Origin of the sequence: Paenibacillus sp. FSL L8-0340 (genome assembly GCF_038593145.1) — a bacterium.
Classification (GTDB): domain Bacteria; phylum Bacillota; class Bacilli; order Paenibacillales; family Paenibacillaceae; genus Paenibacillus_AQ.
Map to the genome: position 1 here is coordinate 3,747,780 of NZ_CP151967.1, position 57,671 is coordinate 3,805,450.

Genomic DNA, 57,671 nt, shown 5'->3' on the forward strand with positions numbered 1-57,671 from the left:
TATCAGATGAGCGGCGTAGGCTCCAATTCCTGCGGTCCCGCGCTGCTGGCTCCCTACAGGCTGGATGAGAAGGAGTTCCAGTTTGAGCTGAATATTGTACCGGTGTTCAAAGAAGACGAATAAACCGGGTTTACCGGATTTGCGGAAATAGGTAAGGGGGACCGGATCACGTAGATCCGGTTGCCCTTTTTACGCATTGGTAAGGCCAGTCGATGCTGTGGAGGGAACGAAATGAAAACGAAAGCTTCACACCCCCGGAACAAAGGCAAACCGCAGGCATTATCAATAGGCCGAAGCATGTACGCCAAGCTGCTGATGTTCTTCACAGTCATTGCGTTGCTTCCGTTGGCCGTAATGGGTTATTTCTCCAATCATAAATCGTCGCAGATCGTGAATTCACAGTTCGGGAGCTACGGAATGAACGCCATTGAGGAGCTTAAGCTCCATTTGGATACCAGCATCGCGCAGATGGACAATATTACGGGCAATCTACTGAATTATTTGATCTCTGCACCCATGGTCATCGAAGATGGCGAAACGCTGAACTATAGCCGATATAAGGAGGAACAGGCGCTCCAGCGATATCTTATATCTTTTGAAACGGTCAATATTGTAAGTGTTTCGGTTGTGATGCCTTCGGGCAAATTTATCGGAAGCGGCGGACTTGATCAGGCAAGGCTTACGGAGTCCTCCTTCTGGCACCAAGTTGCCAGGAATGGCGGAAGACAAGTTATCATCCACCGGCCGGATTACTATTACCGCTTTGTAAATGACAACATGGTCATCAGCCTGGTTGTGCCGGTCAAGGATCATTTCGGACTCCCGCCAGGCAGCCGGATTCTAATCGACACGAAGGCGGATTCCGTGGTGAATCTGCTTCGGGCGTTTCAGCATAATATGAATGCTCACCTGCAAATACGGGCAGCGGACGGAAGCGTGCTGCTGCAAAGCTCGGAGAAATACAGTAGTTCGGAGGACGATATTGTCTGGTCCGGGGTTATGGAGCGGGAGGGCTGGACTGTCGAGGCCAGAATGCCGCATGCTGAGTTCTATCGCTCCTCGGGCGTGATCCTGAACTATACGCTGATCGTTGCGGGCTGCACGCTGCTCTTCGCCATCGCGATGGCCCATTTTTTCTCGCTTCGGCTTACGCGGCCCATTCAAAAGCTGACCCATTCGATGCGAAGATTCGGACAAGGGGAGCTGTTCATCCAGACCCCGGTGCTCACAAGCGATGAACTGGGCTATTTAAGTCTATCCTTCAATCGGATGACCGGACAAATCCAGGATCTGGTGCGTGAGATCAGCCGGAGCGAAAAGCTGAAGAGCGAAGCAGAACTGCGGGCGCTTCACTACCAGATCAACCCCCACCTGCTATTTAACACTCTGAACAGCATTCAGTGGAAGGCGAGGTTGGCCGGGCGCCGCGATATTCAGAAAATGATTGAGCATCTGGTTGCCGTCCTGGAGAGCACTTTTACAGTGTCTAAGACACTGGTGCCGCTTGAGGAGGAACTGGCTTTAGTGCTTCATTTTATCGAAATCCAGCGGCTCCGGTACGATGATGCCTTTAGTTTCAAGCTGGAGGCCGAGCCGGAGCTGAGGTCCTGCCTGGTGCCGCGGATGGTGTTCCAGCCGCTACTGGAGAACATCTTTTTTCACGGCTTTACAGACGGAGCAGGTGAAATTAGGCTGTCACTCGTCTCCGGATCAGGCGAAATTAAGGCGGAGTTAACTGACAACGGGATCGGTATCAAGCCGGAGCATTTGCTCTATGTGAGGAACGGCCAAGTCATTCCGGGCAAGAAAGGAGGACTTGGCATGCGGAATGTCAGAGAGCGCTTTAACATGCATTTTGGCGAAAACTGCGATTTTACGATAGAGTCCGAACGAAACCACGGAAGTAAGGTGATCATACGATGGCCAAAGACTTACGGAGAGATTCACCCCTGAAGGTGCTTATCGTTGATGATGAACAGCTTGTGAGAAAAGGGCTGAGGATGACAGTCGACTGGGGCAGACATGGCATGGCAGTCGTCGGCGATGCACCCAACGGCATCCTGGGCTGGGAGAAGGTGGTCAATCATGAACCCGACATTGTCATTACTGATATCGTGATGCCCGAGATGGACGGAATCGAGCTGGCTCATAAAATTAGACACAGATATCCCCATGTCAAAATCCTGTTTCTGAGCTGTCACCGCGACTTTGCTTACGCACAGCAGGGGATCCAGCTCGGTATCTCTGACTATATTGTAAAAACCAGCATGGGCGACGAGGAAATGGAGCGATGCCTCGATAAAATCCGGCGTGAATGCGGGCTTCATCTGGAGAATCAGTCCTCCATGGCAGCCTCTGAGGACGAGATGCAAATTGTAATGGAGTGGCTTCGGGTACAGGATATCACTGCAGACGAGAGGCTGGTAGCCAAGCTGAATGGAGATTGGGGTTGGATGACCCGAGGCGGCTGCATCTTTCATTTGTATAATAATGGAAGCGCTAACAATTCCAGTTTTTCGACTTCTGAGCAAAAAGCATGTCTAAAGATTGGTGAGGCATTTCCACCCGGGTCACCAGGACGTGCGTTCTTACCGTGTCCAGACGGTACTGCATTGCTGGCCTGCCACTGGGCGGAACGGGATACGGCGGAGCATGAACTGCTGCATCTGAAGAGTTCACGTAATCCCGGATTGGGATGGAGACTGGAGGGGCCGGTTGAGGGCGGGGTGCGATGGATAGAGGGCGTGCTGCGTCTGTTGCGCCTGCGGGCAATCGAGCGCGAGACCCGTCTGGTCAGCCGCCAGCATAAGGAGGATATTCTCAGCGCTATTGACTATATCAACCACCATCTGCATCTCGATCCCCGGGCCGGCGAAATCGCCGACCGGATCGGTATAAGCCGCAGCTACTTCAGCACCGTATTCAAAGAAGCGACAGGCAGCAGCCTGATTGATTTCCTTTCACAGAAAAAGCTGGAACGGGCACAGAATCTGCTGGCAATGACAGACTACCGTATGGAGGAAGTAGCGGAGAAGATCGGGATTGGAGACGTCAAATATTTCGCCAAATGGTTTAAGAAAAGCGTCGGATTCGCTCCGGGACAATACCGCCAACAAACAAAAAGACACCAAAATCCAATGAATTGACCCTTCGCCCGTGTAGAAAACGGGCTTTTTTATTACATTCCAATAAAAGTGAACCTTTTTCGAACGGCAGTCGGATTTGAAACCCCTTACATTTCTCTTATGATGGTATCAACCCACTCAAGGAGGTCAAACAATGCATAACAAAAGAGGGAAAATGCTGCTTTCCACGCTTTTTACAGCTTCCATGGTGTTAAGCGCCTGCTCTGGTTCCAACACACAAAGTAATTCCGGATCGGCTGGAACGGATCAGGGGGGAGAGGAGAAGGTGAAGCTTGTCGTCTGGATCTGGGAGCAGGCCAAAGCCGGGATTGATCTAAATATGGACCGGTTCAAGGAAGCTTATCCCAATATCGAAGTTGAGTTCCAAACCATGAAATCCACCGACCTCTATCAGAAGTATTTGGTCTCCTCCAATACTGACGACGCGGTGCCGGATGTGCTGGCGCTCGAATCGACGAATCTATCACAGATGGTGGAGATCAATTCGCTGCTCGACATTACCGAACATGTGGCTCCATATAAAGATAATATCGTGCCCTACAAATGGAAGGACGCCACCATGGACGGTAAAATCTATGCCATGCCATGGGACAGCGGCCCGGTGGTGATGTTCTACAGGAATGACCTGTTTGCTAAGGCCGGTCTGCCGACCGATCCCGATGAGGTCGCCGCCAAGATTAAGACTTGGGACGATTATTATCAAGCCGCCAAGCTGGTGAAGGAGAAGACAGGAGCGTTCATGTACGGCGATTCGAAGACCAATTCCAGCAACCGTGTGTTCGAATCTATGATGTGGCAGCGCGGATACTGGTATTTTGACGAGAACGGCAAGGTCACGGTCGACAGTCCGGAAGTGAAGGAGATCACGGACTACTTAATCAAGTTGCAGCAGGAAGAGCTTGTCTATGACGCCCGCGCCAATTCCGACCCTTGGGGCAATGCCATAGGTGAGGGTAAAATCGCCAGCGTAGTCGGCGGTTCCTGGCATGACGCGATCATTGAAAAGCAGTACTCGCCGCAGGATTCGGGCAAATGGTCAGTTACGACGATGCCGAAATGGTCAGCGGACGATAAATATGGCGGGGCCAACCAAGGCGGGTCCAACATGGCGATAAATAAAAATTCGAAGCACCCGGAAGAAGCCTGGAAATTCATCGAATTCATGCTCGGTGATAAGGAGTCTCAGACCAAAATGATGCTGGAGGCGGGGCTATTCCCTTCGTTGAAGACGGTATATTCCGACTCGGCAATGGACAAGCCATTTGATTACTTCAAGGGCCAGCCTATCTTAAAAGTGTATGCCAAATCACTGGAGAGCACCTATCCGCTTGCTTACACCTCCGATTTCCCGATGGCCAACAAGCTGATGACGGACGTGTGGGCAAAGGTGTTCCTGAATGACGCCTCCTCTGGAGATGCGTTAAAGACAATGGCCGATGAACTCCGGCAGAAGACCAAAAGAGAGTAGACAGCAGCAAGGATCAAGGAGATGAGAAAATCTATGGGTAAGACAAGATGGAACAGACAGATCCGTTACGCTCCGTATCTGTACATTTCCCCATACTTTATTTTATTTGGCATCTTTTCACTGTATCCAATTATTTATTCGTTTTATCTTAGTCTCACGGAATGGAACGGTGCAAGTGACAAGCTATTCATCGGGCTGGACAACTATACGGCACTGCTGAAGGATCATTACTTTTGGCTGTCGCTGTGGAACAGCTTAGTCATCTTCCTGATGTATGTGCCGCTTATGCTCTTTCTTGGCTTAATCTTTGCCAGTATGCTCAACTCCAAATGGATGGTGGGCAAAGGGTTTTTCCGGATGGCTCTGTTTGTGCCGAATTTTGTGTCGGTGGTCGCCGTATCATTCGTATTCGTGCTGCTATTTAATACCCAAGACGGGCTGATCAACACGTTCCTGCTGAACCTCAGTTGGATCAAGTCTCCGCTTCCTTGGCTTGATTCCCCGTGGTGGGCGCGTTTTTCTGTGGCGTTAATGGTGCTGTATCGTTGGCTCGGCTACAATATGCTGCTGTTGCTGACCGGTCTGCAAAGTATTCCGAAGGATCTGTACGAAGCGGCTTATGTCGATGGAGCGACGAAAGTAAAAAGTTTCTTCTTCATAACCATTCCTTTGGTCAAAAAAATGCTGCTATTCTGCACCGTGCTGTCCACAATCGGCACCTTTTCGCTCTTTACCGAGCCGTACATTCTCACCAAAGGCGGTCCGCTAAATTCGACGCTGACGCCGGTGCTGATGCTGTATAACGAAAGCTTTCAGAATTTCAACTTCGGCTACGCCTCGTCAATCGCTGTCTGCTTCTTCATCTTGATGATGAGCATATCGCTGATCCAGATGCGTCTATTCGATGAGAAATAAGGGGGGAGAACCGAATGACGCTTTTGACTCAAACGAAAAAGAAGTCTGCGGCGAAAAGGGCCGGCCGTTCAGCTGAGAAGGGCCTGACCGCTGGTGCAGCATTTGTCCTGATGGCCGTGGTCTCCCTCATCACGTTGTTTCCGCTGTTCTGGCTATTCAGCTCATCGCTGAAAGATATCAGTCAAATCTTCGTTAATCCGCCGATCTGGCTGCCGACAACGCTGCATTGGGAGAACTTTACTGAATTGTTCGTGAACCGTAAATTTGGAATTATCACCTGGAACAGTCTGCTGCTGTCCACGACCATGACGATTACTGCGCTGCTGTTCTGCAGCCTGGCCGGGTTCGCCTTTGCCAAATACCGGTTTCGCGGCAAGGACATTCTGTTCGTCTTCGTGCTCGCTTCACTAATGATTCCTCATGAAGCAACGATGGTTCCACTGTTCGTCATTTATAAGAACCTGCATCTCATCGACAACATCTGGGGAGTAATCTTACCTGATCTGGCCAATGCTTTTGGCATCTTCTTCATGCGGCAGTATTGCAGTTCCATTCCCGATGAAATGATGGAGGCGGCACGAATCGACGGGTGCAGCGAGATTGGGATGTTCCGCCGGATCATTCTTCCCAACCTGAAATCGGCGTTCGCCGCCCTGGGGATTATCCTGTTCGTCAAGCAGTGGAACAACTTTCTGTGGCCGTCCGTTATTCTGCGCTCCCAGGAGCATATGACGTTGTCCGTAGCGCTCAAGGCGCTAGAGGACAGCAATAATACACCTTATCATCTCATCATGGCCGGCTCGGTGGTAAGCGTGCTGCCGCTGCTTATTATCGTTCTGATTTTTCAGAGACAGCTTATTTCCGGCATGATTGACGGTGCGATTAAAGGATAAACACGAATAGATTAAAGAGCTGGACATAACCTCGTGAATGGGAAGGAGTTACGCAAGCCATGAAATTTGGTGTTGATTATTATCCCGAGCATTGTCCGCCCGACTTGTGGCAGCGGGATGCAGTAATGATGAAGGAGATGGGCATCGAGGTTGTTCGGATGGCGGAGTTCTCATGGGCGAAGATGGAGCCGCGTCCCGGTGTCTATGATTTCGACTGGCTGGACGAAGCCATTGAACTGCTGGGAGAGCAGGGGATTACAACCATGCTGGGCACGCCGACGGCGGCTCCGCCGGTGTGGATGATGGAGCTTCATCCAGATCTGTATCCCCTGAATGCGGAGGGACAGAGGGTAGGCTTTGGCGGTCGGCATCATGACTGCCAGTCGCATCCAGACTACCGGAAGCATATTAAAGAATTTGTGCGGACCATGGCACTGCGCTACCGGGACAACCCCTATGTTGTCGGCTGGCAAATTGACAATGAGCTGGGTAACAGTCACCGTAATTTGTGCTATTGCGATCACTGCCGGGCAAGGTTCCACCGATGGCTGGAGGAACGGCATGGGACGATCAAAGGCCTGAACGAGGCGTGGGGAACGGTGTTCTGGAGTCAGACCTATACCTCTTTCTCGCAGATTCCAGTTCCACTTACTACACCTAACAGCCATAATCCATCACTTCTGCTAGATTGGAAACGATTCTGCTCCAGTCTGGTCGTCGAGTTCCAAAAGTGGCAGGCGGATATACTGCGGGAGGTATGTCCCGGCCATCTTATTACACATAACTTTATGGGCTTCTTTGACAAGACTGATTATTTCGAGCTGGCGAAGGATCTGGATTTCATCTCCCACGATCAATACCCGATGCTGTTTCTGGAGGAGCGGATCAAGCGCAGCTTGCCCTCCCACCTCGGCATGGCGCTCGATCTTATGAGGGGAACCAAAGGGAAGCCGTTCTGGGTGATGGAGCAGCTCGCCGGACCGACAGGGACGGAAATTCTCGGCTCAACGCCCCGGCCGGGGCAGATGCGGCTCTGGACCTTTCAATCCGTTGCCCATGGTGCGGATACCATCGTCTATTTCCGGTGGGATACCTGCCTGTTCGGCAGCGAGCAGTACTGGCACGGCATTCTGCCCCACAGCCGTATTCCGGGTCGCCGATACGAGGAAATCCGCGACAGCATAGCCGAACTGGCTCCTCATATGGAGGCTTTCCGCGGGGGACTTCCCGAAGCCGAGGTGGGGATTGTGTTCAGCTACGACCAGGAATGGGCGCTGCAAATCCAGCCGCATCATCCCGACCTGAACTACGTCGCACATCTGCACCGTTATTATAAAGTATTGTTTGATCACAATATCCCTGTAGATCTGATTTCTGAAAATAACGATTTCTCAAAGTACAAGGTGCTGATTTTTCCGCTTCTGTTCGTCACCGATTCAGAGCTATGTCAAAGACTATATGAATATACAGAAGCGGGCGGGCATGTACTGCTCGATATGCGGACCGCAGTCAAGGACCGGAATAACGCTGTTATTCCACTGACACTGCCGGGTAATTATTCGCAGCTGCTTGGTCTAAGCATCTACGACTACGACTGTCTGCGCCAGTTCGGGCAGAGTGTGAGATGGCTGAATGATGAGGGGATGTCCAGGGCAGCCCAAACGGAAGATGAAGGCGGGAGGTCTGGAGAGGAAGCGGAGCTGTGGTGCGATGTGATCACAGTGGAAGGCGCAGAGGTACTAGCCGTATACGCCAGGGATTTCTATGCCGGGACACCGGCGGTTACCCGCCATACATACGGCAGGGGACGAGCCTATTATGCCGGGACGGAATTGGGGCCGGAGACGATGGAAAAGCTGATCTTGGAGATGATTGGCGACGCTGGGGTCTGTGGAATCGCAGCCGCACCGGAAGGTGTCGAGATTACCCGGAGACGGGGAAAGGACGGTACTTATTTCTTTGTCATGAATCATAACCGGACGGTGTGCGAATGGGATGTTCCAAAGGGATGGAGTCTGGTTTCGGAAGTAAGTGGAATGAACAAGGGTTTCAACCCGAAATTGAAGTCTGAATCCTCCAAGGAATGGCATGAATCCAATCCCATCCAGCTTCAGCCTTTTGATTGTGCATTGTTTCTTGAAATCACCTGATTAAGTTGAACTACATTAGCGGCGGTTCATAAAATCTAACTAACAGACGGACACAGCTATTCTGCGTCCGTCTGTTAGTTTTTTTTGCCATCAGATCTATAATGAATACAGAAAGACTAGGTATGCATCGACAATCATAATATATCATGATATATTATTATGTAAATCATGAATAATAAGAGTCAGGAGATAGTGAAGGTCATGAACGAACCGACGTCTTCTAAGCCGATGTATGAGAAGATTTTTGACGAAGTGAAGGAGAGCATATTGACTCAAGCCTATAAGCTTGGAGAGCGTGTTCCTTCTGAGAAAGAACTGGCTGATAGCTATAATGTAAGCCGTATTACCAGTAAAAAAGCGCTTGAGCTGCTGGCCGCCGAGCATTTGATCGTCCGTAAGCCGGGCAGGGGCTCGTTTGTGGCCGATCCGGTCGCTGAACTTCAGGAGCTGCCTCCCGGAACAAGTACCGGAATCCCTGCAATCAATGTAGAAGAGAAGACCATCGGGCTGATCATCACCGATTTTGGCAACAGCTACGGTACGGGGCTGATCTATGGCATGGAGCAGGCTTCACGCGATAATGACTGCTTTCTGGTCTTGCGGAGAACCTTCGGTATTCCTGAGAATGAAGAGCAATCCATCCAGAAGCTGCTCAACCTGGGTGTGGATGGGCTGATTATCTTCCCGGCGCAGGGCGAATATTTCAACGCGGAAATACTAAAGCTGGTCATTGGCCGTTTCCCCCTGGTGCTGGTGGACAGACAGTTAAAAGGGGTAGCCGCCGCATCGATCAGCACGGATAATCTTCAGGCAGCGCTTGTAGCTACAGAGTATTTGTTTGATTTGGGACATACCCATATATCATTTCTTTCGCCTCCGCCGGTCGATACCACTGCCGTTGAGGACCGGATTGAAGGCTTCATACAGGCACACGCCCAGCGGGGAATCATGGTCGATAAGGAGCTGTGGGTCAGTGACTTAACCTCGACATTGCCGAAGTTTTTTAACCCGGATAATATCGAACATGATCTCGTACGCTTGGAATCCCATCTGAAGAGTCACCCAGACATTACTGCACTGTTTGCCATCGAGTACAATATTGCTTTGCTCGCAAAGACAGCAGTGGAACGTTTGGGACTACGCATCCCCGAGGATATCTCCATTATTTGCTTCGACAGTCCGCCGACACAGCTTGGAGGAGGTTATGCCTTCACCCATATGCGCCAGAATGAAGAAGAGATGGGTCGGCTTGCGGTAGAGAATGTGCTGACAATTATGAACGGGCATTCTGTGCCGAATAAGGTAATGCTGGAGGCGAAGCTGATCCCCGGCAGTTCGACCGGACCTGCAGTTCGAAAGTAACGGTAATAGATTAAGACGAACCCATTCAATCGAATGGGTTTTTTTATATCCAGATTCTTGAAATGATATATCATTAAGTCTAAAATATTGATTGACATATTATTTATATACCAATATACTATTTAATGAAAGCGCTTAATAACAATACAAAAGGGAGGTTGTTTCTACTGTACTCCTCAAATGAATTACCCCAATCCATTCAGCGTCTGGCTGCACGGGTTCGAACAATATTGCAGGACCGCCCAAAACTGGCAGACATGTTCGAACAATGTTTATCGAACACCTGGAATACAACAATAAAACGCAATAAAGACGGAAAGACCTTTGTCATTACTGGTGATATTCCTGCCATGTGGCTGAGGGATTCTGCCGCACAGGTCAGGCCTTTTCTGATCCTTGCCGCAGAAGATGAAGAAATAGCAGAAATGATCGAAGGCTTGGTTAAGCAGCAATTTGCTTTTATCGAGATTGATCCTTATGCAAACGCTTTTAATCAAGAGGCGGATGGACGGGGGCATCAGGATGATCTCACGGCAATGAACCCCTGGATCTGGGAGAGGAAATACGAAGTAGATTCCTTATGTTATCCGATCCAGCTCAGCTATTTACTGTGGAAGAATACCGGACGGACCAGCCAATTTGATGCCTCTTTTGTAAAAGGGGTCCGGCGGATTATTGAACTGTGGACCACCGAACAGAACCATGAGCGCGATTCCCTCTATACGTTTCAGCGCATGAATGGAGCATCAACGGATACATTGGTCCGTGAAGGCAAAGGCAGCCTGACGGCCTATACAGGAATGACCTGGTCCGGGTTTCGGCCAAGCGACGATGCCTGCGAATATGGTTATCTCATCCCGGCAAATATGTTCGCTGTCGTTGTTCTCCGGTATGTGTGTGAAATTGCGTCTGAGGTGTTAAACAGCTCTGAGCTTGCGGCTTCTGCGCAACATCTGCTGGAGCAGATCGAAGAAGGTATCCGGCAACACGGGACTGTGAACCACCCTGAGTTTGGGACTGTGTATGCCTATGAGACAGATGGACTTGGTAGTGTGAATTTGATGGATGATGCCAATGTTCCCAGCTTGCTCTCCATTCCTTATCTTGGCTACTCTCCAGTTGATGATCCTGTATATATGAATACCCGCAGCTTCATTTTGAGCAAGAGTAATCCCTATTTCTATTCAGGCATAGCCGCAGCAGGCATTGGCAGCCCCCATACCCCAAACCGCTATATCTGGCCAATCGCCTTAGCAGTACAAGGAATGACTTCAGGTAATACAGAGGAACAGCAATCCATTCTTGACCTGCTGGCGCAGTGTGATGACGGTACCGGGTATATGCATGAAGCTTTTCATGCAGATGATCCCGGCGCGTACACCCGTCCCTGGTTCTCTTGGGCCAATATGATGTTCTGCGAGCTGGTGCTCATGCGCTGCGGAATCGAAGTAAGTGCAGCTAAATGAACGGCAACAATGACATACCAAATAGTCTGAGGGGGATGAAAACAATGAAGAAATGGTTGATAACAGCACTTACTCTGGTGACGGTCTCTGGCCTGGCAGCCGGGTGTGGCGGAAATTCTGGCAATTCCGGGGATACCAATGCAGGGAAAAGCGGAACAGAGCAAGGCGGCAAGAGTGCAAAGAAGACAGAGCTTACTTTCTGGGGGGACTGGGGCGGAGAAGGCCAGAAGCAGTTCGAAACGATGGTCGATGCTTTTAACAAATCGCAGGATAAAATTCACGTGAAATACGTGCTGCAGCAGGATATGATCACTAAATTTCTTACTGCGGCCACGAACGGCGGTGCTCCTGACATACTTTTCTGGGACCGCTGGCGGACTTCACTTTATGCGCCCAAAAATGTGCTGCATCCGGTAGATGACTATTTAACACGTGATGGGATCTCCAAAGATGACTTTTACAGCGAATCGCTCAACGAACTTTCTTACGACAATAAATTATACGGTCTGCCGCTTACAGTAGACGCTCGTGCACTATTCTACAATAAGAAGCTGCTGGACGAAGCCGGGCTTCAGCCGCCGACGACTTGGGATGAGCTTGAAGCGGCGGCTGCGAAGCTGACGAAATGGAACGGAGACAAGCTTGAAGTAGCAGGCTTCTCCATGGCAGACCTGGGATTGTTCAACATGTATCTCCAGCAGGCGGGCGGCACCATGCTGACCGAAGACGGGAAGACCAACTTCAACAATGAGCAGGGTAAGCAGGTGCTCGAATTCTGGGACCGGATGATGAACAAAGATAAAGTCTACAAAGTGGGCTTTGAGCTGGGGCTCGGAGAAGGCCAGGATGCTTTTGTTACCGGAAAAGTCGCTATGCTCTATTCAGGCCCATGGATGCTCAGCACTTACAATAAATACGGCAAAGACCTGGAATACGGCGTTGTTCCTCCGCCAGCAGGCCCTAACGGTGACAAAGGCAGTGTGATGGGCGGCTTCGGCCTGGTTATTCCTGAGGGCTCCAAGCATCACGATGAGGCCTGGGAATTTATCAAATGGTGGACGGCTAACAAAGACAACGCTCTGCTGTGGGCTAAGACCAGCTTGAACCTGCCTGGCTTCAAGCCTTCGATGGAGGACCCGTTCTTCAAGGATGATCCGCTGTGGAAACCTTTTATGGAAACCCTGGAATTTGCTAAGGTCCGCCCGTCACATCCCGGCTATTCCGTGATGGAGACGGACGCCTTGGCGCCGAATCTTCAGCTTAACCAGCAGAACAAACTGAGTATTGAGGACACACTTAAGAAGTCTCAGGAGCAGGGAGACCAAATGCTTAAGGATAACGAAGTTGTGAAGTAGCAGTTGTAGCGAGCAGGGAGGCGGTGCCTCCCTGCTGTTATGGAACCTTGCCGCATAATGAAGGGGGGAGTTGTATGGCTTCCATGAGAAAAGTGGAAAGACATCAGGCGCGGACTGCTTATTTGTTCATCACGCCTACAGTGCTGCTGTTCGTGGTCTTTACAATTATTCCAGTAGTAATGGCCTTATATCTCAGCTTTACCAATTATGATGTGCTTAGCCGAAATGACTGGATCGGGCTTGATAATTACCGGCGGCTGGCTCATGATGATCTGCTGTGGAAAACCTTCCGCAATGTGTTTCTGTATTCGCTGATTTTTGTGCCGCTCAATATTCTAATTTCACTGCTACTGGGACTGCTGCTCAGCCGGGCGTGGCGCGGGGTGAAGCTGTTCCGCACCTTTTATTATTTGCCTACGCTGACTTCAGCTGTCGCGGCAGCAACGGTATGGATCTGGCTGCTGCACCCGGAATTTGGGCTGATTAACGGTTTGCTCTCCTATGTTGGGATTACAGGACCGGCCTGGTTGTCCGAGACAAGAACGGCCATGCTCTCAATAGTCCTGCTGACACTCTGGCAGTCCGTTGGCTCTAATATGATTATTTATCTGGCAGGTCTGCAAGGCGTTCCGGATTATCTGTATGAATCGGCCCGGCTGGATGGTGCCAACAAAATGGATTGCTTCCGGTATATCACTTGGCCGCAATTACGGCCGACAACTTTCCTGGTCAGTACCATGGCCATCATCGGTGCACTACAGCTGTTTGACCAGGCTTTTGTTCTGACGCAGGGAGGGCCGGCCAATGTCACGAAGACACCGGTCTATCTGATCTACCAGCAAGGCTTCAACCAGCTGCAAATGGGCTATGCTTCTGCGCAGGCTTTTGTACTGGCGATGGCCATCCTGGTCTTTTCACTGATCAATATGCGGATATCCAAAGCGGAAGAGTCAGTCATTTAAACAGGGCTGCCCAGGAAAAAAGGAGGCTTACAGCTATGGGTGTTACCGGCGGCTCCGCCCTGAAGCGGGGCATTAACAAATCCATTTATTATATCGTATGTATCGTTATTGCTGTTGCCATGTTCCTGCCATTTTATTGGAGCGTACTAACGTCCCTGAAACCGGATGAGGAGATCTTTGCGATGCCGATCCAATGGTTTCCGAAGCATTTGACCTTTGATCATTACCGCAAAGCATTCTCGACCGTGCCATTTGCTTTATTTTTCTGGAATTCGCTTGTTCTTGCCGTATCCGGTGTACTGGCCAATTTATTCTTTGGCTCCCTCAGCGGCTATGCTTTTGCGAAACTGAAATTCAGGCTGAATAAGCCGGTATTCCGGGTCCTCCTGGCTGCGATGATGATCCCCGGCATTGTAACCATGATTCCGACCGTTTATGTGATGCGCCATATTCCATTCGCCGGAGGCAATGATCTTTTCGGCAGTGGCGGCAACGGACTGATGAACTCCTTCTGGGGCATTATTCTGCCGGGCGCATCCGGGACGTTCGCGGTGTTCTTCATGCGGCAATTTTTCCTCACCCTGCCCAGCGACATGCTGGAAATGGCCCGGATTGAGGGCTGCGGTGAATTTAAGATCTTTTGGCGCATTTATCTGCCGCTCACGAAACCTGCACTGGCTACCTTAAGCATCTTCACCTTTCAGGCAGGGTGGAACAGTTTCCTTTGGCCGATGATCGTCTTAAATGATCCGGATAAAGCGACCATTCAAATGGGGCTGCAGGCCTTTTCCTATAACTTTCAGACCGATTACGGGCCGATGATGGCCGGTGCGCTGGTCGCGATTCTGCCGATACTGGTGCTCTTTTTGGCCCTGCAACGTTATTTTGTACAGGGCATTGCGTTCAGCGGTATTAAAGGGTAAGCAGCTACTGAAACCAGATCAGATATGAGGAGAGAGAACCTTATGAAGCAATTGAAAATTGAGCCACGACTGTGGGTGGAACGGGCGGACAAGGCGCAGGAAGCGCTGGATCATTATTTCTGGAACGAAGACATGGGCATGTACAACATTGAGACGCCTTGCCCGAATGGAGAATGCAACACTATATTTCACTATTGGTGGATGGCCCATGCCGTGGATACGTTGGTGGACGGTCTGCTGCGGACAAGAGACAGACGGTACGAAGAGCGTCTCGCCTCGCTGCATGAAGGTCTTCTCCGCCGCAATGGCGGGAGTTGGCCAAATGAGCTTTATGATGATATGGAATGGATGGCACTATCATGGCTACGTGCGTATCAGGCAACGGGGAAGGAGAACTACAAGCAGACTTCATTAATTCTGTGGCGGGACATCAAGTCGGGCTGGAACGATCATATGGGCGGCGGCATCGCCTGGCAGAAATCGCAGCTAGATTATAAAAACACCCCGGCCAACGCGCCTGCCGCCATCCTGGCTGCCCGGCTGTATCAGGCCTTCGGTGATCCGCAGGATATAGAATGGGCAGAACGGATTCTAAGCTGGCAAAAGAAACATCTCGTCGACCCGGAGACCGGTTTTGTCTGGGATGGGCTGAACCGTGAGGGGGATGGCATAATTGATAAAGACTGGAAATACACCTACAATCAAGGAGTGTATATAGGCGCCGCAATTGAACTGTACCGGATTACGGATCAAGCCGGCTACCTTGAAGATGCCCGGCAGACCTTCACGGCAGCCGTTGAAGAGCTAACCGGTCCGCAGCTCAGGGTGTTGCCGGATGAGGGCGGCGGAGATGGCGGTCTGTTCAAGGGCATACTGGTCCGCTATACCGCCGAACTTGTAAAGTCCGATCCTGAGGCCAGAGAAGCTGCATCCTTTCTTCACAGAAATGCGGAACTTCTCTGGGAGAGAGGGAAGGCGGCGGAAAGTGCGTTGTTTGGAACGGACTGGTGCCACCCGCCCGGCGGCATTGTACAGCTAAGCTCTCAGCTCAGCGGCATAAAGCTGCTGGAGCGGATGGCTGAGCTTGGCACTATTATCGGTGAATAATTAACGCCAGATGGGGATGATTCTATGGACATTTTTGCTGAAGCTTCAGCACAGGCGGACTGGAAGGCACGTGCGGACTGGCTCCAGCGTTGCCTCCAGCAGCATTATTACAATGAAGAGACAGGTATTATGAATCAGTGGTTTCCCAAAGAGCATATCCGTCTGGACGACAACTTCTATTATTGGTGGCAGGCCCATGTGATGGATGTGCTTGTCGATGCTTATGAACGAACGGGAGATCCCGCAGCTCCCCTGCGTATCCGCGAATTCAGCCGCTGTCTGCGTGCTTATAATGGCGGTACCTTCTCCCATAATTATTATGATGATATGGAGTGGACGGCTCTTGCGCTGCTGCGGGCGTACCAGGCTACCGGGGAAGAAGAATACAAGAATGCTGTGCTGGAGCTGTGGTCTGATATTCAAACCGCGTGGAACAGCCATTTCGGGGGAGGAATGGCCTGGAAGAAGGATCAGCTGGATTATAAGAACACCCCGGCTAATGCGCCCGCCGCCATTCTGGCTGCCCGTTTGTACGGATTGTTCCGGGATCCGGAGGATCTGGAATGGGCGGTCCGCATTTACGAATGGAACAAAGCCCATCTGGTGGATCCCGGCTCCGGCTTTGTATGGGACGGAATCAACAGGCTGGGAGACGGCCAGATTGATTATGACTGGGAATTCACTTACTGCCAGGGAGTGTTTCTTGGAGCGGCGCTGGAACTGTACCGTGTTAAAGGAGAGCAGCAATATGCAGACGATGCTCTGTGGACAGCCGACACAAGCATACGCCGATTATGCCACCCGGTTACACTCATGCTGCCTGATGAAGGCATTGATGACACCGGATTGTTCAAAGGAATTCTGATCCGCTACTGGGTTCAGCTGGAGAAGCAGTTTCCTGGAACACTGCCTATCCGTAAAGTTATTCTGGCGAATGCCCATGCTATATGGACGAAAGGACTGGACCACGAGCTGGGACTCTGCGGCCCTTCTTGGGAGCATAAGCCTATACTGCCGGTTCAGCTCAGCGTGCAGCTGAGTGGATTGATGCTGCTTGAAGGTGCAGCCGCTTTGGAAAATCAGCAGAACGAGTGAGCAGGGGATTTCAGCTTATCTAGGATACGTTTCTAATCTAACCATACTGAGAATCGCAAACAGCACGTTTCCATTCCTACTGGGAGACGTGCTGTTTAATTTGCAGGCTTCTATTCTTTCGTCATAAAAACACTATGGGGGTCTTCAATATAATCTGTAAACGGACTATAGTATTCAGCTCTTGTACTCAGTTAGCAGAGTTGGCTAATGTACGGTTTAGCAATCGGTCCAAGGCGTTCGGTTCCTTTGAGATTCATTCTTGTCCGATCCATTCTGTATTTATTTTTTATATGAAGAACGTCATAATGAATTAACGACAATTATAAGTACAACAATAGTGGACGGCAGGTGATTTGAATGAAGGAGATCCTTCGTGAAGTTGGAATGATTGCAAGGGCATTAGATTCTATAAGTAATATAGAGTTCAAGGAATTAGATCTTACGAAAGGGCAGTATTTATATCTGGTTCGAATATATGAGAATCCGGGAATTATTCAAGAAAAGCTGTCGGAAATGATAAAGGTGGACCGAACAACAGCAGCACGTGCGATTCAAAAGCTTGAAATCCAAGGCTTTATTGAAAAGAAAGACGATGAAACGAACAGGAAAATCAAAAGGCTATTTACAACTGAAAAAGGTAAGCAAGCGTACTCTTTTCTGAAGAGAGAAGGGGATCATACCGATTTGGTTGCGTTAGCAGGATTTTCTGAAAAAGAACAAGAAACATTGTTTCGTCTTCTACTAAGAGTCAGAAAAAATGTTGAGGTCGAGTGGGAATTCGTAAAGAAGGGGAATAAAAGGGAGTACTGATATCAGAAGCGGCAGTCTAGGATTTTATTATCCAATCCAAGACTGCCGCTGGTTTATTATTAAATTCAGTTAGAGTTTAACTTCTTCATTCCGGCTTGGATCGCTGTATTTATAAATACCAGGGTTCAGTTCAATCTTTTCATCAAAGGGAATACCTTTGTAGCTATCGATATTAACCCCTGTAGATACCATACCCTTAGGTGTAATTTCAGGTACTATTTCTTTGCCGTTAATCCGTAGCGTAGTTTGGTTAACACCCTTGAAGCCAGGGGATTCGGAATGGGACTCGACCATCAAATTATCGCCCTCTGTATAATACGTGAATTGAATTTCAAAGCCATCCACATTAAGTTTGGCGGACTGCTTTTCTTTCTTAGGTTTATTTAGCGTGATCCAATTCTTAGAGGTATCCCGTTTCTGAATGACAGCATCTTTCAAATTAAGTTTTATTGGAACGTCCGACCAGTTCTTATACCACTCCGAAGTTTCAAATTGAAATAAATGCTGATAGCTTCCGGGATGATCCCCTTTTAAAACCCGATCCCCGGCGATTGTTTTATCCCCTATAACCAGCTGAGCAGTTTTGTAGTGGACAATTCCTTTTTTGAGCGATTCTTCTTCATTGATTAGGATCTGGATATCTAAAGGGGTGATCACCAGCTGATCGAAGGTTATGCCTGTCTTTGCCTGGACTTCAGGACTGGTAGACAATTTCTTAGTGTACATAGCTTCACTTGCCTTTTTTCCATCTGCTTTAAAATCAAACTTCCAACTGCCTGAAATCCGTTTTGCTTCTTCAATGTAACTGAAATGAAGACTGGCGTCCTTCCAATCGGATTCAGTCATATCGAATACTTGTTCAATAAACAAATCCGAACCTTCGTTAGGCATGATGGTGGGAACTGCTTCTTTCACTTGACCACCAGCATGAACTACCAGATGCGGGTTGCCACGTCCCAAGTCAGACGGTGATGCAGCGACCCTATAGCGGATAATGGTTTGATTTGAAGCTTGTCTAACGGATTCAATATGGAGGGTTGGATACTGTGTAGATCCGGTAACAATCGTATCTCCAGCTTGATGATTAGATTTTAAGGGAATATCCCTATTACGGAGAAAAATAAGATTTTCCGCTTCAAATTTGTAGTCTTTTTTATCATCCTTTAAGGTATCAGGGGTTTCGTATACACCAAGGAGTTTCTTGCTTTCCGGGTCGTATTCTAAATTGCCGTATACTTTTGCCTCGCTACCGGATTCACTTGTCATGGTATTTTTCTCTGTAGCAATTCCAATATATTGGCTTAGGTCGGTTTTAGTATCCAGAGATATGAGCATTCTCATTTTTTCTCCATCCGTCACCACACCGTTCAAGTTCATTGTAACTCCAGAACTGGAAGCTTGGAGATCATACTGCTGGCCAATACCGTTTTTTAATGCATTGGTCACACTACGGCCGCCAATTTTATCCCAATTGACCGTCACACTAGCGTATACAGGAATGGCGACAAGCAAGATACATGAGAAAACGATACTGATGGGAACAACCTTCGCACGATGTCTAGGAATATTCTGCGAAGGCTGCAGATTTATTTGGCGTTGATAGGCTTCTTTTTCTATGGCTGTCCACATTAAATCATAATCCGGCAGGGGAATGTTCTTATCCTTTTCAATATACTGATTCATTACTGCTCATCTCCTTTAGTTGAGTTCCAGCCATTTTGCCCTTTAACAGCTTAAGCCCTTTATTTAGTCTGGATTTTGCAGTTCCTTCGGGTATGTCCATCACTTTAGAGATCTCGGGTACAGTCAATTCGTTAATAAAACGAAGGACTACTACCATTCTGATTTTGTCGGGAAGCTTACTATATAAGCCTTGAATTTCTTTTTTAGTTTCCCGGTGATTTAAATGCTCTTCGACAGGGTTGGAATCCTGAGACCTGGATAGTAAATAATTACGTAATTCTTTCATCACTCCTGTTTTACGCCTTCTAATCAGGCTGTTGCACTCATTCGAAGCAATTCGCAAAATCCACGATTTCAGGTTTCTTACCTTTGATCTATCTGCCAAAATCACTTTGACAAATACCTCTTGGCTAATATCCTCAGCATCAGCTTGATTTTTCATCAAATAGTAGCAAAAATAATAAACATCTTCTTTATAGAGCTCGAAAATTTCCCGGTCAGTCATTCTGCTGCACCCCCTTTTTTGTTGTTCTCATCAATAAGACAGATAGAGGCTAGCAATCGTTCATTTTATGTACACTATAGTTTTGACAGTAGACTCCGAGAATGAGAGAATATTGTTTTGTAGAGGATACAGATTTCACAAAAATTTGGAGGCATATCAATGAATCAGCGTTTTCGTATCACACGATCAATGCAGGAAAATAATGCGGAGCCATCCATCTCTTTGGATGAATGCAAAGATTACTTTGCAGCAAAGCCCGACTTTGCATACTCACGGGTTTTTACCGTAAAAGGCCCGGAAAGCAACATGTCCATTGATGGAGACTTTTGGATGTGGAAGCAGGGGGATGTGGAAATTCCTTTCCGGCTTTACATGGGTGATTTGTATGTAGCTATTTCCAACGAAGCTGTAGTTCCCAAAATGATTGAAATTGCAACAGAACTGCAAGCTGATATAGTTGAAGGGTAAAACATCAAACAAGGAGGCCATTATGCTGCCGATACATCCTCAAGACATCCAAACTGTGATCGACCGCTTCACCGGTCAGGAACTTTACCTGCACCTTGAACTCACCACAGGCGCCTACGCCAGTCATTTGGACAGCAGCCGGCCAACGGCTTCGGCGTTCATCACCAACGCTGCCGTCTCATATACGCACGGCTCCATCTCCGGCACGGGTCCTTACCGGGTCGGATTAAAGACAGCAAACGGCTGGATTTATGCAGAGGGCCTTACGCATGTTGATGAGAATGAGCATGAACGCCTAATCATGGCTGGGCACGATAGTCAAGGAAAGCTAATTGTGTCATTGCAATTAAGCCGGGACAAGTTCTAATGAAAGCGGAGGATCAAGCAGCCATGAATACTAAACAAGCCAAACATGAGCGCATCTTAGTGGTATTTCCCCATCCCGATGACGAAGCATTTGTTGCAGCAGGGACATTGGCTATGTACATAGAAGGCGGCGCTCAAGTCACCTATGCTTGTCTGACACTAGGGGAGATGGGCCGCAATATGGGCATCCCGCCGTTCGCGAGCCGTGTCAGCTTGCCAGCAATCCGCAAGGAGGAACTGACAGCGTCTTGCCATGCGATTGGCATTCAAGACTTAAGGATGCTCGGCTTCCATGATAAAATGATTGAGTTCGAAGACCAGCAGCTGCTGGACTCCCGCATCCTGTCACTGCTCCAGGAATTGACCCCGTCACTGGTCATCACCTTCTATCCAGGGTACAGTGTGCATCCCGATCATGATGCCACCGGGGCAGCCGTCATCCGAACCATCAGCCGGCTCCCCGCGGCAGAAAGGCCGCTTGTGCACTGCAGCGCCTTCGCCAGCAATCACGAGACGGTTATCGGGAAAGCAGATGTGACCGTAGATGTAACATCATTCCTTGTTAATAAAATGGCCTCGATTACAGCGCACCGTTCGCAATTCCAAGCGGCGGAACTCGTTGGCAACCGGGAGCTGAGTGATGAAGAAATCCGCGGCAGGTTCGGCACAGAACAGTTCTGGACCTACCGGTTCGATTCATCTATATGAATAGAAACAGATTTATGGACAAATCCCCCTGCCCAAAAGGCAGGGGGATTTGTTATTTTCCACTTAAATGCTGAACCAACATTCCAACAAACCGCTTAGCCATTTGTTTATCCTGAAGTTCGCCGTTCCAATCGCCCTTGGGAATCAAGCTCATTTTCTGAAGTAAACCCATCATAGACATGAAGATAAAATGAGCGGTCTTCAAGGGCTCAGTATCTGACTTTAACGATCCATCTTTAAAACCAATGTCCAGAGCATCCATTAGGAAATGACGTTCTTTTTCCCGGTTAACAAAATTATTATACTGCACTTTGAGTTCATCGCTTGAGTCATAGGCTTCATAATGCAGATCGAAGAGAAGAATAAACTTGATGTACTCTGGATGTTGCGAAGCATAATCAATCCAAGCCTCCAGCATCGAAGCAAGCATCTGCTTACCATTCATTTCGGCTGAAGCTGCTCTTCCAACAAATTGGGTCATACTCTGGAGGATTTCCATCTGGACCTCAAAGATCAGTTCGTCTATGGATTGAAAATGCTTATAGTATGTAACCCGGCTTACTCCGGCCACGCGGCATACATCTTTAATATTAACTTTGAGAAAGCTTTGCTTCATAAAAAGTTCCTTAGCCGCAGCAATTAGTTCTTCCCTGTTTTTGTTTCTCAAATTCTGATGCCAGTTCTCAGTCATAGGCAGCAATCCGTTCTTTATCATTTTTTGGCTTTCGCAAGGTCAAGAAAAGCGCAGATGTAAGGATAAGTGCACCAAAAATATAGGGTATATTCATGTGTTTGTCAAACAACTGTCCTGCTAAAATCGGCCCAAGTATATTTCCTATGCTGGTATACGTTGTATTTAATCCGGCAGCATATCCTTGCCGGTCACCAGCTGAGTTGGCAATCAGCGTACTTACCGTTGGTCTTAAGAATGCATTAAAGGCAAAAAACAGGGCAGATACTACGATCAGATAACCTAAATTAAACTTGATGATCATCAAGAGCAAACTTATTGCCGTGATCACCAAAGATAGACGTATAAGTTTCATTTCGCCTAGCCGCTTAATAAGATAATCAAGCAGCCAGATCTGCACAATGATGCCTATAACTGCACCTACCGTAATGATAATTGAGATTTTAGTGGCATCAAAACCGTACTTTTGTTCCACAAATAAGGCATACACCGTTTCATAATTCATCAAACCAAATGTCATGATCAGAATGAGCAGGAGATAGCGGAAATACGAAGTCCGAAAAGAATTTAAGATCAGGTTGCGAAGGGGCTCCCGATGTACCCGTGTACTAACGGATTTCCGTCTTTCCCTGGGAAGTGTCTCTGGCATAAATATACTAAGTAGCGTAGCTGCAAGTCCAAGCCCACCCGCAAAAAAATAGGGGACACGTATGCCAAACTCAGCGATAATCCCCCCTAACCCTGGACCAAGTACCATACCCAAATTCATGGAAGCCCCCAATAATCCCATTCCTTTAGCGCGGGTTTCCTGAGTGGTAATATCAGCGACATAGGCCATATTGGAAGGAACCATTAATCCAATACCTATTCCCCCGATAAATCGGGCAATATACAGAAGCGGTAATGTCGCAGATACAGCAAACATCAGATCAGAAATGACCGTTAAAAACAGACCGGATATGATCATTGATTTTCGGCCCCACCGATCCGAAAGCTGCCCGCCTATAGGTGAAAAAATAAACTGTGCGGCTCCAAAAGCAGCAATAAGATACCCGGCTGCAGCCCCTGAGGCATTAAATTGTTTCAAGTATTCAGGAAGAATGGGGATGACCATACCTTGTCCCAATAAAGCGATAAACAGATTCAGCATTAGAATGAAAAGTGGAAATCTGGCAGACTTAGGTAAGCTGCTCATATCAAAGCCCTCCTGTGAATGGTTTACACCAAGTAATTAATAACACAATGTAAACCATTCTAATTGAAACAGAACCCATTGTAAATGATAAATACAACTCTTTTAACGGATGAATATTTGAGAAATTAGAAATTACCATATGACTCCGATGGCTACTTAAGCTATAATGAGTTCTAAAAAAAGAAAATGGGGCGTTATGAAATGAATCAGTATAAAGGTGAAAAAAGCCTGCTCTCAGAGAAAAAGGAACGTTTCTCCTCCAGCGGCTTTATTTTCGCGGCCATCGGCAGCTCGGTGGGTCTGGGGAATATGTGGAAATTTCCTTATATTACAGGAGAAAATGGCGGAGCGGCTTTCTTCCTGCTCTTCATCGTCTGTCTGGTGCTAATCGGCTTACCTGTTCTGTTGGCCGAACTCGCCATCGGACGCAGCGGACGCGGAAGCGCGGCGACGTCGTTCATCCGTGCCGGAGGCGGAAAAGGGTGGAAGGCAGCTGGAATACTGCAAGTGATTGCACCTTTTCTAATCCTCTCCTTTTATATTATTGTTGCAGGTTGGACGCTGCACTATGCAATGATTGCCTTCAATGGACAACTGTTCAGCACGACTGATTATGCAGGTGAATTTGGCTCATTTATCTCAGGGTACTCGCCGATTGTCTGGCAGGGTGTAGCCATCCTGATTTCTGCGGGAGTTGTTATCCTTGGAGTATCGGGCGGGATTGAGAAGTTCAATAAAGTATTGATTCCCGGCCTGGTTGTTCTCCTTATTGTATTGATGATTCGTGCGCTGACCTTACCGGGTGCAGATAAAGGGGTTTCCTTCTTCCTCAAACCGGACTTCTCGGTACTGACAGCAGAATCCGCGCTAGTCGCTTTGGGACATGCCTTCTTCTCGTTGTCACTCGGCATGGGGATTCTTTTGACCTACGGTTCTTATGTAGATAAAAATCAGTCGCTGGGCACCGCTACACTTGCGATAGGAGCCGGAGATTTGATCTATGCGTTTATCGCCGGATTGATTATTTTCCCGACTACGTTCTCGTTTGGTATTGCTCCTGACCAAGGGCCTTCGCTGATTTTCATCGCTCTGCCGGCGGCTTTCTCGGCTATGCCTTTCGGTTCGTTCTTCGGTGGTCTGTTCTTCATCCTGCTGGCGATTGCCGCCTTGACCTCAGCTGTATCGCTGCTTGAAGTGCCTGTATCCTTCGCGATGGAGCGCTGGAACTGGAGCCGTCAACGTTCGGTTTGGGTATTGTCTCTGGTCTGTTTTCTGCTCGGTATTCCTTCAGCTATGTCGCTGGGAATGTTCCCTGAACTTACGTTTGGCGGTAAAGCCCTGTTCGACTGGATGGATTTCATCACCTCCAACATTATGCTGCCGCTTGGCGGTCTGCTGATCACCATTTTTGCCGGTTATTTCTGGAAGGGGGCAGCAGAAGCGGCAGGACTACAGGCGCGCTGGTTCCGCATCTGGTTATTCATGCTCCGGTATATTGCACCGATTCTGGTATTCCTGGTGTTGCTGCATACCTCGGGAATCCTTAAATTCTAATTCAACAACCATTCATTGCAGAATGAACAAAAGAACTCTTCAACCCATGTGGTTGTAGAGTTTCTTTGTTTAGAGCATCACCTAAGACTCTTCCAGTTGTCGCGAGTTCCTGTGCCGCCAACTCATACATACCAAAGACAATGCAATGACCGATAGGATCACACCAAGCAGTCGAAATCCCCCAGCGCTGAACTTACCTCCCATTATGATGCCCAGCAATAAGGAAGAGAGAATGGTTCCCAGATATCTTGATGTCATAAAAACGCCGGATGCTACACCGATCATTTCTTTTGGCGAACTTTTGAACAGAGCCACTTGCATACCGACATTGTTTAACCCGTTCCCAACACCGAATGCAGCCAACGACACACATACACTGATAACCGGTGAAGTGGGGTTCATGGTCACCATCCATACCGAACCTAGTGTCATTAGTATTCCGGATGTCAGCAATGCGGGCCCTGGTCCTGACTTATCAATCCATCGTCCGGCTAGTGGAGAAACAATAAGCGAGCACAAGCCTAAGCTTAACATCAGAATCCCTGTATGGGATTCGTTGACATGACGTACCATTTGCAAGTAGGACGGAAGCCCGAAAAAGAGTGAGTAATAAAGTACGTTAACAAGCATGAATTCGATATTAACCCAAGTCATCTCAGGATATTTGGCGAATGTGCGCAAAGGAATAAAGGGTGATGCCGCTTTTAACTCATGGCGTACGAAAGCCACCAGTGCAAAAAGGCCAATCAGTCCGATAATGACAGGACCCAACGAGACATGGCCAGAAGATTTTGCTGACAGTAATCCCACCAGCAAGGCGACCAGACCTACGATAAAGAGCAGAATCCCTGTCGCGTCAATCAAATCACACCATTTACGGAACGACATCTGGGATGAAACGGATGTTGGCGGTTCGTCCTTAGGAATCATCCTCCAAGCTAACACAAAGCTCGTAACCACGAACGGAATATTAACGAGAAAAATCGCAGACCAATCCCACCATTGAATCAAAACTCCACCGATAAAGGGACCGATAGCTGCCGCACCGGATAGGAAAATGGACATCACGGACAGCGCAGTCGCCTGTTTCTCCGTAATATGAATTCGCACAATGGCCATTCCAACTGCAACCATCATGCTTGTTCCGATGGATTGCACAATGCGGAACACAATGAGCCACCCAAAGGTGGGGGATAGCGGAGCTAATAATGATGCAACGAAGGCTACAACAAGACCGGTTAGAAAGATCTTTCTACGCCCGAATAGATCACTGGCCTTCCCCATGACAGGTTGAGCGATAGCACTCGCAATATAGAATGAGAAAATGATCCAGGATACCTCAGTAAAATCAAGCTGATACACCTTTTGCAGCCTTGCTATAGCCACGGAAATCATCGAAGAATTTAATGGGTTCAAAAGGATCCCCAGACCCACGGAGATCATCAGCCACCTGCTGCGAGCATTCATTTTTGGTCCTCCCCAAGTGTATTGATATCATCGTACTTGAGATCGTTTATTTATTCCAACGCCTTTTATGTTATGATTTCATAGACTAGAAGGAATGAGAGGGGTATGAAATGGAACTTCTTCAACTGCAGTATTTTCTCGTAGTAGCCCGGCTGGAGCATGTGACCGAAGCAGCACGGACCCTGCACGTTACCCAATCCTCATTAAGCAAAACGATTCAACGTCTGGAAGAAGATCTGGGAGTCCCGTTATTCGACCGGATAGGAAGGAAGCTACGCTTGAATGAGTTCGGAAACCAATTCCTCCGCAGGGCAGAAAGGGCTTTGTTTGAACTGGAACAGGGAAAGCAGGAGCTGCATGATCTTTCCTCCCCGGAACAAGGCACTCTTGAACTTGCGGTGACTGCCGCGAGCACATTGCCAAATATCCTTCGGGAGTTTCGAAAAAAGCGGCCAAATGTCCAATTTCATGTACAAATGCTGACCACGCATGAAATGGTTAAGCTTCTTCACAGCGGAGAAGTCGATTTCTGCTTGTCCTCACCTGCCATAGAGGAGGAGGAGATTGAATGCCAAATAGTCTTCATTGACCCCATTCTTGTAGCGGTTCCCAAAGGGCATCGGCTGGCAGACCGAAGCAGCATTTCCTTGACAGAACTGAGAGATGAAGAGTTTGTCGGTGTAAAGAGAGGTTATGGTACCCGCGATTTAGTGGACAATGTATGCAAATCTGTTGGCTTTGAACCTAGATATGTGTATGAGGGGGATGAACCAGCAAGGCTAAGTGCCCTTGTGGAGGCAGAAATCGGCATCGCTTTTATACCAAGCACGGCAAGGAATTCTAGGGAACAGATTCACTATCTCCAAGTGAAAAATCATGACTTGGCGCGTGAGATCGCATTATTATGGCACAAAAGCCGTTACATTTCACCGGCTGCTCTGGAATTCCGTGAGGTCGTTGTAAACTATTTTAAGCCATTCACCTGAAAATACAGGCGATGGTATTTTTGTAAAATGTATTTCTCGCTGAAACGGCTACCGTCCTTAGATGACGGTAGCCGTTTCACTTGTTTGACACAGAAGTGTTTCTCTTCTCTATCGACGCCGCTCAGATGATATGTTATCATGATAAACTGATAACGTGTTAATGAGCTAAAGCGAAGCATACAGTGTGTCATTTACTAGGGGGATTAGAGAGATGAAGAGAAAAGGATTATTAATTTTATTCGTAGCTATGGCAATTGCAGTGATCGCAGGCTGCTCCGGTTCAAAAGGTGATGACGGCAAACTGGTGATCGGTATAGATGATAAGTTTGCTCCGATGGGCTTCAGAGATGACAACAATGAAATTGTCGGTTTTGATATTGACTATGCAAAAGCAGCAGCCGAGAAAATGGGCAAAGAGATCACCTTCCAGCCAATTGACTGGTCGGCCAAGGAATCGGAGCTGAACAGCGGACGCATTGATATGATATGGAACGGGTACACCATAACAGACGAGCGCAAAGAGAAGGTATTGTTTACCAAGCCTTATCTGGAGAACAGCCAGGTTGTAGTCGTGCTGGCGGATTCAGCGCTGTCGAAGCTGAATGATCTGGCTGGAAAAGAAGTCGGACTGCAGAGTCTTTCGTCGGCTGCCGATGCCCTGAATGCCAGTCCAATCAAAGCAGAGATTGACAAGGTATCCGAATTCCCGGACAATGTGCTTGCCCTGACGGACCTGAAGTCGAAACGCCTGGATGGAGTGGTTATCGACGAAGTGGTGGCTAGATATTATATGTCTAAGGAGACCGGTACTTACAAGCTTCTGGATGAATCACTGGCTCCTGAGCAATACGGCATCGGGATTAAGAAAGGCAATGAAGCACTGCTTACTGAGCTGCAAAAGGCTCTGGATGAACTAAGCAGTGATGGAACGGCTGCTGAAATTTCAACGAAATGGTTTGGCGAGAACAAAGTACTGAACTAGATTGTTTCCTTTAGGAGTCGGTTGAAGATATGAATATAGATTACATTATTAAAATTGCCGGGCCGATGCTTGAAGGTGCACGGACGACTGCCTTACTGTTTCTGATTGTCATCGTGCTGTCCATTCCGCTAGGGATGCTGGTCACACTGATGGCCAAGAGCTCAATCAAACCGCTAGCCTGGCTTGCGCACACTTATATTTACGTCATGCGCGGAACTCCGCTACTGCTGCAGTTGCTATTCTTCTGCTTCGGCTTGCCGCAGATTCCGGTCATTGGGGAATATCTGGTCATGGACCGCTTCGTTGCGGCCAGTCTTGGCTTCATCCTTAATTATGGTGCTTATTTTGCCGAGATCTTCCGTGGCGGGATGCTCTCGATTGATAAAGGACAACATGAGGCGGCCAAGGTTCTCGGGCTCGGCAAATGGCAGACCCTTCGCAAGGTAATTCTTGCCCAGATGTTCCGGGTTGCATTGCCTGCGGTAGCCAATGAGTCCATTACTCTGGTCAAGGACACTGCGTTGCTCTATGCCGTAGCTGTACCGGAGCTGCTGAATTACGCGAAGACGGCGGTGAACCGCGATTTTACGGTGACCCCATTTGTAGTTGCTGGCGTTATTTATTTGCTGATGACATTAATACTAACGCTGTTCTTCAAGGCACTGGAGAAACGTTTCAAATTTGAGTAGAAGGGCTGTCCAATTATGAGTAGTATGATTGAAGTTAAGCAATTGCAGAAATCTTTCGGCAGCCTCGATGTGCTGAAGAAGATTACCTTTGATGTGAAACCGGGAGAAGTCGTGGCAGTGATCGGTCCTTCCGGTTCCGGAAAAAGTACGATGCTGCGCAGTCTTGTTCATCTGGAGGAGGTTACCGGCGGAAGTATCCTTATCCATGGCAAACCGTTGGTAGAGAACGGAAAATACTCCAGCAATGCAGATATAAGGGAGATTACCGCGACCATGGGCATGGTGTTTCAGCACTTTAATCTGTTCCCTCACCTTAGCGTACGGGGGAATCTGGAGCTTGCTCCACGAACGCTGAAGCGGGAGGGCACTCAGGATATTGCCGCGAAAAGTAAGGAATTGCTCTCCAAAGTAGGCCTTGCCGATAAAGCGGAGGTGTACCCTTCTATGCTGTCAGGTGGACAGAAGCAGCGGGTAGCTATCGCCAGAGCGCTGATGCTGAACCCGGACATCCTGCTGTTTGACGAGCCGACTTCCGCACTTGATCCCGAGTTGACCGGAGAGGTGCTGCGTGTCATCCGCCAGCTTGCGGACGAGAACATGACCATGATTATCGTCACGCATGAGATGAACTTTGCCCGCGATGTGGCGGACCGTGTATTCTTCATGGATAACGGGGAAATTGCCGAATCTGGAACACCGGAGCAGATCTTTGGCAGCCCGCAGCGGGAGCGGACCCGGACGTTTTTGAATCAGGATTAGCAAGAGCATCAAATATGAAAACAAACTAACACGTATGAATAAACGTAATATTCAGCATCCTATTACTGTAGTATACATGATGCAATTCCAGAGGAGGCTACCCGAGATGAGCCAGCAGAAGCAAAGAAAAGAAGCTGGGTGGAAATCCCGAAAGCAGGACCAGCACCCCCATGGTAAAATCAAGTCGCTGAAAGAGCTTTCCAGCGAGTATGATGCGGAACATACTACGTCATAACCTAGCACTAGGCGGTAGGTTGCCGATTCCCTTCGGCAGCCTATTCGGACCGCCCGCTGATCTGGAACATTTGCCAGAATACATAGTTCCAGACTGGGCTATTTTCTTCCTTTGCCTGGGATTGGAATATGCCTAATGGACTCAATAGGGTGATACAGCAGCATCCATGGACCAGAATAACGCATTACGTCCTTGATTTTTTGACGGTAATCTTGTTTGTAACAATGGATAGGACATTTTGCGCAAGCCGTCTTCTCCTCACCGAATCGACAGAGCGAAAGTCTGTTCCTCGCATATACATTTAACTCCTGACATTCCTCACAGAAGGCCGTTTGATGATGTTTTTTCCTGCAATAGATACGAATCATTTTTGATACCAATTCTTGTTCTCTTCGAATTCTAGGCCCCTCATTCAATTGCTTTTTCACTTCTCTTGTCATGTGCGAAAGATTCCTTTCATTGTTATAATTATGACCACTCCTTCAGCAGAACTGATTCGGGATATCAGTGAATTAGATGGTGATATCCCCCAAAGAGCCGAACTCCTTTAATGGAATTCAGGCTTTTTGTTGTTTTACGGCCATGTATCCCGCCTGCGGATTCTTGCGGAATTTCAAGGGAGAGAGACCTATGATGCTTTTAAACGTCCGGCCAAAATGAGTTGAATTCCCGAAGCCGACGCTTTCGGCAATAGCTGAAACTTGCCAATTGGATTCTTTCAATAAATAGCAGGCTTGTTTGATTCGAACATGGTTCACATACTCGATGAGGGTAAACCCTGTTGATTCCTTGAAGGTCCGGCTAAGATGGGAGGGACTGACATGGAAACGGACCGCGAGCTCCTCCAAGGTCAGGCGCTGATCATAGTGGTGATTGATGAAATGGGTGATATGGGAGATACGCTGATAAACCTGGTTGGTGGAGCAATTCATATACGGACGTCCGCTGTTTAATAAGCGGTGTATGTATATTAAAAGCTCGGACAAAAGGATTTTGAGATAGAAACCAGACTCCGGAAATTCATTCGCGGACTCGGCGGCCATCTTTGCAAATATCGCTTCGACATAACCTTGCTCCTGACCCTTTAACCGGAGGGAGCCAGAACCGGATTGGAAAGCGGACAACGGATGAAATGACAAGTCCCCGGTCAACAACCCGCCTAGAAACTCTTCTTTAAAAAGCAGTGTTACTCTCTCGAATTTTGCACCATTGGGATTGATCAGCCGGTGTTCGTCCTTTTTTCGGATGAGCAGCATGGAGCCGCCCACAAGCTGAAACGGCTGGCTTCCGATATGATAATGAAGTTCGCCCGAGACAATATACAGAATTTCATAAGCATCATGATAGTGGAATGAAGGAATGCTGGAATAGGATTTACTTTCTCGGCTGATATAAAAGGGATCAGAATGAAAAAAGTTCATATCAAACACCTCTCCGGCACTCCGGTAATTTAATGATATTCTCATTGTAGCCGAAGCGGTTTGAATTGTTAAACAAAATGTTAACAGCAAGATATGTTGAAAACGGCGGTTTTTCAATAAGATTCTCTGAGAATCCTGAGGCGGGCATGGGATATATTCAAGAAAGCGGGATTCCTAATGAATCCTCAAGCGAATCCGTTCATTTGAACGGGAAAGGGGCTGCAAAACCATGCAAATCCAGAAAAAGAGAGGAAGTAATCCGAAACAACTATTCTTTATGTTCTTGGTACTTCTGTTGATCCCCTGGTCATTCCCGGCAGACTCACTGGCCGGCCCCGTGACGGGCAAGCCCAAGCAAGCCTCTGTTGTACAGAAGGAAACTGCTGCTGCAGAAGGCGTAATCGCCGAATGGGTGTTCAAAAACAAAGGAGAAGCAGGAAGCCACCCAGCCACCGGAGGAGAGTACATGTCTTCCTCGAGCCTTCAACAGGCTGGAGGGTATTTCGAAAACTTCGACAGCAAAGCTAAAGATATCAGCTATCAGGGCTGGGACAAAGGTGCGGGCAAAAAGTATTGGCTGGCAACCCTTGCTACATCTGCCTACAAGAATATCAAATTATCCTCAGAACAAAGCTCCTCCGGTTCCGGTCCTAACGATTTCAAAGTACAGGTAAGTTTGGACCGGACAGTATGGACCGACGTGCCGGGAGGTACTGTTCAGATGAAGACCGTTTCAAGCTACAATTGTCCGGGTCAATCCTGTAAGCTCAGCAAGCTGTCTCTGCCGAACGCAGACGACAAGGAACTGCTGTATATCCGCTGGCTGGTCAATTCTAATCTGGCCACGAACTCCAAAGATAATCCGGAAGGCATTGGTGAAGGCGGGTCCAGCAAAATCCGGAATATTCGTGTGACGGGTGATCTAATCCCTGGAAAAACACCCATAACGCCGACAATTGATAAGTCTCATTCTCCTGGAGATGGAGCTGAAAAAGTATCCGTGACGGCTCCGATTGAGGTTAAATTCAACAAATCAATACAGCTGATGAATCAAGAGGCCATCACGATTCGAGATGACCAGAATCAGCCTGTTCCAACCCTTACCGCTGAGGTCATAAACCAAACGACCTTGCGCATCGGGCATGGCGGACTAGGTCAAGGGAAAATGTACAGAGTTTCCATTCCAAAAACCGCGGTCCAAGGAATAGACGGCTCTCCCATGATCCGTAAGGTCGAATGGAGCTTTACGACTCAACCATCCGCGTCTCAGCCAACTCTTATCAATATGACTTTCAACGGCGATACCAAAACGAGCATGTCATTCGCATGGTACACGGATTCCTCAGCGGAGACAAAAGTTCAAACTGCTGAAATCGCAGTGGGAACCGGAAACGAATTTCCGAATGATGGCGTTCTCGAATTTACCGGATCTTCTGAGGAAATTTCAACTTATATGACCAAGAGCGACAGAACGACCGGAAAGAAGAAAAAGTTCTTCAGCCATAAAGCAACCGCAAACGGATTAAAGCCGGGAACCAAATATGTTTTTAGAGTGGGTGACGGCTCGGTTTGGAGCTCCATCGGATCATTTGAGACCGATACGGCGACCTCACAGCCTTATCGTTTTATTGTCGGCTCCGATTCGCAGGCTTCAAGCAAATTGGGTTTTGAACCCTGGGCAGATACCTTCAGCAAAGCAAATGAACATATCGGTAACCCCAAATTTCTGATTAATGCCGGCGATTTGGTCGACAACGGTGACCTGGAGGAGCAGTGGCAGTGGATGCTCGGGCTCGCACAGCAGTCACTGATGAAAGTACCCTTCGTTCCTGTGCTTGGCGGACATGAGGTATCCGATTGGGACGGGGATGAAACAACGCCGAATAACAACTTTTACAACCACTTCAATCTGCCCCGGAAAGTGGTGGAAGCAACGCATGACGGCTCGGTGTATTCTTTTGAATATGGGGACGCTCTTTATATGGTATACAACTCTCAGTTTGACGGAAAGCTGAATGAAGATGGCTCTGTGAACTGGGATGATGAGAAGCATGAGCAGTTCTGGAACCAGATTGATTGGATGCGGAATACAGTTGCTAAGTCTGATAAGAAGTGGAAATTCGTTGCATTTCACAAGGCGCCTTACGCATCCGGTGATAATTCTGCACAATGGGAAGGGGATCGCGTTAAATTTTTCAGAAAGAATCTGATTCCAGTCTTTGACGAGCTTGGTATTGATATGGTGTTTGAGGCTCACGATCATATGTATATGCGTTCTTTCCAGATGTATGGGGATAAGGTTATTGATCCGAAAAAGCTGGAGAAGGATGAGGCAGGCAACGTTGTTAATCCGCAGGGAACGGTGTATTTGATGCCCAATGCTTTTGGAAACAAGTTTTATTACAAAAATGAACCGTATGACGACTTTTTTGCAGCAGTAAATAAGCAACCCGAGAAAAAAATGTTTACGGATGTGTCGGTTTCAGCTCAAATTCTAAAGTTTGATGCCTATACGGCTGCTGTAGAAGATGAAGGAAAGAGTGGCTATGGAAAAAACGGGTTAAAGGTATACGATCATTACGGCATCAAACGAACGGACACCAAACCGGCTCCCGCGGAGGAACTCAAGGTGAAACTTCAAGGGACCAAGGCTACATTAACCTGGAAAACGCCTTTGACCAGCAAAGAACAGATAAGGGGATTCCGTATTTATGAAAAGGATGATAAAATCAGCAAGTATTGGAGCCTTTATGTGCCGGTAAAGCCGGGAACGACGCAATACAGCACCGTTATCGAGCATTTAAATCCAGAGATACAATATAACCTGGTGATCAAGTCCGTCGGCAGAAGGGACAATTCCAGTCCAGTCATGGTAAGCACAACAGCTAATTAATTTGATTCATTCTCCATGCAACGACTCATGTGCAAGCATCCTTGCATGTTACGTCGTTGCATTTATTTTGTTTGTTCATACTCCGTTCACATTGCCGTTACAAGGAGTACATGTTTGTCATGTAAGCTTTGCAATAACGGCCCGCTTAAGGCAGTCCAATACACAGATAAGGACAGGAGAAGATGAGTGTGAAACGAGAAGAAGAGGGTACAAAAAAAAGGATGCGCAAACCACTTCGCATAATCCTTAAATCTATAGGAGCTTTAGCAGGATTAATGGTACTGTTTCTAGCCGTTGTTTTTATCGTTAATCTGGTTTGTAACAAAATTGAACAAGGGAAAATAGAACCTTATGGCCAGTTAGTATCTGTAGACGGAAAACATATGAATGTGCTGATCCAAGGGGAAGGCGAAGAGACAGTCGTGCTCCTGCCGGGTTTTGGAACAGCAGCTCCAGCACTTGATTTTAAGCTGCTTGTAGATGAACTATCTCCGTTCTACAAAGTTGTCGTGGTTGAGCCGTTCGGCTATGGATTAAGTGATGAAACCGATAAGGAGCGGACCGCAGACAATATGGCAACTGAAGTCCATGAAGCTTTGCAGCAGCTCAATATTGACCGGTTTACGCTAATGGGCCATTCCATTGCAGGTATTTACGGATTGAATTATGTTAACAAATATCCAAACGAAGTAAATGCATTTATCGGAATCGATAACAGTGTGCCAACCCAAGGCGGAATGGATGCTGGATTCCCATTAAAAACGTTTAAATTCCTCAATAAATCCGGTCTCTTAAGATTGATCAAAAAAGTAGGGGAGGACCCCTATGCTTCGTTACCCTTTGATGCTCACACCGTAGAGCAATCGAAAATGATTGCAAATAAAAATAATAATAATGACACTACCTTAAATGAAATGAAAAATATTTCTTCTAATTTTAAAGCGGCTCAACAGTTGAAATTCCCGAAAAATCTTCCCGTTCTATTGTTTATCCAAGCAGATAATAAATCTGTTGAAAACTGGATACCACTACATGAAGCGCAGGCCAAAGACTCTGTACGTGGAAAAGTCATAAAACTCGATGCAGAGCATTATTTACACCACACCAAATCCAAAGAAATCGTTGAAGACTTCAGGGAGTTCATGGGGCAAGCAAGCTGAGACGAGTAGGGGGAACGGACATTTAGCTTAGATGCAAACCGAGATCACAAAATTATAGCGGTCTTAAGTAAAGCTTCCCGCCGCAAGACGGGAAGCTTTTTAATCTGCCCATCAGGCAAATGAGCAGATATTTGATGCATTAAAAAAAATAAAATATCCTATTGAAACGTTTCCAAAATGGTGATAGAATAAATCCAACAAGTAAATGAAACGTTTCATTTAGTGAATGAAACGTTTCCAAATAGAAAGGCAGGTGCAACATGGCTAGTATTAAGGAGGTTGCTGATATTGCCGGCGTTGCAGTTGGGACCGTTTCCAGAGTCATTAACAATCACCCTTCAGTCAAACAGGAAACCCGCGAGAAGGTACTAGCTGCGATCAAAGAAATAAATTATGTACCAAATGAGGTGGCAAGAAATTTTAAGATGCAGAAGTCTATGATGATTGCACTTTTGCTTCCTACAATAAGGCATCCCTTCTTTTCCGAGCTTGCCTACTATATTGAAGATGAATTGGATCGTCATGACTACAAATTGATTCTCTGCAACAGCAAGGGCAAGCCCGAAAAAGAAATATATTATTTTGATATCCTGAACCAGAATAAGGTCGCAGGGATCATAGCCATTACTTACAACGATATCGAACATAGTGTTGTCAAAGACATCCCGCTGGTTTCAATAGACCGCCATTTCAAAGATGAGATTTCCTGCGTCACCTCGGATAACTATAACGGCGGGCGTATCGCGTTACAAGAGTTGCACAAGGCAGGGGTACGGCATCCGGCTTACCTAGGTTATATTGCGACGTCAATCCGGGGCGAAGTGGATTTGAGAAAAGTCGGTTTTATGGATGCTGCCAAGGAGCTGGGACTGCCCCAAGCCGATTATGAAATTCCTGATCTCGACGAGGATCTATTGAACCCCCATCTTGATCAGATCTTAACGGCTGCACAGTATAAAGAAGTTGACGGGGTGTTTGTGAATGGTGACATGCTGGCGGCTCGATATATTAAGCGGGCACGGGAACACGGAATCCATGTTCCTGAAGACGTGAAGGTAGTAGGTTATGACGGAATTCAGAAAGAAGATTTGTTTTATCCTTTCTTGTCCACCATTGTACAACCTGTTGAAGAAATGGCCCGGACGGCAGTACGTCTACTAATCCAAAAAGTAGAGGGCGTGGAGCTTCATAAGGATCTCTACCGCCTACCGGTAACCTTCAGAAAAGGCGGGACCACTTAAGGTTACAATATTCGCTATAGAACGTTGTTCTTATAGCGAATGTGACAATATATGTAAGTGCTTTATATGTTAAATATGCATAAAGGAGGAAACTTAGTGGTGGGGTCTAAACTGAAAAATATGCCATTAAGGCTAAAGAAAAATTCAGAAATCAAGCATTATTGGTTCATGCTCATTCCGGCTTTGGTTTGGTTGATCATGTTTCAAATCGTTCCTATGTTCGGAGTTGTAATGGCTTTCCAGGATTATAATCCGGGTGCCGGTTTTCTTCATTCAGAATTTGTCGGATTAGAGAATTTTCGGTACATGCTTGAGTTAGACGATGTGCGTCAGGCCTTAATCAATACGCTTATCATAGCATTGGGGAAAATTTCAGGGAATTTGCTCATTCCTCTCATTTTCGCTCTTATGCTTAATGAACTTCGCCAAAAATACATGGTTAAGTTCGTTCAAACTAGTGTCTATTTGCCGCACTTCTTATCATGGGTTATTTTGTCAGGGATCATGATTCAAATCTTTGGCTTCAATGGCCCATTCAACCGGGTGTTGGAAATGTTCGGATTTGAACCGGTTCAATTTTTCCAGCAGGCTGGTTTATTCAGAGGATTTATTATCGGTTCAGATGTGTGGAAAAACTTCGGCTACAACTCCATCATTTATTTGGCTGCCTTAGCAGGCATTGACGGTACTCTCTATGAAGCGGCAGGTATTGATGGGGCAAGCCGCTGGAGAAAATTATGGCATATTACTTTGCCGGGAATCCGCACAACCGTTGTTCTTTTAGCCATTTTGTCACTCGGCAGCGTTCTCGATGCTGGTTTCGACCAAGTGTTCAACTTATATAATCCGCTGGTGTACAGCACGGGTGATATTATCGACACCTATGTTTATCGCGCCGGTTTACAAGATTTGGACTTCAGCTTGGGTACAGCGGTCGGATTATTGAAATCGGTCGTCAGCTTTATTCTTATTGTTAACGGTTATCTGTTAGCCAAGAAGCTTTTAGGGTATCGAATATTCTAATCTAGGAGGGAGAAAGTTGGTAGAAAACAGATCACTGGGGTCGAGGGCTTTCGACATTTTCAATCTAGTATTCCTTTTGTTAATGACACTGCTTTGCTTAGTACCCATATGGTATTGCCTAATGATCGCTCTGAGTGACAAGGCGGCGGTCCAGGCAGGCAATGTGTTTTTTTATCCTATCGGATTCAACTTGTATTCATTTCAAGTGATTCTGTCCGAATCTAAGTTTTTTAGAGCAATATTTGTATCGTTCGAACGCGTTATTTTGGGCTCCGCTTTCACGATGCTGGCATTAGTACTTGCTGCCTATCCTTTATCAAAGTCGAGTAAGCTTTTTCCGGGACGCAACCTTCTGATGTGGCTATTCGTATTCTGCATGCTCTTTAACGGCGGGTTGATTCCTTGGTTCATTACTCTGAAATCATATAATCTGATCGATAACATCTGGGGATTAGTATTATGTGGTGGAGTCCCGATATTCAACTTGATCTTGATTATGAACTTCGTTAAGAATTTGCCGGAGGAACTGGAGGAAGCAGCCAAGATAGATGGGTCTGGACCTTGGAGATACCTGTTCAGCATATTATTACCTCTATTAAAACCCGTACTGGCTACCGTTGTTTTGTTTACCATGGTGGGATACTGGAATGACTTCTTCCAAGGCATGGTTCTCTCCACCCGTGAAGAAAGTTATCCGTTACAAACCTATATCCAGCAACTCGTAGTTTCCACTAATCTGCAGCAAATGGCTTCCATGTCCCTTGAGCAAATGAATCGTTTGTCCAAATTGAATAACGATTCGTTGAATGCAGCCAAAATTTTCGTAGCGATGATTCCTGTACTGATAATCTACCCGTTCTTGCAGAGATATTTCGTGAAAGGCATCACGCTTGGTTCCGTAAAAGGTTAACTTGTAGTTTATGGATGTTGTCCGAGGAGAAATCCTTGAACATAAAAAACAAAAGGGGAGTTATATGCAGATGAAAAACAAAAAGGTTTATGCTGCAACTTTGTCGTTCGCTTTGCTACTCATGGGGTCTCTCACGGCGTGTACTGGAAATGCTGACAATGGCAAGTCTTCTTCGGAAAACAGTTCTAATTCTACTTCAAAGAATAGTGCTGCAGAAGTACCGGCAGAACCTCTTGGAAAACAACCTCAGTTAACCACACTTACAAGAGGAGTCCCGCTCGATCCGAACCAGAAGTACCCTGACGGCCAAGACGTAGATGACAATGCGTATACGAGAATGCTGAAGACAAAATTCAATATTGAAATTAAAAATGCTTTTACCGCATCTAATTCAGGCACAGATTATCACCAAAAGGTTGATCTTGGGATCGCAACCGGAGAAATTCCGGATTACTTGACCGAGCTGACTTATACAGAATACAAAGCGATCGTTAAAGCAGGCTTAGCAATGGACATTTCCGAAGTCTGGGAAAAATATGCGAGCACGAAAACAAAAGAAGTGTACAAGTCTAACCAAGAACTCTTTGACAGCTTAGTTAAAGAAGACGGTAAAATGTATGCCATTCCTTCCTCAAACCCAATGCCGGATTTCCTGTCCGTGATGTGGGTTCGCCAAGACTGGCTGGATAAATTAAAATTGAAAGCGCCTACGAATTTGCAAGAGCTGGAAGCCGTTGCAAAAGCTTTCGTTGAGCAAGATCCAGACGGAAACGGAAAGGCAGATTCGGTTGGACTTGCAGGTCCTTCGATTGACGGTAAATTATATCAAGACATGACGAATTCTAACTTCGCTTATCACTTTGATCAAATTTTCGCTGCGTTCAATTCCTTCCCAGGCATCTGGGTCAAAGACAGTGAAGGTAAGGCTGTCTATGGATCCATTGTGCCTGAAACTAAAACAGCACTGCAGAAATTAGCCGATATGTACAAGGCAGGGTTGATTTCACAAGGCATGCTCACTTCGAAGACGGAAGAACTGGTGTCGAACAATAAGGCAGGGTTGTTCTTTGGTCCTTGGTGGTTCCCGTTCGGTGATCTTGGAAACAGCTGGAAGAATGACAAAACCGCGAACTGGCAGCCTTATTCACTGGCCTCCGGCAGTGATGGAATCTACTTGGCGAAGGGAGGCAACGCTGCCCGTACCTTTACAGTCATCAGTAAGGATAACAAAAACCCTGAAGCCGTTATCAAAATGCTTAATATTTATAAAGATGGTCTTTACAAACATGTTGATCCGGCAGAGCAAAAGGTACTGGGAGATGCTTCATTCCCGATGTACCAAACCTTCTCCATGGCTGATGGTCCTGCCATGGTCCTGAAAGAGACAACCAATTATCTCGAAGGCAAAAAGACAGCGGATGAGATTCATACGTATTTCCAAGACTTCGATGCTTACACTGATGATGCATTCAGTAAGATTATCGCTTCCAAAACGGAACCATTTGATAATATGAGCATCTCGGGCTGGGATTTCTCCGGAGCAAAAGCGGACGATTTCGGTACGGTTTGGGCATTTGGCGTAGGTTTGAAGCCGTACGTGGAAGGTAAATTCCAGTTCGTAAACACCTTAACCTATGAGCAAACCAAAACAATGGAAAAACGTTGGTCGAATCTCAGCAAGCTGGAGTATGAAACCTTTTCCAAAATTATCGTAGGCCAAGCTCCAATCAGCGCATTTGATGAGTTCGTAAGCAAGTGGAAATCTCAAGGCGGCGATCAGGTCACGAAAGAGATCCAGCAGTCGTTAGATAAGTAACACGTTAAGAGAATATTGAACAACAATGAGTTCTGTCAAAAACAGAACTCATTGTTTCGATAAGACCAGTACGTTATAGAGATAAAACTAAGTTATGAGGAGAGAAGAGATGTCATCTGAAGTTATACAAGCAGAGAAATACAGACCCAAGTTCCATTTTAGTCCGCCAGCGAATTGGATGAACGATCCGAATGGTCTGGTTTATTTCAAGGGGGAATACCACCTCTTCTATCAGCATCACCCTCATGGAACCAGTTGGGGACCGATGCACTGGGGACATGCAGTGAGTAAAGACCTGATCACTTGGGAGCATCTCCCTGTTGCACTTGCATCCGATGAGCTGGGAATGATTTTTTCAGGTAGTGCAGTGGTGGATTGGAACGATTCAACCGGTTTCTTTGACGGGGAACCCGGTCTTGTCGCTATTTTCACGCATCACGCCCATTCTCCTGGAGGGATTTCAATAGAGAAACAAAGTATTGCCTTCAGTAGAGATGAGGGAAGAACTTGGATTAAGTATGAAGGGAATCCCGTCCTTACTTCGGATAAGCATATTGATTTCCGGGATCCTAAGGTGTTCTGGCACAAAGAAACTGAGCAGTGGGTGATGATTGTTGCCAGTGGTCAAACCGTTTGTTTATACCGTTCTCCCAACCTGAAAGAATGGAGCTTCAGCAGCGAGTTTGGGCAAGGGATGGGTTCGCATGACGGTGTTTGGGAGTGTCCGGATTTATTTGCATTACCCGTTGACGGAGAGGAGACGGCATTGAAATGGGTCATGTTCGTGAGTATTGGAAATGAGCCACATATTCCGGAAGGGTCTAGAACCCAGTATTTCACCGGACACTTTGACGGGTTAGCTTTCATACCGGATCAATCCTCTCAAACGACTCGTTGGATCGATTATGGAAAGGACAATTACGCTGGCGTAAGCTGGTCTGACGTCTCGGCTGAAGATGGACGCCGGATTTATATCGGCTGGATGAACAATTGGAAATATGCAGGCGAAACTCCAACTGAAGGATGGAGGGGAGCCATGACATTTCCAAGGGTACTGACTTTGGAAACGAGGAACGGCGGTATTACATTGATTCAGCATCCCGTCAATGAATTGGAATCTATCCGGGTGCCTCAGATTGAATCGGAAGGGAGTTCCTCTGCTGAGCTCGATTCAATTTGCGAAGGCATGGAATTAGAAACCTATGAGCTTGTTGCCGAATTCAAATGGACTGCGACCGTGGATTCTATAGGCTTCAAGATCAGAGCCTCGGGCCAGGAGGCAACAGTCGTCGGTTACTCCGTTAAAGAAGAAAGCTTATTTATCGATCGTACTCGTTCCGGAAATATTGATTTTCATGAGGCTTTTTCGGGTAGACATCAAGCAAAATTACAGTCCAGCCAGCAGTGCGTGAAATTTCAACTTATAGTAGACCGGTCATCCGTCGAAGTCTTTGCCAACGATGGAATCCTCGCGATAACGGATTTGATCTATCCTTCCTCCGACGCATTGGGTTTATCGTTCTTTTGTGAAGGCGGGGAGTTACTGTCCTATAAAATTGCAATCCATAAATTAGGCTGAACATTAGAACAAGGCGAACTCACAGGAGTTCGCCTTGTTCTGTATCCTAGAGGAAAGCCATCGTTACATAACAATTAGCATCGCAGGTCGATTTCAAAGGTTTTAATCTCATAAGGTTCAAGGACGAAGCAGATGCCAGCATCGTTATGCATTTCGCCATCTGGTTGTTCCATCAAGTTCGTTTCTCTCCATCCATGAATTTGCAGGCTGCTCGTCAGCTCCAGCATGTTGGAGCTTCCGGAGTAATCGTGAATACGCACGATGAGGCAGTCTGAATCCTCTGCTTTTTTGACAGCAGAGATCATAGCCGTATCGCCGGACAAGGCGAACATGGAGCGGCTTGGCTGCTCTGCATGTCCCTCCGTATAGCGAATCGGGGCATTCAGGAACCAGGCTTGCTTGACGGTCTGACCGGTCAGCCAATCTCCTTGATGCGGTAGAAGGGCATAGGTGAAGCGATGCAGCCCCTGATCGGCATGCGGATCAGGATGAGTAGCGCTTTTGATCAACGTGAGCCGCAGGACATTGTTTTTAATATCATAACCGTATTTGGAGTCGTTCAACAGGCTGACACCATAACCCTTGTCGGACAAATCTGCCCACTGATGCCCGACAGACTCGAAGCGCGCCCAATCCCAGCTCGTATTCCAATGTGTCGGCCGTTTCACGTTGCCGAACTGAATGTCATAGGTTGCCTCAGTAGAGCGGATGCCGACGGGGAAAGCCACCTTCAGCAATTGCTGCTTCTCGTGCCAATCTACTTCGGTCACATAGTCGATGCGCCGGTTCCCGGCATAGACAATCAGGTTCTGCGTAATTGTAGAATTACGGTACTGCCAATTGAAGCGGATGACGGCCCGAAGCGGCCCGGTCTCAATCACTTGGATTGCTGAGCAATCTCGAATCTCAGTCATTTTTTCCTGATAGAAGATATCAATATCCCAAGCTTCATGTGCCAGAGGTTTATCCTCAAACACCTGTAATAGGTTGCCGTTAGCACCCTTGGCCAGTACTTCCCGTCGTGCTGCTTTATCGTAAATGCGGGTCAACTGCCCGGCTTCGTTCCATGCCAATTGATAAAAAGGGGTTTGTATTCCAAGTTCTGTATGGCTGAATGGAGACAACTCCGAATTGATAGATTCAGCTTCGCCATGGAAATGTATGGTTGTATACCCGAGCGAAGGAATATCTTGCACTTCAATATACCAAATGCCTGTATCCAGCTGTGCATTCAAGCATAGCCCGGCATCGCTTAACCAATATCCCTGCTCCATTCCGGCCGAAGCGGGAATAGCTACAAGCTCCGTAATATTCCATGGTGAGGAATTCCACACCGAGAAACTGCCTGCCGTTTTCCCTGCTGCGATTGCAGCCCGGGCTTGTGTGTCGATCTGACTGCCGATCTGCCACGCTTCCTCGTATTCGACTGTACTGTCTTCGTACACCTCACGGATGGATGAGCCCGGAATGATGTCATGGAACTGGTTGCGCAGAATGATTTTCCATCCGGAGGTCAGCGGTTTGGCTTGATACAGATTCCAGTCTTTCTGCAAAATGCTTTGCAGGGCATTCAGCCACTCGGCTTCACGATAGGCCAGTTCGAGCTTACGGTTCATCTGTTTGTTATAAGCTTGGCTGGTATACGTCCCGCGGTGATACTCCAGATACAATTCGCCGTCCCAGGTATGGATGTATGAATCGGTATCCGCTACCGTCTGCTGCAGCTTTTCGAAATAGGCATCTGCACGTCCGGTCGTTACCTTTGGGAGTCCGGGCAACAGATCCAGCCGCCGCCGCATCTCGAGCATTTCGCGGTTCACGCCGCCACCGCCGTCACCATAGCCATAGGACAGCAGCAGCTCCTGATTCATCTCCTTGTCGCGGTAGGCATCCCATATTCCTTTAACCGTCTTGGGGATGATCTTCCCGTTATAGGTGTAGAACCATGAACCCGGCTCAGACCACGGTTCAGGTGTGGTGATGAAATGGGTCAATACCTCGGAGCCGTCTATGCCGCGCCAATGGAAAGTATCGAATGGCATCCGGTTATACTGGTTCCAGCTGATTTTCGTGGTCATGAACGTATGAATGCCCGATTTTTTCAGAATTTGCGGCAGGGACCAGCTGTAGCCGAATACATCCGGCAACCATAAGTACCTGCACTCCGATCCGAACTCCTCCTTTAGGAAGCGTGTACCGATCAGCAATTGCCGAACCAGAGATTCGCCTGAGGTTAGATTGCAGTCCGCTTCAAGCCACATGCCACCGCCAGCTTCCCAACGGCCTTCCGCAATGCGCTCCTTGATGGATTCATACAGCTCCGGGTAGTCTTCTTTCACATATTCATATAGCTGGGGCTGTGTCTGGAGGAAGACATATTCCGGAAACATCTCCATCAGCCGCATCACCGTAGAGAAGGACCGTGCACATTTCTCGCGTGTATGCTTAAGCCGCCACAGCCAGGCAACGTCAATATGGGTATGGCCAATACAAGTGATGGTAACATCGGATAGTTTGTCCATGGCTTCCAGACAGGCGCTAAGATTATCTCTGGCTTCGTAGACAGAGATGAAAAACGCCTCTGATTCGGAATCTGCCCAGTCGATCATGCGTAGGGATTGCTGGAGCGCCTGCAGCAGCTTCGTCCGCTCCGGCACATTTGGATCCAGGATTTTTACGGTTTCAAGAATGGCCGTTCCGGTGAACACAAGATCGTCTATTTTCTCATCCAGCCAGCACAGCTCCGCCTGTTTGAAGGTATGGGTCTGATTGCGCGGTTGTCCGCCTCCTTCAAGACCGGACCATAACCGGAAGAGCAGCTCAGCTGAGTGGCCTGCCGCCGAAGCAGGAAGGAATACTTCCTTATGATTGGAATCGACGCCTTGAAAAGGCTTGCCTTCCCAATAGAATAGGGATTCAAATCCGGAGTTGTTGCCGCCTCCCGTATCGCCGAAATCGAACAAGCCGACGATTCGCTTATTTTCCCAGGATACAGGAATTTCAGCATCTGTACGCAGCCACAAATAGAGATCCCGGCCAGTCCAGGTCTCGTTAATGTGCATAGCGTGCCAATTAGCTTCGGCACCTGGCACAGTAGGATTTATATCTTCCCGGTGGTCTTCACAAGCAAGAAATATGCTCAGGGTCTTCCGGTCCCGGTAACGGAGTACGGATAATTCATGAATACGTGCCTGTAATTTGTTTTCGGTAAGAAACATCGTGTGGACCCCCAGTTCATATTATCGGAGGGTGAAATGATTTATAGGGAAAGATCCAAATTGGGATAAAAAGTGAATAGTATAGGGGAATGCGCTCATTATAGCGGTTTCTTTTCCTTTTGACAATTGAAAGTTGAGGTGAAGGCACCGCATATTCTATTTATTGCGCAAATTTAACGAACGGTGATACACTGAGTTGAAAATTGGCTCCGAAGGAGGCGGTCAGGCGCGAATGTCCAAGATCCGGACCTTTTATCAAAATCATCTGAAGAAAAAAATGTTTAACAAGATCCTCCTGTTCTACTCCATGGTCATGGTTCTCTTGTTTATTAGTGTCTCTATTTTGGCTTACCGCTATTATGAGCAGCGGCTCGTACGGGAGCAAATGGATGCGAGTCTTCAGGAACTAGACATTATCAGCATCAGTCTGAATCAGCAGAACGAACGGATGTATGGAGCGGTGCAGCAGATTTACACGGATGCGATGATTGGAGATGATCTGAAGTATTTCTTGGCTCATGATTATGAGAACTTCATCAAGTGGCGTCTGAATCAATATGCAAACAGCTACCGGACGGAGCGCAACAGCTTTGATTATCATTTACGCCTGCTGCTGAAGGAGGAAGCATCTATCTCGAACATCGTGCTGTACAGCTCGGACCAGGACTTTTATTACGTTCTGAACCGGGAAACGCAGCATTTTTACGATCAACCGGCGTTATCAGCCTCATATCAGAACTGGTACGAACGGTTCCGGAATCAGCCCTGGCAGTATATGGGCAACGAGTCGTTGTTCGAGGGAAAAGCCGCCGGGGAATCAACACCTTACAGCTACGTGAATGTGCTCAAGGACCCTGTGACGCTGAAGGAATACGGTGCCATCCTGTTCGAACTCAATACAAGCCGGATTAAAGGGCTGCTGCGGGAAAAATTGAACAATACGGGCAGTCGGATAATGCTGATCACGTCGCAGGGACAAGTGATTTTTGATTCGCAGGGGCGATACGATAATACCGTCTATCCGTATTGGAAGCAGATGACTAAGCCGGGCGATTGGGTGAATCTGGAAGAACGCTCCAAAGTACAATTGCTGAATATCGGGAATACAGGGATGGTCGCTGCTGCCATCATTCCAGAGTCTCAAATCGTACAGAGCCTTCAAACCTTACGTTTTAGTCTCACAGGGATCGTGGTCTTATGCATCATTATCAGTATCTCAGTGACGTTCACCGTTATCCGCCGCTACTCCAAAAAAATCCACAGAATTATCGTCTACATGCGGCGCTGGCAGGATGGCGATTTGAGCAAGCGGATCATAATGGAGGGGGAGGATGAACTGCAGCAGATCTCGCAAAGCTTTAACTATATGTGTGACCGGCTGGAGTCCTATATCCAGACCGTCTACATCTCGGAGATCAAGCAGAAGAACGCACAGCTTGTGGCTCTGCAGGCGCAGATCAATCCGCATTTCCTGTACAATACGCTCGAGAGTATACGCATGAAGGCCATCAGTTCAGGGGCCAGGGATGTCGGTCAAATGATCTATATTCTCGCAACAATGTTCAGGCATTTGATCAAAAAACAAACACATGTCACTTTGGCCGAAGAAATCGAGCTATGCGGGATGTATTTGGCCTTGATCCAATACCGGTATGAGAACAAGCTGCAGGTGGAAACGAACATCGAGATGCCGGTCGCCGGAAGTATCGTGGTTAAACTGCTGATTCAGCCGATTATCGAAAATTATATCGTTCACGGCTTTCGGGCGGATGACGACGATAACCGGATTTCCATCACAGCTGCAGAACAGAAGAGACACATCATTATTCGTGTGAAGGATAACGGGAAAGGTATTGCGCAAGAGAAATTGATAGAACTGCGCAAAGCGCTGCAAAGTGAGGGGGGAGCCCCTTCGCGATCAAGTGACTCCCTGGGTCTAAAAAATGTACATGAACGCATTCGTTTGAATTATGGCAGCGAGTTTGGATTACGTGTGATCAGTGAGCAGGACAAAGGCTGTGAGGTTATCATCGAAATTCCATTCACAAGGGAGGACTAACCGAATGAGGAACGTATTGCTGGTGGATGACGAGCCACTCATTGTCGAAGGAATGCAGTCCATCATCGATTGGAATGCGAATCATATGCAAATTGCAGATACAGCGCGCAATGGTGTGGAAGCGCTAGCAAAGCTGGACGGCTTATCCGTAGATCTAGTTATCACGGACATCATGATGCCCCAGATGACAGGACTTGAGCTGATCCGTGAGGTCAAAGTACGTAGTCCCCTCACTAAGTTCATCATTCTGAGCGGTTATGAGGAATTTAATTACGTGCGGGAAGGCATTACGCTGGGTGTCGAGAACTATTTGCTCAAGCCGGTCAATATCGACGAATTGGAAGCGACGATTAAGCATATGCAGAATGATTGGGAGCGCGAGGAAATCAGACAAATTCAAATGGATCAGAGCTGGAGGATTCTGAGGAATAATATATTGCAGCGGTGGGCTAACGAAACCATTGATGCCAAAGAGTTCCGGGAGCGCGCGCAGCTGCTGGAAATCCCCTTGACCAAGTCAAATTACTGCGCTGCTGCGCTGCGAATCGTAACCGATCACGAATTGGATGATCCGCAGGTTTACAGACCCATAATTGCCGAGCAGTGTGAAATCATAGGCAGAAACCAATTACCACACGGCTGTGAGATCATCTGCTTCCCTGATCAGGAAGGAGATATCATCGTGCTGTTCGCTTCAACCGGCATGGAAGAAGAAGGATGGCAATATCATGCGCTTCGCGGAATGCAGCAGTGGATCACCGCTGATACAGGCGCCTGTGTATGGGGCGTGAAAGGGCCGTCCAAGCAATCCTACCTGGGGTTTCCGCAAAGCTGCAAACAAGTGAAGCTGTGGCTTCAGAATCATTTGTTTGGCGAGTCAGAAACTTTCATAGTGATATCGGACAACGGAAGAGAAGCCGATCCTGCATATGAGCAAAGGGAGCCCGTTATGGATCAATTCCATAAGTTGCTCCGGGACGGGAAAAGTCTTGAGGTTGACCGGTTCATCGACGACTTCTTTGAAGTTCAGGCAGAGGAAGGGCACACGGCAAGAACGCCGTTCTTCAACTCCGCAATTCAGCTTATGCTGGCGGCCAAAACTTTGGAAAAGACTCCGGATTACGGAGGCGTATTCGGTCCCTTATCCAGAATTCATACTCGCAGCGGGCTGAAGCAGCTGGTGAAAAAGGTGATCCATCAAACATTTGATACCTACCATGCGACAGAAAGGGATTATAGCCCGCATGTGATGGCTGTACTCGATTTCGTAAAAAACACCTACAAAGAGGAGCTTTCGCTGAAGACGCTCAGCCAGAAACTGGACCTTCATCCGAACTATCTGGGGCAGCTGTTTCAACAGGAGGCGGGCACCAGCTTTTCCGAATATGTAAATCAGTACCGGATTGAACGTGCCACTCATCTGCTGCTTTACTCGGACAAAAAGACAGCAGAGGTAGCTACGGAGGTAGGCTATTGGGATACATCTTACTTTTACAGGCAGTTCAAAAAATATGCCGGCGTTTCCCCCACGGAGCTGCGTTCGATGTATATGAAAAGATAGGCCGTAACCTGTAGGTTTTAAAAAACACACCTTGCGAAGGTGTGTTTTTTAGTGAAATGAATGCGCTATCTTTAATTAATCCATCATTTTATTGTATTTTTCAACTATCTCGGCGGCTGCCCGGCTTTCATAATAAAGACAGGGGTGAACGGGAAGATCCAAAACACCAAATGAGCTGAAGTTAACCATTGTTGATTATAGGGGATGAACAGTGGATGAACTCAGCTACAAGTGAAACAAAGGAGGGACAGCCGTGCTAGGCATCTTGAAGAAACTGATGAAGAATAGGGCGTTTCTTCTGCTGGTATTGCCGGGAGCAGCGTGGTTTATTATTTTTGCATATTTGCCGATGTTTGGGACGATTATTGCCTTTAAGGATTTCCGGATTCATCCGGGGGGGTTTCTTGAAAGCGTTTTTAAAAGCGAGTGGGTCGGTTTCAAAAACTTCGAGTTTCTGTTCTCGACCGACGATGCTTATATCATAACGCGCAATACGATTCTTTATAACGTCGGTTTGATCATGCTTGGACTGGTTCTCGCGGTTACGCTTGCCATCATTATGAATGAGCTGTTAAATAAACGGCTGGCGAAATTATACCAAACCGCGATGTTTATGCCGTATTTCCTCTCATGGGTTATTATTAGCTATTTTGTATTCTCGTTCCTGAATGTAGAAAAGGGCGTGTTCAATCAGCTCCTTGTCTTCTTTGGCGAAGACCCGGTCAGTTGGTACAGCGAGACGAAATTTTGGCCGTATTTTCTTATCTTTCTGGGTCTCTGGAAAAATGCCGGATACGGGAGTGTCGTCTATCTTGCAGCAATCGCCGGGATCGACCGCTCTTATTATGAGGCAGCTATGATCGACGGTGCTACCAAATGGAATCAGATCAAGTTTATTACACTGCCGATGTTGAGGCCGCTTATGATCATTTTGACAGTTCTGGCACTGGGCGGCATCTTCCGCTCGGATTTCGGCCTATTCTACCAGGTTCCGCGGGATTCCGGCGCACTTTATCCGGTCACCAACGTTATCGACACATTCGTGTATCGGGGACTGACGATCATGGGCGATACAGGTATGAGTACAGCTACGGGCCTTTATCAATCCGTTGTCGGTTTGATTCTCGTTCTGCTCGCGAATTACGCTGTACGCAAAATTGAAAAAGATTATGCCGTATTCTAAAAAAAATCGGCAAGGGGGGTGCCTGCAATGAATGACTTAAGCGAATCTATGGAGAGATCGTTGCTCTATGCTCCCAGGAAGAAGACCAGGGACATTAATGCGATTAGTCCATTATGGAATTTTATATTTAATGTAGGGGTGTGCTTATTCGCCCTATCCTGTATCTTCCCGTTTATATTTATCATTATCATTTCCTTTACGGACGAGAAGACGTTGGCCATCAACGGCTTCAGCATCCTGCCTGAGGTGCTCAGTCTGGACGCCTACCGGTTTCTAATGCGGTCCGGTGAACAAATGGTCCAATCCTTGGGCGTGACCCTGGCCGTAACGGTCATTGGAACTGTTCTGACGCTGTATCTCGTTTCTACATATGCGTACGCAATTTCACGCAAGAACTTTGACCAGCGCCGGTTCTTCAGCTTTCTCGCTTTCTTCACCATGTTGTTCTCAGGGGGACTGGTCCCCGGATATATCGTCGTTACGCAAGTACTTCACTTGCGGGATTCCATCTGGGCGCTGATATTCCCATCCATTCTGAACGCATTCTATATTATCGTTATGCGCACCTTCTTTACGACAACTGTACCGGATGCGATCATCGAATCGGCCAAGATTGACGGAGCAACCGAATTTGGCATCTACACACGTATTGTGCTGCCAATCTCACTGCCGGGTATTGCGACTATCGGGCTGTTCAGTACACTTGGCTTCTGGAATGACTGGTTCAATGCGCTTCTGTATATTGATAATCCAAATTTAATTCCACTGCAAACACTTTTAATCCGGATTCAGAACAATATGGACTTCATCGTACAGAACAGCAGCCAGGTAGTATCTTACGACATTGCTGCGACCTTGCCGACAGAAACGGTCCGTATGGCGATGGTTGTGCTGGCTACGCTGCCAATCGCGCTGGCGTATCCGTTTTTCCAGAAGTATTTTATCCAAGGACTTACGATTGGTTCGGTTAAAGAATAAGTTGGATAAGTTGAATCTGTCCGATCCAGGGCAGTGACAATAGATATTTATATTGATTAGGGGGAGACATATGAAGTCCAAGAAAATGGTATTGCTGATGGTTGTGTTTCTGTTTGCACTTGCTTCCACGTTGGCTGGCTGTGGCAGCAACAACACGAAGGAAAATAGTAATGGGAATACGCCGTCAGAGACCCAATCGGCTAGTCCAACGGAATCCGGCGACCAGACCGGGGATAAGCTGGACCCGGTGAAGCTCAAGGTATACCTGATCGGTGGTCCACAGCGTGACCTGCCAACGGTTCAAGAGGAAATGAATAAATATTTGACAGACAAAATCAACGCAACCGTTGACATCACAATGATTGACTGGGGCGACTACTCGAAACGTTTACCAGTTATCACTGCTTCCGGGGAGAATTACGATATCGCGTTTACCTCATCCTGGGCTTTTGACTACCTGCCGAACGCGACTCGGGGTGCATTTTTGCCAATCAATGATTTGCTGGAAAAATACGGTCAGGATATTATAAAAGAACTCGACCCGCGTTTCCTGACCGGATCGCAGGTGAATGGCAAAAATTATGCCGTGCCGGTGAACAAGGAATTGGCTTCACAATGGGTATGGCGTTTCAACAAACAGTATGTCGACAAGTATAAGATGGATATTACAAAAATCCGCACCCTAGAGGATCTCGAACCTTATTTGAAACAAATCAAGGAAGGCGAGCCGGCTGACATTACACCACTTGCCGTACCGAAAGGCTTCAAGCCATATATGCCGTTCGACTTCCTCCTGGGCGATGAATTCCCGGTTGGTATGAATATGAATTCAACGGATGGTAAATACGTCAATATCCTTGAATCCGGTGAACTGAAAAGCTCGCTCAAAACCATTCGCAAATACTATCAAGCCGGATATCTGCGCAAAGATGTTGCAACTCTGGAAGGCATTGATAACATCAAGACAGGCAAATGGTTTGCTGACCGCGAGCAAACGCAGCCTTATGCAGAATTGGGCTGGTCGAGAAGTGCGGGTTATGACATCGTGACCTCTCCGATGCAGGATCCGGTAATCTTTACAGGCTCTGCTACCGGCTCTATGCACGCAATCTCGGCGAATTCCAAAAATCCGGAACGTGCGATGATGTTCTTGAACCTGCTCAATACGGACAAATATTTGCGCAATCTGATCAACTACGGTATCGAAGGTACGCATTACAAGAAGATCTCTGAAGACGTCATTGAAGATCTGCCGGCTATGAAAGACGGATACCAGATGCCGGGATTCGCATTAGGCAATCTTTTCCTGACCTATAGCCACAAGGAAGACCCTGCGGATAAATGGGAAGCGTTCAAAGAATTCAACAATTCCGCCAAGGTTGCTCCAAGCTTCGGCTTCAATTTTAACCCTGATCCAGTGAAGACCGAAGTGGCGTCTATCTCGGCGATCGTAAAAGAATTCTACCCACCTATCATGACAGGTGCAGTCGACCCGGATGAACATCTGCCGAAGGCAATCTCCAAGATGAAGGCTGCCGGTCTGGATAAAGTTATAGCAGAAGCACAGAAGCAATACGACGAGTGGAAAGCAGCCAATAAATAAGAGGAGGATGGCATGAAAAAGATAAGTGCAGGTTTTATCTTCTTAGTTGTGATGTGCGCTGCATTATCCACTTCTGCGTTTGCAAAACAGCCTTATTCATCCTATTGGTTTCCAGAGCAATTGCTTCAGTGGAGTCCGGTATCCGACCCGGATGCAGCATTCAACCGCAGTACAGTCCCGCTGCAGGACCGTTTTGTGGGAGCAGGGGTCAACCCGCATGCGACTAAAGCGCCGAAGGTCATGGCTTTATCGGCACTCAATTCGGGAACAAGCGGAGTACCCTCACAGGGCTCGGACAAATTCGGGGCGAACACGTTTAGCTATTGGCAATATGTTGACAAACTGGTCTATTGGGCGGGCTCGGCCGGCGAAGGGATCATCGTGCCTCCAAGCGCCGATACGATCGACGCAGCTCATAAGAATGGCGTGCCGATCCTCGGAACGGTATTTTTCCCGCCAACGGTGTATGGCGGGAAATATGAATGGGTGAAGCAGATGCTTCAGCAGAACAGCGACGGCTCCTTTCCTGCCGCTGACAAGCTGATCCAGGTGGCGAAGCATTACGGATTTGACGGCTGGTTCATTAACCAGGAGACTGAGGGTGGAACGCCGGCTGACGCACAGCAAATGAAAGCTTTCCTGAGTTATCTTGAATCGCACAAGTCTGCATCTATGCACATCGTATGGTACGATTCTATGACTAAAGAAGGCAGTATCAGTTGGCAGAATGCATTAAATGACAAAAATGCGATGTTCCTGCAGGACAATGGGAAGCAAATAACAGACAGCATGTTCCTGAACTTCTGGTGGAAGGATCTAAAAAGCTCGGCGGAGAAGTCCAAAAGCCTGGGCAGAAGTCCGTTTGACCTATATGCAGGCATTGATGTTGAAGCCAAGGGTTACGATACGAAGGTGAACTGGAATCTGCTGTTCCCGGAAGGAGAGCCTGCAGTTACTTCACTGGGGATTTACCGCCCGGACTGGGCTTTTAACAGCGCTGAGAGTATGGAGGATTTCTTCATCCGCGAGAACAAATTCTGGGTGGGTCCAAACGGAAATCCGGGCAATACTGTGAGCAGCCAAGCCTGGAAGGGAATCGCGAACGATGTGATCGAAGCATCCCCGGTAAACGAGCTGCCCTTCATCACCAGCTTCAACACTGGAAGCGGCCAGAAATATTATGTTCGAGGGAAGCAGGTGCGGGATAAGGGATGGAACAACCGGAGCCTGCAGGATGTCCTGCCGACATGGCGCTGGATCGCAGACAGCAAAGGAACACCGCTTACACCGGTGCTCGATTGGTCTGATGCATATTACGGCGGCAGCTCGCTGAAGGTATCAGGTGTGCTGAGCCATGACAATGCGACACATCTGAAGCTCTACAAGACTGATTTGAAGGTTGAAGCAAGTACGAAGCTGTCGGTTACGTACAAAACGCAAAGCAAGCCGAGCCTGAAGGTTGGCCTTGCTTTCGCAGACCATCCCGGCCAATTTGTCTTCCTTAACCTGAAGGATAAGACATCGCCAGGCTGGATTACAGAAACATTAAATTTGACCCCTTATAAAGGGAAACGGATCGTGGCGTTGTCACTGTATTTTGACACCAAGGATACGATAAGTGATTATGCCATACAAATTGGCCAGCTCTCCATCCAAAATGCCAACGAACCGATTCAACCGCTCACGGCTGTTCGCGAGCTTAAAGCCACTCAATCCGATTTCCGCAATGGGATGTATGGAGATGCCAGATTGCAGTGGAAACCGCTTAACCAGCAGGTGAAGCAGTACGAAATCTATCGTGTACTGCCGGATGGCAATGAGGTGCTAATGGGTGCAACGCCAAATCATGTGTTTTACGTCCCTGAGATGAGAAGAATTGACAAGGAAGCGGTCACGGTATTGAAGGTGGTTGCGGTCAATGGAAGATACGAGCAAGGTCAGGCCTCCAGCGTGCAGATCAGCTGGCCGGCTTATCCGAAGCCGGCTGCGGAATTCAAGGCCGATCGGACACTGGTGGCTCCAGGGGAGACGGTAAACTTCACCGACCTGTCGACCGAAGTGACAGAAGGCTGGTCATGGACCTTCGAAAGCGGAAGCCCGGCTGTCAGCACCTCGAAGAACCCAGTGGTAACGTTCAATCAGGAAGGCGTGTATAGCGTGACGCTGACTGCCACCAACAGCTCGGGTCAAGACACAATGACGAAAAAGGCGCTTATCACCGTAAGCAAGGAAGCCGGTGCGGTGAAGAATCTGGCACTTGGCAAAACTGCAACGGCCGATCATACCTGCGGGGAAAAGGAAGGAGCGCCTAATGCCGTAGACGGTAAAGTGGCGGACAACAGCAAATGGTGCGCACTTGGCAATCTGCCTCACTGGCTTCAAGTCGATCTGGGCGCCGAGCATCAAATCAGTACCTTTGTCATCAAGCATGCTCAGAGCGGAGGAGAGTGGTCCGGGTTTAATACCAGCGATTACACCATTCAGGTGAGCAGTGATGGTACGAACTGGGCAGATGCCGTCAAGGTCCATGGAAACACGGCAGCCGAGACGACTGACGCGATTGCGCTAGTTAAAGCCCGCTATGTAAAATTAATCATTACTAAGCCCTCACAAGGTGCCGATACAGCCGCGCGAATCTATGAGTTTGAGGTAAAGGGACTGTAATATAACACTTAAAATATCATCCTTATAATGAAGCAAATAAACCGCACGCCCTTCAATAAGGCGTACGGTTTATTTGCATTGTCTATTGATTCACTTCATGCCAAAGAGAAGCGGCGTCAAAAAGCAATCTTCCGGCCGACACTGGCCGGGGCTATCTTACCAGCGTCAGCATCTTGTGCGATTTCTTGCGCCGTATTCCCGCCTGCCCGGGACAAAATGGTTACCAGCTCTTTATATCGTTTTTCTGTGGCATACTGCAGCGGCGATTTTTGATAAACATCTTGCTGATTGGGATTCGCGCCTAATTTTAGCAAGAGTGAAGCGATCGTCGGATTGTTTTCGCCAATAGCGTAATGAAGCGGGGTTCTTCCCATATAATCGCCCTGATTTAGATCAATGCCTTCCTGCACAAGAAGAGTGATCATCGCCAGGCGTTCCTGCTCCGCATATGTATCCAAGGATGTGATATCTTCCAACATAATATCGTTGTACGTTATGGCAAGACTGATCAAATTCCGCCCCGTGCCATCTTGATAAGTTTTCTCAGCTCCATGTCTGATCAGCAGATGATAGACCGCATTTTTCGGGTACCATTTGAGGAGTTCTTCCATGAGATTCCCGAGTTCTGCGGGACGTCCGTTTGCTTTTAAAATAGTGATATATGTATCCAGAATCCCAACTTTCCCTGTATTGACAGCCTGCATGATGGGAGAAGGAATCCATACCTTTTGAGAGTAAGGATCTCCCCCCGCTTCCACGATTTTTCGTACCAAAGCTGGATCCGCATCGTTCCGGTTGCAGGCGTGCAGTGCAATGTCCAGAGAGCGAACGTTGGATTTCGGCAAAATCAGCTCGATGAGCTTTTCATTGCGGTTGATGATCGAGTAACTTAAGGCTGTTTCATTTTCCGAGTCTTCCGCATTGACATCGGCGCCCGCGCTGATTAGATATTCGACAAGAGCCGCTTTGTTTTCGGAGGCGGCCACCAAAAGGGCGGTTTTTTTGTTGCGGTGTTTCGTTTCCAGATCATAGCCCTGCTGCACGAAGGAGGCTACGGTTTCGACTTTTGCCTGCTTGACTGCCTCAAGAAAGGCCCGTTTCTCTTCCTTTGAGAATTCCCGCTTCGTGATGATGCCTTGTGGAGCTGTGGCTGGCGAAAACACGGGATGGACTATTGCCGGGTTAGACTCGTATTTGATACCCAGATAATGAAGCATTAGCACAAGAAAAGCTTCACCTTGCGCTGTGCTGCAATTGAGGTGCCCCGTAAATTCTTCGACGAGTTGCTCAAACTCGCTTTGGGTTAAATTACTGTTTTGACGGACAAAAATTCTCTGAAACGTTTCGCTTCGGGTAATTCGTAGTAAGTCCCCGGCCGCTTGACGGTTAAAATCTTCAATCGTGAGTATCGCCATGATGCCCTCCTTAAAAATAAGCTTGCTTGGATAAATAATGGCTATATAGAATGAATTTAATAACTACACAAAAAGGCAAAAGTAGCGGAGGGGAATTTTGGAACTGTAGGAGCGATAGCGACCGCCTTTGTCCCCGGATTTCCACCGCAAATAGCGGGTTAAATCAAGAAATTCTTACGACAACAGCGGCCGGAAGTCCAAATATTCACAGTAGTTACGTCCTCGCCCAAATGGGGAAATCTTAAATTCAATCTATATAGAAAGCCCAGCTGAATGTATAATTATTATAGCTTTACTTCGAATATTAGGAAATACACAAGTGAAAGGATAGACTTCAATGTTTGATATCACCAGTTACCTGCAAGCCGGTTACCCGACACTATGGATTCGTACATGGGAGGAAGCGCGTGCGTTAACGCAATTGGCCAAAGTAGCCCGAGATCAGTCCCTTAAACTAAAAGTGTGGTCAATTACCGAAGGCTGGATAAGTAAAGATACGGGAAAACGGCTGGAAGTAACAGACCCTGTAGAAGCGCTTAATGCGGTGAGAGACGGCGAGGATTCGAGTCTCTACGTGTTTCTCAGCTTTCATTTCTATCTGGGGAGCCCTGAAGTGCTGCAAAAGATTAAGGATCTGATCCCGATCGCCAAAAGCCGCGGCCGCCATCTTGTGTTTCTCTCCTGCCGCGTAGACCTTCCCCCCGAAATTGAAAAAGAAATTACACTAATCGATATTCCTCTACCCAAAATAGATGAGTTATCCTCAGTACTGGACAGTGTTCTAGAGTCTGTTCCTCAATCTATTCAGATAGATGATCGCAAGGCACTATTGGAAAATGCACTGGGCCTCACTTGCGCGGAGGCGGAAAATGTTTTCGCTCTGTCACTTGTGCGCTACAAAAGCTTTTCGACCGACGCGATTCGCAACGTCCAGCTTGAAAAATCAAATGTTATACGAAAGTCGGGACTGCTCGAGTTCATACCGGCAGAGCTTACAACGGAAGAAA

47 protein-coding genes (2 of these 47 cut by a window edge) are annotated in these 57,671 nt (G+C 47.6%); 38 read left to right on the top strand and 9 right to left on the bottom strand.

The window, feature by feature from the left end:
* From NST07_RS16800 to NST07_RS16870, 15 genes are all read left to right on the top strand, one after another.
* Positions 1–123, top strand: partial view of a glycoside hydrolase family 2 TIM barrel-domain containing protein gene (locus tag NST07_RS16800; protein WP_342479800.1) — the 3' portion only. Its footprint begins 2,880 nt before the window's first position; only the last 123 of its 3,003 coding nucleotides appear in the window; its start codon lies beyond the left edge, outside the window; its stop codon occupies positions 121–123.
* A 108-nt stretch (positions 124–231) separates the two neighbouring features.
* Complete coding sequence (locus NST07_RS16805) at positions 232–1,953, top strand: sensor histidine kinase (RefSeq protein WP_342479801.1); 1,722 nt, start codon at positions 232–234, stop codon at positions 1,951–1,953.
* A complete protein-coding gene (locus NST07_RS16810; protein WP_342479802.1) occupies positions 1,920–3,146 on the top strand; it encodes a response regulator in 1,227 nt (408 codons plus the stop codon). Before NST07_RS16805 ends, NST07_RS16810 begins: the two co-directional genes overlap by 34 nt.
* A 133-nt stretch (positions 3,147–3,279) precedes the next feature.
* Entirely contained in the window at positions 3,280–4,614 is a 1,335-nt protein-coding gene (locus tag NST07_RS16815) for a sugar ABC transporter substrate-binding protein (protein ID WP_342479803.1), read from the top strand.
* A gap of 33 nt (positions 4,615–4,647) precedes the next feature.
* The gene (locus tag NST07_RS16820; RefSeq protein ID WP_076112903.1) at positions 4,648–5,529 is read left to right on the top strand and encodes a sugar ABC transporter permease; all 882 of its coding nucleotides are present in this window, start codon (positions 4,648–4,650) and stop codon (positions 5,527–5,529) included.
* A 14-nt stretch (positions 5,530–5,543) separates the two neighbouring features.
* Positions 5,544–6,422: a carbohydrate ABC transporter permease gene (locus NST07_RS16825; RefSeq protein ID WP_341093216.1), complete on the top strand. Its 879-nt coding sequence runs from the start codon at positions 5,544–5,546 to the stop codon at positions 6,420–6,422.
* A gap of 59 nt (positions 6,423–6,481) precedes the next feature.
* Positions 6,482–8,572: a beta-galactosidase gene (locus NST07_RS16830; protein WP_342479804.1), complete on the top strand. Its 2,091-nt coding sequence runs from the start codon at positions 6,482–6,484 to the stop codon at positions 8,570–8,572.
* Positions 8,573–8,773: 201 nt separating this feature from the next.
* On the top strand, positions 8,774–9,934 hold the full coding sequence (locus NST07_RS16835) for a GntR family transcriptional regulator (protein ID WP_341093220.1): 1,161 nt from the start codon (positions 8,774–8,776) through the stop codon (positions 9,932–9,934).
* 125 nt (positions 9,935–10,059) lie between these two features.
* Complete coding sequence (locus NST07_RS16840; protein ID WP_342479805.1) at positions 10,060–11,400, top strand: glycoside hydrolase family 125 protein; 1,341 nt, start codon at positions 10,060–10,062, stop codon at positions 11,398–11,400.
* 44 nt (positions 11,401–11,444) lie between these two features.
* Entirely contained in the window at positions 11,445–12,755 is a 1,311-nt protein-coding gene (locus NST07_RS16845; protein WP_342479806.1) for an ABC transporter substrate-binding protein, read from the top strand.
* 74 nt (positions 12,756–12,829) lie between these two features.
* Positions 12,830–13,717, top strand: coding sequence for a sugar ABC transporter permease (locus tag NST07_RS16850; protein ID WP_038592014.1), 888 nt, complete (start codon positions 12,830–12,832; stop codon positions 13,715–13,717).
* 35 nt (positions 13,718–13,752) lie between these two features.
* Positions 13,753–14,640, top strand: a complete 888-nt coding sequence (locus NST07_RS16855) for a carbohydrate ABC transporter permease (protein ID WP_038592017.1) — start codon at positions 13,753–13,755, stop codon at positions 14,638–14,640.
* Between the two features lie 42 nt (positions 14,641–14,682).
* A complete protein-coding gene (locus NST07_RS16860; RefSeq protein ID WP_342479807.1) occupies positions 14,683–15,747 on the top strand; it encodes a glycoside hydrolase family 76 protein in 1,065 nt (354 codons plus the stop codon).
* 24 nt (positions 15,748–15,771) lie between these two features.
* Positions 15,772–16,842 (top strand): glycoside hydrolase family 76 protein, encoded by a 1,071-nt coding sequence (locus tag NST07_RS16865; protein ID WP_342479808.1) that lies wholly within the window; start codon positions 15,772–15,774, stop codon positions 16,840–16,842.
* A gap of 357 nt (positions 16,843–17,199) precedes the next feature.
* A complete protein-coding gene (locus NST07_RS16870) occupies positions 17,200–17,652 on the top strand; it encodes a MarR family transcriptional regulator (protein WP_341093229.1) in 453 nt (150 codons plus the stop codon).
* A gap of 69 nt (positions 17,653–17,721) precedes the next feature.
* Here NST07_RS16870 and NST07_RS16875 read toward each other — a convergent pair whose 3' ends face one another.
* Together NST07_RS16875 and NST07_RS16880 are read right to left on the bottom strand one after the other, a co-directional pair.
* Positions 17,722–19,335 carry a DUF4179 domain-containing protein gene (locus tag NST07_RS16875; protein WP_341093232.1) on the bottom strand — a complete coding sequence of 538 codons (1,614 nt, stop codon included), beginning with the start codon at positions 19,333–19,335 and terminating at the stop codon, positions 17,722–17,724.
* Positions 19,319–19,840 carry an RNA polymerase sigma factor gene (locus NST07_RS16880; RefSeq protein WP_341093234.1) on the bottom strand — a complete coding sequence of 174 codons (522 nt, stop codon included), beginning with the start codon at positions 19,838–19,840 and terminating at the stop codon, positions 19,319–19,321. Before NST07_RS16880 ends, NST07_RS16875 begins: the two co-directional genes overlap by 17 nt.
* Positions 19,841–19,999: 159 nt before the next feature.
* Here NST07_RS16880 and NST07_RS16885 point away from each other — a divergent pair, with 159 nt between their 5' ends.
* The 3 genes from NST07_RS16885 to bshB2 are packed head-to-tail and all read left to right on the top strand — an operon-like array spanning position 20,000 to position 21,382.
* A complete protein-coding gene (locus NST07_RS16885) occupies positions 20,000–20,308 on the top strand; it encodes a hypothetical protein (protein WP_342479809.1) in 309 nt (102 codons plus the stop codon).
* Between the two features lie 22 nt (positions 20,309–20,330).
* Positions 20,331–20,675, top strand: a complete 345-nt coding sequence (locus NST07_RS16890; protein WP_342479810.1) for a YojF family protein — start codon at positions 20,331–20,333, stop codon at positions 20,673–20,675.
* Positions 20,676–20,698: 23 nt separating this feature from the next.
* Entirely contained in the window at positions 20,699–21,382 is a 684-nt protein-coding gene (gene bshB2 / locus NST07_RS16895) for a bacillithiol biosynthesis deacetylase BshB2 (protein ID WP_341093239.1), read from the top strand.
* A 52-nt stretch (positions 21,383–21,434) separates the two neighbouring features.
* Here bshB2 and NST07_RS16900 read toward each other — a convergent pair whose 3' ends face one another.
* Together NST07_RS16900 and NST07_RS16905 are read right to left on the bottom strand one after the other, a co-directional pair.
* On the bottom strand, positions 21,435–22,073 hold the full coding sequence (locus NST07_RS16900) for a TetR/AcrR family transcriptional regulator (RefSeq protein WP_341093240.1): 639 nt from the start codon (positions 22,071–22,073) through the stop codon (positions 21,435–21,437).
* Positions 22,066–23,268 carry an MFS transporter gene (locus NST07_RS16905; RefSeq protein ID WP_341378652.1) on the bottom strand — a complete coding sequence of 401 codons (1,203 nt, stop codon included), beginning with the start codon at positions 23,266–23,268 and terminating at the stop codon, positions 22,066–22,068. Before NST07_RS16905 ends, NST07_RS16900 begins: the two co-directional genes overlap by 8 nt.
* A 201-nt stretch (positions 23,269–23,469) precedes the next feature.
* Between NST07_RS16905 and NST07_RS16910 the strand changes: the two genes are divergently transcribed.
* Positions 23,470–24,822 (top strand): sodium-dependent transporter, encoded by a 1,353-nt coding sequence (locus NST07_RS16910; RefSeq protein WP_341093243.1) that lies wholly within the window; start codon positions 23,470–23,472, stop codon positions 24,820–24,822.
* Between the two features lie 81 nt (positions 24,823–24,903).
* On the opposite strand, the gene NST07_RS16915 is transcribed toward NST07_RS16910, so the two are convergent.
* A complete protein-coding gene (locus NST07_RS16915; protein WP_341093244.1) occupies positions 24,904–26,289 on the bottom strand; it encodes an MFS transporter in 1,386 nt (461 codons plus the stop codon).
* 110 nt (positions 26,290–26,399) lie between these two features.
* Here NST07_RS16915 and NST07_RS16920 point away from each other — a divergent pair, with 110 nt between their 5' ends.
* The 5 genes from NST07_RS16920 to NST07_RS16940 all read left to right on the top strand — a co-directional run bounded on the left by NST07_RS16920 (position 26,400) and on the right by NST07_RS16940 (position 29,940).
* Complete coding sequence (locus NST07_RS16920; RefSeq protein WP_341093245.1) at positions 26,400–27,275, top strand: LysR family transcriptional regulator; 876 nt, start codon at positions 26,400–26,402, stop codon at positions 27,273–27,275.
* 211 nt (positions 27,276–27,486) lie between these two features.
* Positions 27,487–28,257, top strand: coding sequence for an amino acid ABC transporter substrate-binding protein (locus NST07_RS16925; protein WP_340898263.1), 771 nt, complete (start codon positions 27,487–27,489; stop codon positions 28,255–28,257).
* 29 nt (positions 28,258–28,286) lie between these two features.
* Entirely contained in the window at positions 28,287–28,946 is a 660-nt protein-coding gene (locus tag NST07_RS16930) for an amino acid ABC transporter permease (RefSeq protein WP_341093247.1), read from the top strand.
* A gap of 12 nt (positions 28,947–28,958) precedes the next feature.
* On the top strand, positions 28,959–29,705 hold the full coding sequence (locus tag NST07_RS16935; protein WP_341380373.1) for an amino acid ABC transporter ATP-binding protein: 747 nt from the start codon (positions 28,959–28,961) through the stop codon (positions 29,703–29,705).
* A gap of 106 nt (positions 29,706–29,811) precedes the next feature.
* On the top strand, positions 29,812–29,940 hold the full coding sequence (locus NST07_RS16940) for a DUF6254 family protein (RefSeq protein ID WP_231578275.1): 129 nt from the start codon (positions 29,812–29,814) through the stop codon (positions 29,938–29,940).
* Positions 29,941–30,038: 98 nt separating this feature from the next.
* Here NST07_RS16940 and NST07_RS16945 read toward each other — a convergent pair whose 3' ends face one another.
* Together NST07_RS16945 and NST07_RS16950 are read right to left on the bottom strand one after the other, a co-directional pair.
* Positions 30,039–30,380, bottom strand: a complete 342-nt coding sequence (locus NST07_RS16945; RefSeq protein WP_341093248.1) for a nitrous oxide-stimulated promoter family protein — start codon at positions 30,378–30,380, stop codon at positions 30,039–30,041.
* Between the two features lie 117 nt (positions 30,381–30,497).
* Positions 30,498–31,361, bottom strand: coding sequence for an AraC family transcriptional regulator (locus NST07_RS16950; RefSeq protein ID WP_342479811.1), 864 nt, complete (start codon positions 31,359–31,361; stop codon positions 30,498–30,500).
* 277 nt (positions 31,362–31,638) lie between these two features.
* On the opposite strand from NST07_RS16950, the gene NST07_RS16955 reads away from it, so the two are divergent.
* The 7 genes from NST07_RS16955 to NST07_RS16985 all read left to right on the top strand — a co-directional run bounded on the left by NST07_RS16955 (position 31,639) and on the right by NST07_RS16985 (position 41,983).
* The gene (locus NST07_RS16955; RefSeq protein ID WP_342479812.1) at positions 31,639–34,254 is read left to right on the top strand and encodes a fibronectin type III domain-containing protein; all 2,616 of its coding nucleotides are present in this window, start codon (positions 31,639–31,641) and stop codon (positions 34,252–34,254) included.
* 182 nt (positions 34,255–34,436) lie between these two features.
* A complete protein-coding gene (locus NST07_RS16960; protein ID WP_341093253.1) occupies positions 34,437–35,414 on the top strand; it encodes an alpha/beta hydrolase in 978 nt (325 codons plus the stop codon).
* 260 nt (positions 35,415–35,674) lie between these two features.
* Positions 35,675–36,655, top strand: coding sequence for a LacI family DNA-binding transcriptional regulator (locus tag NST07_RS16965; RefSeq protein ID WP_341093254.1), 981 nt, complete (start codon positions 35,675–35,677; stop codon positions 36,653–36,655).
* Between the two features lie 120 nt (positions 36,656–36,775).
* A complete protein-coding gene (locus NST07_RS16970) occupies positions 36,776–37,678 on the top strand; it encodes an ABC transporter permease subunit (protein ID WP_340899813.1) in 903 nt (300 codons plus the stop codon).
* Positions 37,679–37,799: 121 nt separating this feature from the next.
* On the top strand, positions 37,800–38,588 hold the full coding sequence (locus NST07_RS16975; protein ID WP_341093256.1) for a carbohydrate ABC transporter permease: 789 nt from the start codon (positions 37,800–37,802) through the stop codon (positions 38,586–38,588).
* Positions 38,589–38,658: 70 nt separating this feature from the next.
* Entirely contained in the window at positions 38,659–40,404 is a 1,746-nt protein-coding gene (locus NST07_RS16980) for a hypothetical protein (protein ID WP_341378656.1), read from the top strand.
* A 109-nt stretch (positions 40,405–40,513) separates the two neighbouring features.
* Positions 40,514–41,983: a glycoside hydrolase family 32 protein gene (locus tag NST07_RS16985; RefSeq protein WP_342479813.1), complete on the top strand. Its 1,470-nt coding sequence runs from the start codon at positions 40,514–40,516 to the stop codon at positions 41,981–41,983.
* Positions 41,984–42,057: 74 nt separating this feature from the next.
* On the opposite strand, the gene NST07_RS16990 is transcribed toward NST07_RS16985, so the two are convergent.
* The gene (locus NST07_RS16990) at positions 42,058–45,201 is read right to left on the bottom strand and encodes an alpha-mannosidase (RefSeq protein ID WP_342479814.1); all 3,144 of its coding nucleotides are present in this window, start codon (positions 45,199–45,201) and stop codon (positions 42,058–42,060) included.
* Positions 45,202–45,433: 232 nt separating this feature from the next.
* Between NST07_RS16990 and NST07_RS16995 the strand changes: the two genes are divergently transcribed.
* From NST07_RS16995 to NST07_RS17020, 6 genes are all read left to right on the top strand, one after another.
* Positions 45,434–47,260: a histidine kinase gene (locus NST07_RS16995; RefSeq protein WP_342479815.1), complete on the top strand. Its 1,827-nt coding sequence runs from the start codon at positions 45,434–45,436 to the stop codon at positions 47,258–47,260.
* A 4-nt stretch (positions 47,261–47,264) separates the two neighbouring features.
* Positions 47,265–48,821, top strand: a complete 1,557-nt coding sequence (locus NST07_RS17000) for a response regulator transcription factor (protein WP_342479816.1) — start codon at positions 47,265–47,267, stop codon at positions 48,819–48,821.
* Between the two features lie 253 nt (positions 48,822–49,074).
* The gene (locus NST07_RS17005; protein WP_341093267.1) at positions 49,075–50,004 is read left to right on the top strand and encodes an ABC transporter permease subunit; all 930 of its coding nucleotides are present in this window, start codon (positions 49,075–49,077) and stop codon (positions 50,002–50,004) included.
* A gap of 27 nt (positions 50,005–50,031) precedes the next feature.
* The gene (locus NST07_RS17010) at positions 50,032–50,982 is read left to right on the top strand and encodes a carbohydrate ABC transporter permease (protein WP_341378664.1); all 951 of its coding nucleotides are present in this window, start codon (positions 50,032–50,034) and stop codon (positions 50,980–50,982) included.
* 70 nt (positions 50,983–51,052) lie between these two features.
* Positions 51,053–52,585, top strand: coding sequence for an ABC transporter substrate-binding protein (locus tag NST07_RS17015; RefSeq protein ID WP_341093270.1), 1,533 nt, complete (start codon positions 51,053–51,055; stop codon positions 52,583–52,585).
* Positions 52,586–52,597: 12 nt separating this feature from the next.
* Positions 52,598–55,249 carry a discoidin domain-containing protein gene (locus NST07_RS17020; RefSeq protein WP_341378666.1) on the top strand — a complete coding sequence of 884 codons (2,652 nt, stop codon included), beginning with the start codon at positions 52,598–52,600 and terminating at the stop codon, positions 55,247–55,249.
* A 116-nt stretch (positions 55,250–55,365) separates the two neighbouring features.
* On the opposite strand, the gene NST07_RS17025 is transcribed toward NST07_RS17020, so the two are convergent.
* Positions 55,366–56,664 carry an ankyrin repeat domain-containing protein gene (locus tag NST07_RS17025; protein WP_342479817.1) on the bottom strand — a complete coding sequence of 433 codons (1,299 nt, stop codon included), beginning with the start codon at positions 56,662–56,664 and terminating at the stop codon, positions 55,366–55,368.
* A gap of 337 nt (positions 56,665–57,001) precedes the next feature.
* On the opposite strand from NST07_RS17025, the gene NST07_RS17030 reads away from it, so the two are divergent.
* Positions 57,002–57,671, top strand: partial view of an AAA family ATPase gene (locus NST07_RS17030; protein ID WP_342479818.1) — the 5' portion only. The gene runs 836 nt beyond the window's last position; 670 of the gene's 1,506 nt are visible here — the first part of the coding sequence; the start codon lies at positions 57,002–57,004; its stop codon lies off the right edge, out of view.

Excerpts from the sequence above, each read along its gene's own strand:
- NST07_RS17000 (WP_342479816.1), top strand. The coding sequence starts at position 47,265 with ATGAGGAACGTATTGCTGGTGGATGACGAGCCACTCATTGTCGAAGGA.
- NST07_RS16945 (WP_341093248.1), bottom strand. The coding sequence starts at position 30,380 with ATGACAAGAGAAGTGAAAAAGCAATTGAATGAGGGGCCTAGAATTCGA.
- NST07_RS16965 (WP_341093254.1), top strand. The coding sequence starts at position 35,675 with ATGGCTAGTATTAAGGAGGTTGCTGATATTGCCGGCGTTGCAGTTGGG.
- NST07_RS16940 (WP_231578275.1), top strand. The coding sequence starts at position 29,812 with ATGAGCCAGCAGAAGCAAAGAAAAGAAGCTGGGTGGAAATCCCGAAAG.
- NST07_RS16835 (WP_341093220.1), top strand. The coding sequence starts at position 8,774 with ATGAACGAACCGACGTCTTCTAAGCCGATGTATGAGAAGATTTTTGAC.
- NST07_RS17010 (WP_341378664.1), top strand. The coding sequence starts at position 50,032 with ATGAATGACTTAAGCGAATCTATGGAGAGATCGTTGCTCTATGCTCCC.
- NST07_RS17025 (WP_342479817.1), bottom strand. The coding sequence starts at position 56,664 with ATGGCGATACTCACGATTGAAGATTTTAACCGTCAAGCGGCCGGGGAC.
- NST07_RS16905 (WP_341378652.1), bottom strand. The coding sequence starts at position 23,268 with ATGAGCAGCTTACCTAAGTCTGCCAGATTTCCACTTTTCATTCTAATG.
- NST07_RS16875 (WP_341093232.1), bottom strand. The coding sequence starts at position 19,335 with ATGAATCAGTATATTGAAAAGGATAAGAACATTCCCCTGCCGGATTAT.
- NST07_RS16990 (WP_342479814.1), bottom strand. The coding sequence starts at position 45,201 with ATGTTTCTTACCGAAAACAAATTACAGGCACGTATTCATGAATTATCC.
- NST07_RS16815 (WP_342479803.1), top strand. The coding sequence starts at position 3,280 with ATGCATAACAAAAGAGGGAAAATGCTGCTTTCCACGCTTTTTACAGCT.
- NST07_RS16860 (WP_342479807.1), top strand. The coding sequence starts at position 14,683 with ATGAAGCAATTGAAAATTGAGCCACGACTGTGGGTGGAACGGGCGGAC.
- NST07_RS16880 (WP_341093234.1), bottom strand. The coding sequence starts at position 19,840 with ATGACTGACCGGGAAATTTTCGAGCTCTATAAAGAAGATGTTTATTAT.
- NST07_RS16960 (WP_341093253.1), top strand. The coding sequence starts at position 34,437 with ATGAGTGTGAAACGAGAAGAAGAGGGTACAAAAAAAAGGATGCGCAAA.
- NST07_RS16920 (WP_341093245.1), top strand. The coding sequence starts at position 26,400 with ATGGAACTTCTTCAACTGCAGTATTTTCTCGTAGTAGCCCGGCTGGAG.
- bshB2 (WP_341093239.1), top strand. The coding sequence starts at position 20,699 with ATGAATACTAAACAAGCCAAACATGAGCGCATCTTAGTGGTATTTCCC.
- NST07_RS16885 (WP_342479809.1), top strand. The coding sequence starts at position 20,000 with ATGAATCAGCGTTTTCGTATCACACGATCAATGCAGGAAAATAATGCG.
- NST07_RS16830 (WP_342479804.1), top strand. The coding sequence starts at position 6,482 with ATGAAATTTGGTGTTGATTATTATCCCGAGCATTGTCCGCCCGACTTG.
- NST07_RS16975 (WP_341093256.1), top strand. The coding sequence starts at position 37,800 with ATGATCGCTCTGAGTGACAAGGCGGCGGTCCAGGCAGGCAATGTGTTT.
- NST07_RS16870 (WP_341093229.1), top strand. The coding sequence starts at position 17,200 with ATGAAGGAGATCCTTCGTGAAGTTGGAATGATTGCAAGGGCATTAGAT.
- NST07_RS16955 (WP_342479812.1), top strand. The coding sequence starts at position 31,639 with ATGTTCTTGGTACTTCTGTTGATCCCCTGGTCATTCCCGGCAGACTCA.
- NST07_RS16985 (WP_342479813.1), top strand. The coding sequence starts at position 40,514 with ATGTCATCTGAAGTTATACAAGCAGAGAAATACAGACCCAAGTTCCAT.
- NST07_RS16810 (WP_342479802.1), top strand. The coding sequence starts at position 1,920 with ATGGCCAAAGACTTACGGAGAGATTCACCCCTGAAGGTGCTTATCGTT.
- NST07_RS16930 (WP_341093247.1), top strand. The coding sequence starts at position 28,287 with ATGAATATAGATTACATTATTAAAATTGCCGGGCCGATGCTTGAAGGT.
- NST07_RS16825 (WP_341093216.1), top strand. The coding sequence starts at position 5,544 with ATGACGCTTTTGACTCAAACGAAAAAGAAGTCTGCGGCGAAAAGGGCC.
- NST07_RS16865 (WP_342479808.1), top strand. The coding sequence starts at position 15,772 with ATGGACATTTTTGCTGAAGCTTCAGCACAGGCGGACTGGAAGGCACGT.
- NST07_RS16995 (WP_342479815.1), top strand. The coding sequence starts at position 45,434 with ATGTCCAAGATCCGGACCTTTTATCAAAATCATCTGAAGAAAAAAATG.
- NST07_RS16820 (WP_076112903.1), top strand. The coding sequence starts at position 4,648 with ATGGGTAAGACAAGATGGAACAGACAGATCCGTTACGCTCCGTATCTG.
- NST07_RS16970 (WP_340899813.1), top strand. The coding sequence starts at position 36,776 with ATGCCATTAAGGCTAAAGAAAAATTCAGAAATCAAGCATTATTGGTTC.
- NST07_RS17015 (WP_341093270.1), top strand. The coding sequence starts at position 51,053 with ATGAAGTCCAAGAAAATGGTATTGCTGATGGTTGTGTTTCTGTTTGCA.
- NST07_RS16845 (WP_342479806.1), top strand. The coding sequence starts at position 11,445 with ATGAAGAAATGGTTGATAACAGCACTTACTCTGGTGACGGTCTCTGGC.
- NST07_RS16915 (WP_341093244.1), bottom strand. The coding sequence starts at position 26,289 with ATGAATGCTCGCAGCAGGTGGCTGATGATCTCCGTGGGTCTGGGGATC.
- NST07_RS16910 (WP_341093243.1), top strand. The coding sequence starts at position 23,470 with ATGAATCAGTATAAAGGTGAAAAAAGCCTGCTCTCAGAGAAAAAGGAA.
- NST07_RS16890 (WP_342479810.1), top strand. The coding sequence starts at position 20,331 with ATGCTGCCGATACATCCTCAAGACATCCAAACTGTGATCGACCGCTTC.
- NST07_RS16850 (WP_038592014.1), top strand. The coding sequence starts at position 12,830 with ATGGCTTCCATGAGAAAAGTGGAAAGACATCAGGCGCGGACTGCTTAT.
- NST07_RS16900 (WP_341093240.1), bottom strand. The coding sequence starts at position 22,073 with ATGACTGAGAACTGGCATCAGAATTTGAGAAACAAAAACAGGGAAGAA.
- NST07_RS16925 (WP_340898263.1), top strand. The coding sequence starts at position 27,487 with ATGAAGAGAAAAGGATTATTAATTTTATTCGTAGCTATGGCAATTGCA.
- NST07_RS16805 (WP_342479801.1), top strand. The coding sequence starts at position 232 with ATGAAAACGAAAGCTTCACACCCCCGGAACAAAGGCAAACCGCAGGCA.
- NST07_RS17020 (WP_341378666.1), top strand. The coding sequence starts at position 52,598 with ATGAAAAAGATAAGTGCAGGTTTTATCTTCTTAGTTGTGATGTGCGCT.
- NST07_RS16855 (WP_038592017.1), top strand. The coding sequence starts at position 13,753 with ATGGGTGTTACCGGCGGCTCCGCCCTGAAGCGGGGCATTAACAAATCC.
- NST07_RS16950 (WP_342479811.1), bottom strand. The coding sequence starts at position 31,361 with ATGAACTTTTTTCATTCTGATCCCTTTTATATCAGCCGAGAAAGTAAA.
- NST07_RS16980 (WP_341378656.1), top strand. The coding sequence starts at position 38,659 with ATGAAAAACAAAAAGGTTTATGCTGCAACTTTGTCGTTCGCTTTGCTA.
- NST07_RS16840 (WP_342479805.1), top strand. The coding sequence starts at position 10,060 with ATGAAAGCGCTTAATAACAATACAAAAGGGAGGTTGTTTCTACTGTAC.